The organism is Arthrobacter humicola (assembly GCF_022803015.1).
GTDB classification, from domain to species: domain Bacteria; phylum Actinomycetota; class Actinomycetes; order Actinomycetales; family Micrococcaceae; genus Arthrobacter; species Arthrobacter humicola_A.
Map to the genome: position 1 here is coordinate 1 of NZ_JAFKON010000017.1, position 52,466 is coordinate 52,466.

Consider the following 52,466-nt stretch of genomic DNA (forward strand, 5'->3'; position numbering starts at 1 on the left):
CAAACACCTCCGAAGGTGTCGGGAGGATCCCGCGGATCAACCTCAGGTCCTCAAAGGAATCTGATACATCCCGTCCTGACATCTCCGGAGGTGTTTGTGAAGGACAGACTCAACTCATATCAGCTGTAGAGCTCGCTCTTGGGCGCGTTGTTCTTGACCTTCTGCCAGCCCAGCCACAGCACCAGGGCGAAGAACGGAACGGTCGCCAGGGTCCACAGGCCCAGGTGGAAGACCTCGCCCGTCTTGCTGGTCATGGTGTCGAAGCCGATCAGCACGGTGATGGCCAGCAGTGCGACCAGCCCGGCCCAGCTGGTCCACGGCGAGCCCGGCATGGGCAGGCTGGAGACGCGGCCCTTCTGGTGGCGCAGCGCGATCTGGCTGGCGAAGATGGCGCCCCACGTGAAGATCACGCCTATCGAGGCGGTGTTCAGCGCGAGGTCGAAGGCGTGCGAGCCGCCCAGCCAGATGTTCAGCATGATGCCCACGAGGTAGAAAGCGGCGATCGCAAGGATGGCCGCGTACGGCACGTGGCGCTTGGACATCTTGGTGAGCCACTGCGGGGCATGCCCGTTGTTGGCCATCGTGCGGAAGACACGGCCGATCGAGTACAGGCCCGAGTTGCAGGAGGACAGCGCGGCGGTGATGACGATCATGTTCATCACGTCGCCCACCCAGCCGAGGCCCATCTGGCCAAACACGGTGACGAACGGGGACACGCCGGCCTTGTACTGGTCCGAGGGCAGCAGCATGGCCAGCAGCAGTACGGAACCGACGTAGAACACCACAATGCGCAGTACGACGGCGCGGATCGCCTTGGGCACTTCGCGCTTGGCGTTCTGCATCTCGCCTGCGGTGATACCGACGAGTTCGATGCCGTTGTAGGCGAAGATCACGGCGTTGAGCACGAGGACCATGACGAGGGCGCCCTTGGGGAACATCCCGCCGTCGTCGGCAAAGAGGTTGGTCACGGAGGCGTGGCCATCGCCCACCTTGGCGTTGGTGACCACCATGAAAGTGCCGACGGCCAGGAAGATCAGGATGGCGCCGACCTTGAGGCAGGACGCCCAGAATTCAAACTCGCCGAACGCCTTGACGCTGAGCAGGTTGACGGCCACGAGCAGCGCGAGGGCGGCAATCGCGGAGGCTTCCACCGGCACGTTGGGGAAGAAGAACTGGAAGTACAGGCCGATCGCGATCAGTTCGGCGATCCCGGTCATGCCCCAGTTGATGAAGTACATCCAGCCGGAGAGGAAGGCGCCCTTCTTGCCGAACATTTCGCCGGCATAGCTGACGAAGGAGCCCGAGGTCTGGCGGTACATGATGAGCTCGCCCAGTGCCCGCATGAGCAGGTATGCGATCACGCCGGCGATGGCGTAGGAGAAGATCAGCGCCGGGCCCGTGGAGGCCAGGCGTCCGCCGGCGCCCATGAACAGGCCGACGCCGATTGCGCCGCCCATCGAGATCATCGTTACGTGGCGCCCGCTCAGGGTCTTCTTATAGCCCTCGGCGCTGAGGGTCGAGTCGACGGCGGATTCCGCGGGCGCGCTCTGGAGTTCTGTGGGGGTAATTGATGGCACAACGGTTCCTTGTAGGTCGGATTATGGCCGGGACGGGACCGGGATTCGGTTACATTCCATTCGGGTTTCTGCCCGGTGGGACAGCAAGATGTACCGAACCTCACAAGGAGTCAAACCCTCGCGCGGCTCATCCATCATACTGGAATTCCCGGACCGGCCGTGACGCGGGCAACAGCAGTCAGGCGCTATGCCTAATTAATAACACCTAATCCGTCAAATGGCCGAATAATGTTCTATTTGATCCGCGCCAGCTCCGGCGAATCGTTCTGCTACGCCAGGGCGCCGTCCCGCATCGTGTACCGGAGCCAGTTCCCGGTGCCGTTTCCGTGCCAGGTTTCCTGCCTGGCGCCGTGCCTTGTTTCTCGGCTCGTTCCTCGCCTGGCGCAGGTGCTGAACCACTCACCCAGCGCGCGGTCGTGGCTGACCATGACCAGTGTCCCTGCGAACTCGGACAGGGCCGCTTCAAGCTGTTCCACCAGCACGGGCGCCAGGTGGTTGGTGGGCTCGTCCACCAGCATCGTCCCAAACCCGCCCAGCAGGAGCCGGGCCAGCGCCAGCCTGCGTTGCTGCCCCGCGGAAAGGCTGCCCACCGGCACGTGGAATTCGCTGGTCCGGAAGAGCCCCAGGCGCAGCAGCGCCTCGGCGTGCTCATCGATATTGCCGCCCAGGCCCGCGGCAAAGGCGGGCAGGAGCCGCAGACCCGGGCGCTGCGGGAGTTCCAACTCCTGCTGCAGGTAGCCGATCCGGCCGTGCCTGACCACTTTGCCCTGGGCCGGTTCCAGCGTGCCGGCGAGGACGGAGAGCAGCGTGGACTTCCCGGCACCGTTGGGGCCCGTAATGAGGATCTTCTGGCCGGCTTCCACCCGGAAGTCCGTGGGTGCCAGCCGGCCGGGCACCGCGACCCCCTTCGCCTCGAGCGCCGGGCCTTCGGCCACGTCCGCCCGCAGATCCGTTGCCAGTTTCAGGGGCACCGGGGGACGGTCTATGGGGTTTGCCTCCAGCCGGCGCAGACGCTCCTGGGCGTTGCGGACCTTGCTGGTGGCCGCCTTCTGCCACGTGCCGGCCTTGAAGTCGAACCCCATCTTGTCGCCGTCGCGCTGGCGGGCGTAGCCCATCTTGCCGGCAACCGTGTCCGCCTGGAGCCGTTCGGCCGCCATCGCGTCCAGCCACCCGTGGTACTGCTGTGCCCAGCGCTGGCGCTCGGCAGCCTTCTCGCGCAGGTAGCCCTCGTAGCCGTTGCCATACCGGTTGACCGACCGGCGCTCGGCGTCGACCTCAATCACGGTTGAGGCCACTTTGCGCAGCAGCACGCGGTCGTGGGAGACCACCACCACCGTGCCGCGGTGCGCGGCCAGCCGCGCCTCCAGCCAGGCCGTGCCGGACGCGTCCAGGTGGTTGGTGGGTTCGTCCAGGAGCAAAATGTCGGCGGGATCGGCGAGAACGCAGGCCAGCGCCACCCGTTCCTGTTCCCCGCCGGAGAGCGAGCCCAGTGTCCGCATCCGGTCCAGCCCGCCCAGGCCGAGCCTGTCCAGCGCCGCTTCCACCCGGGATTCCGCGGCGTAGCCTTCCCGGAGCTGGTACTGCGTCTGCAGGTTTCCGTAGCGCTCCAGTTCGTCCGCTTCCGCGCCGGCCAGCCCGTCCTCCAGGCGGTCCAGCTCAGCCTCCAGCGCGCGGAGTGATTCCAGTGCGGCGTCGATCGCGTCGCTGACAGTGAACTGCTCCGGCATGCCATGGGTCTGGGCGAGGTAGCCCACGCGGCCGTGGCTGACGGACGTGCCCTCGTCCGGGGCCTCGAATCCGGCCAGGATCCGCAGCAGCGTGGATTTGCCCGCGCCGTTTTCGCCGACGATCGCCACATGTTCGCCAGCCGTGATGGCAACGTCGACGCCGGCAAAGAGCTGGCGGTCCCCATAGCCGTGGGATACGCCCGAAAGGCGGAGATGTTCGCTCAAGGAGTCCTCGCAGTAGGTGCCAGCCTGCCCGACGGCGGCTTGCGTCCTCAGTATGGCACCGCCGGCCGTCACTGGGCACGGAGGCCCTGAGGCCCTGGGCACTGAGGCGGGTGCCGCCGTCGGGCGTCAGGTCTGCGATGGCGCCGCGGATCAGCTGGACCGCGTCCTCCTGCCTCGGCGCTAGGCTGGGGGCATGGGCACAGCTCTCCGTACACCACCCGCGCCGCAGCCGGAGCTTTACCGGTTCTCCCCGCTGGATTTCATCACTGTTGGACTCTATGTTGCCGTGGCCGGTCTATTCGCTGTGGCGGGCAGCCTGCTGGAGCCGCTGCTGCTGCAGATATCGCCCAATCCTGCGGTGGCGTCCTACGCGGTGAACCTGATCTTCTACGCAACGGTCGGCGTCCTTGCCCTGACCGCCGCGCGGCATGTTGCGGTCCGCGATCTCCGCGTCCTTGCCACAAGGCCCTGGTTCACGGCCCTGATGGTGCCGCTGACCGTCGTGGCGATGCTCATCCTCACCGCGGTTCTCGTGGCCCTCAGCGGACCGGTGCAGACCTCCGCCAACCAGGCCGGCCTTCAGGCGCTCATGCAGCAGGTCCCGGTCTGGCTCATGGTGCCGCTGCTGGTGCTGGTCGGCCCGTTCGTCGAGGAGTACATTTTCCGCCATTTGCTGATCGGCAAGCTGAGCCGCCGGGTCAACCTCTGGGTCTGCTGCATCATGTCCGTGGTCCTGTTCGCGACCCTGCACATCGTGGGCCAGGAGCAAATGACCCTGCAGGTGCTGATGCCGTACCTCGCCATGGGCGCCGTCCTGGTGTTCGTGTACGTCTGGACCGGGAAGAACGTGATGTTCTCCTACTTCGTCCACGCCTCCAAGAACCTCCTGGCGGTCATCTTCATCTACGCCATTCCGCCCGAGGTGCTTGAACAGCTGCAGCAAGTGCAGGGGTAACCGAAGCAAGGCGGCGACGCATGGCACCCGGCTCCCCTCTGGTTGTTCGCCGGCGCATGCGTTATCTTGAGGGCACTTCGCGATGGTTTGGGAGGGCTGGAGCGGCAACCTTGTATTGGGGAGGACTGCCATGAAAGCCCACGCCCACCGAATGTTCGCACTCCCGGCAGCTGCGGCGATGACGACACTTCTCGCGCTGAGCGGCTGCGTGTCCCTTCCCGGCGCCGCACCGACTGCACCGGCTGCACCGGCCACCCCAACGGCCACGTCTGCAGCGCCGGCGACCCCGCCGCCAACCAGCCAGGCGGCCGTCACAGCACCAGACCCGGTCGCTACCGGAAGCCGACAGCCGGGCGGGTGGGCCGGCACCGTCGCGAGTGTCCGCTCCGGAGTAGCAAAGATCAACGTCACGCTGTGCGACGCCGGCGGCGTCGGTACCGGTTTCCTCATCGAGAATGACCTCATCGTCACCGCCGCACACGTCGTGAAGGACCAAGCCGCCATCAGCATCAGCCTCGGAACAGAAATCTCGAGCGCGCAGGTACTTGGAATTGATGAGGCGGCCGACCTTGCCCTTTTGCGCACCGCCCGCCCGGTCAGCGGCCACATCTTCGACTTCGTCAGCGCTCCCCCGGCACTGGGCGAAGACGTGGCGGCGCTGGGCTTTCCCCTGGACGCCGACCTGACCTTCACCGCGGGACGCGTCAGCGGACTGAACCGGGAGCAGACAATCGGCGCAAGAACGGTCAGCAACCTGATCCAGACCGACGCCGCCATCAATCCTGGAAACAGCGGCGGCCCGTTGCTGACCATGGACGGCAAGGTGGCAGGAGTCGTGAGCTCCAAGCGGGCCTGGGTTTTCGGTGCAGGCAGCGAAGGTAACTACAGTGCCGAGGGCACGGCCTTCGCTGTGGATGCCCGCAAGGCTGTCCTCGCCGTCGAGAGCTGGAAGAACCGCACCACTTCGCTGTCCCCGACAAGCTGCGGCCTGCCGGCACCGGCAGACACCAGCGCGATAGACGTTACGGTGAATTCCGATCACCCGCAGGCCGCCAACATCACCCAGAGCCTGGTATTTCATGGCCAGTCCATCAACCGCGGCGCATACGACCTCGCGTTCGCCATACTGACACCCGAGATGCAGGACCGGATGGGTGGACTCGTGACATGGCGGGAGGGGCTCGGCTCGTCGTTCTGGCGCACGCTGGAGGTCGAGGACGTATCCGCTGCCGGGCCCGATCTCACGGCGTCCGTCCGGCTGAGGACCGTTCAGGACGCGCAGCACGGTCCCGACGGGCAGTCCTGCTCGGAATGGAAGCTCGACTACCTGATGACCTGGGATGGATCGATCTGGCGGATCGCGGACTCCCTTACGCCGCAAGGGCCTCCGGTGCCTTGCGGCGCCTGAACCCTACCGCCGCAGGCCGCGACGTCGTAGGTTCTTCCCATGACACTGAAAATCCAGATAGTCGTCGACTGCAAAAACCCGCACGAGCTCGCCGACTGGTGGGCCGAAACCCTGGAATGGGCCGTGGAGCCGCAGGATGAGGCTTTCATCCACTCCATGATCGAGCAGGGCTTCGCGACGGAGGCGGAGACCACCACGCACCGGGGCAAGCTCGTGTGGCGCGAGGGCGCCGCGATCCGCCCGCCCGAGGAACTCGACGCCAAAGCGCCCGCCCACCGCGTTTTGTTCCAGATTGTCCCGGAGGAAAAGACGGTCAAGAACCGGGTCCATTGGGACGTGCGGCTCGCGGGAGGGGACAAGGACGCCGTGCGGGCGGCCCTTGAAGCGCGCGGCGCCACGTTCCTCTGGTCCGCCAACCAGGGGCCGCATTCCTGGCACACCATGGCGGACCCGGAAGGCAACGAGTTCTGCATCAGCTGACGCGATTACTAGACTCGGACTGTGAGCAACGAAATCCCCGCCAAGGTATCCGACGTCTTTGACCCCTCCCGGTGGCGCACCGTGTCCGGTTTCGACGACTTCCAGGACATGACCTACCACCGGCAGGTGGAGCGCTCCGCCGACGGGACGGTGGTCCGGGACCTGCCCACCGTCCGCATCGCCTTCGACCGTCCCGAGGTCCGCAATGCCTTCCGGCCCGGCACCGTGGACGAGCTCTACCGCGCCATGGACCACGCCCGGATGACCCCGGACGTGGCCACAGTCCTGCTCACCGGCAACGGCCCCTCCCCCAAGGACGGCGGCCACTCGTTCTGCTCGGGCGGGGACCAGAGGATCCGCGGCCGCGACGGGTACCGGTACGCACAGGGCGAAACGACGGAATCCATCGATCCCGCCCGCGCCGGCCGGCTGCACATCCTGGAAGTCCAGCGGCTCATGCGCACCATGCCCAAGGTGGTCATCGCCGTCGTCAACGGCTGGGCAGCCGGCGGCGGGCACTCCCTCCACGTGGTCTCGGACCTCACCATCGCTTCCCGCGAGCACGGCAAGTTCAAGCAGACCGACGCCACCGTGGGAAGCTTCGACGCCGGCTACGGCTCGGCCCTCCTGGCCCGCCAGATCGGCCAGAAGTCCGCCCGGGAAATCTTCTTCCTGGCCCGTGAATATTCGGCCGAGGACATGGTCCGGTTGGGCGCCGTGAACGAGGCCGTGGAGCACGAACGCCTCGAGGAGGTCGCCCTGGAGTACGCCGCCGACATTGCCCGGCAGTCCCCGCAGGCCATCCGCATGCTCAAGTTCGCGTTCAACCTGGCCGACGACGGCCTGGCCGGCCAGCAGGTCTTCGCCGGCGAGGCGACCCGCCTGGCGTACATGACGGACGAGGCCGTGGAGGGCAAGGAAGCCTTCCTCGAGAAGCGCGATCCCGACTGGTCCGCTTTCCCGTACTACTTCTAAGGCGCGCTGTGACTTCCGGAGCCATGAACATCGAGCCTGCGCTCAAGGCGCTGGCTGCTGCCCTCCACGGCGAGGGACCCGCCGTCGAACTCTCCGCCGGGCCGGACGGCTCGCCGGTGCTGGGATTCCCCGACACGGCCGGCATCGAGGACGCGGCCGTCGTGGTCCGGACCTCCGGGTCCACCGGCACGCCGAAGGCGACCGTCCTGACCGTCGATGCCCTGGCGGCCTCGTCTGTGGCGACAGCCTTTGCGCTCAAGGGCGAGGGCCAGTGGCTGCTGGCCCTTCCCGTCCAGTATGTTGCCGGCGTCCAGGTTCTGGTCCGCTCGCTCTTTGCCGGGACCCGCCCGTGGGTCATGGACCTGTCCGGCGGTTTTACGCCGGAGGCCTTCACCGCCGCGGCGCTGGAGCTCACGGACAAGCTCCGCTTCACCTCGCTGGTGCCCACTCAGCTCCAGCGCCTGCTGGACGCACCCTCCGCCGAGACGCTGGCGGTGCTGCGGCGCTTCAACGCCGTCCTGCTCGGCGGCGGACCCGCGTCCGCGGAGCTGCTCGACACCGCCCGGGACGCCGGCGTGCGGGTGGTGACCACCTACGGCTCGTCCGAGACCTGCGGCGGGTGCGTGTACGACGGCTTCCCGCTCGAGGACGTCCTGGTCCGGGTGGAGGACGACGGCCGCATCCTGCTGGGCGGGCCAACCATTGCCGCCGGCTATCTTCAGGCCCCAGAGCTCTCGGCAGTGGCGTTCATCGAAGCCGACGGCGTCCGCTGGTACCGGACCAATGACCTCGGTGAACTGGACGCCGACGGCCGGCTCACCGTGCTCGGCCGGGCCGACGACGTCGTCATCACCGGCGGCGTCAAAGTTTCCGCCGCCCATGTCCAGGCTGAGCTGGAAAAGCTCGACGGCGTGCGGGCGGCTTTTGTCGCCGGTGTGCCGTCCGCAGAGTGGGGCCACGCCCTGGCCGCGTACGTCGCCGTGGCCGACAGTTCCCCGGAAGGGCTGGCGGCGTTCGCCGACCGCCGGAACCAGACCTGGGCACCGTCGCTCGGCGCACTGGCCCCGAAAGCGGTGTTGCCCGCCGCGGAACTGCTCATGCTGCCCAACGGGAAACCGGACCGGCTGGGCATGACGGTCCTGCTGGACGCCCTCCATCAGGGAAAATAGACAAGCGCTTCCGGCTTCCGGCCGGCAACTCAAACCACTAACGAGCATTCAACCAACCAACGAGGTACTGACCGTGGCCACAGCCGCACAATGGATCCAAGGCGCCCGACTGCGCACCCTGCCGGCCGCAATCGCACCCGTGCTGATCGGCAGCGCAGCCGCCTACGAGATGGATTCGTTCATCCTGCTGAACGCCGTGCTGGCCGCCCTGGTCGCCCTGCTCCTGCAGATCGGCGTCAACTACGCCAACGACTACTCGGACGGGATCCGGGGCACGGATGAGGACCGGGTGGGTCCGCTCCGGCTGGTGGGCTCGGGCGCGGCCAGCCCGGAGCACGTCAAACGGGCCGCGTTCGCGGCGTTCGGGCTGGCGATGCTGTTCGGCCTGATCCTCGTGATCATCACGCAGGCCTGGTGGCTGATCCTGGTCGGCGTCGGCTGCGTGCTGGCCGCCTGGGGCTATACCGGCGGCAAGAACCCGTACGGCTACCTCGGCCTGGGCGACGTCTTCGTGTTTGTGTTCTTCGGCCTCGTCGCAACGCTGGGCACCACGTACACCCAGGCGGGGCAGCTGAGCCTGGCCGCGATCATCGGTGCGATCGGCACGGGGCTGATCGCGTGCGCCCTGCTGATGGCCAACAACGTCCGCGACATCCCGACCGACAGGAAGGCGGGGAAGAAGACCCTGGCCGTTCGGCTCGGGGACAAGCATGCGCGCGAAAGCTATGTGCTGATGCTGGCCGTCGCGATCCTGCTGGTCATCGTCCTGGCCCCCGCCCGGCCATGGATGCTGATCGTGCTCCTGCTGATCCCCGCCAGCCTCATGCCGTCCTGGCTGATGATCGCCGGGCGGCGCCGCAAGAGCCTTATCCCGGTCCTGAAGCAGACCGGACTAATCAACCTCGGCTTCGCCGCCTTGTTTTCACTCGGGCTCGTCCTCAGCCACGGCTTCTAAGCCTGGGCTCTGAGCCGCGGTCTCCCGGGGCTCCCCGGGGCTGCAGGGGACGAACCCGGGGGCTCAGGGCCGCGGTCTCCCGGGGCTCCCCGGGGCTGCAGGGGACGAACCCGGGGGCTCAGGCCCCCGGTTGCCGGGAATCTTTGGGGCGGTTGTCCGTGCGGACGGCAATGTCGGGGTTCTCGTCCACGAGGCGGTCTTCGGCCTCGGCGTCGGCCACTTCGCCTGCGCTGCGCATCGGCTTAGCCTTGCCCGAGAACCGGTGGTGGAGCGTTGCGGTGGCCGCGTCGCGCTGCTTCTGGAAGAACAGGAAGCTGACGGCGAAGGACATCATTCCGGCGCACAGGGCGGCCAGGAGCACTCCCAGCTGCAGGTAGAGAAAGAGCGCAAACAAGGGCGCAAACAGCGCGAGTCGAATAAGGGTGTATTTGAGGAAAGCCACGCCTCAAGTTTAGCCGCCAGGACGGCGCGCTGCTTCGGCTATCCCGCTCCCCTCGTCCGCGGTCCCGGCAGCCAGCACCCGGGCATAGTGACCGGCGCCGTCGAGGCGCCCGACGGCTAGACTGAAGATATGCTCCGTGTAGTGGTTCCGATCGTCATACTGGCCGTGTTTGTCTATGGACTGGTGGACCTCATCCGCACTGACGCGCGGCTGACCAGGGGCATCTCCAAGACCGCCTGGATTTTCGTGCAGGTCCTCCTCCCCGTGGTCGGCGCCACCCTGTGGTTTCTCATGGGACGCCCCCGCGCCACGGACACCGCACCGGTCGCCTACAGCCACCCGGTAGCGCCCGATGACGACCCCGAATTCCTGCGCAACCTTGAGATCCGCCACCGCAACCAGGCCGAGGCCGACAGGCTCAAGAAGCTCAAGGAAGAACTTGACGCCAAGGACCGCAAGCACGACGCCGGCAACGCGGAAGCCGGCGGCAGCGAAGGCGCCGGCGGTGCCCACGAACCCGGCGACGCCGGAACGCCCGGCACCGACGAGGTCAAGTAACAGTCAGGTAGCAGTCCAGTAGCACCGTTCCGTGCATCCATCTGCGGCGTTCGCCCCAGATGGCCGGAATCCCACGCTCTTAGCGGCCATCTCCGGCAAATGGCCGCCACGGGAAAACAGCTGCCCCTCATTCGCGCCAGCCCCTGCTGCCCACACCACCTCTGGCCATTGTGTACGCGCACCAGGCCCAGACGCCCCTTTCCCATCTCCGGCCGTCCCCCGTCACACCCCGGGCATCCAACTGCGGCCGTTCGCCGCAGATGGCCGGAATCCCACGCTCTTAGCGGCCATCTCCGGCAAATGGCCGCCCCTCATCCGCGACCGCCCCTGCTGCCCACCCCTGCCACTCCTCCCCCACACCCTGCCCGCGCTGTGGATAACCTGCAAGCCCCTTCGGCGCGGGCGCAGAATGCCCGTATGCGCCCGCCCAGTGAGCTCCCCCCGCATCTTCGAAACCAGCCCTTCACTGTGGCCGAGGCCCGCACTGCCGGGGTGGGGCGACGACGGACCCGGGCCAGGGATCTCGTCAGCCCCTGTTACGGGGTGCGCGCCACGGCCGCCACCCCGGACAGTCTGCTGAAACGTGTGCATGCCCTGACTGCCGTGACGGGCGCAATCGTGAGCCACCTGTCTGCGGCAGTGTTGTGGGGATTTCCCCTGCCGCAGGCCTTGGAGAACCTGGCTGTCATCCATCTGACGAGTCGGCCGGGCCAGCGGGCGGTGCGACATAAGAATGTGGTGGGCCATCAGCAGGCACTCGAACCGGAGGAGATCGTAGCTGGGGTGAGGGTTAGCTGCACCTCCCCACTGCGGACGTGGTTCGATCTCGCAGGCATACTAGGCCTCGATGACTTGGTGATCGCCGGGGATTTCCTGCTGCGGCGGAGAAATTCATTGACCACGATCCATGAGCTGGACGCGTTCCTCGCCGGGAAGCAAGGCAGGGCGGGCTACCGGCGGGCTATGCAGGCCCGGTCCCTGATACGCGCCGACACGGACTCCCCCAAAGAGACCGAACTCCGGCTGCTCCTGATTCGGCATGGCCTGCCCGAACCCGCAATCAACCTCCCGATGTTCGATGAGACCGGCGGCTGGATCCAGGACCCGGACCTCGCCTACGAAGAAGAAAAGATCGCGATTCAGTACGACGGCGGGCATCACGCCAGTCCGGCCCAGCGTCGCAGCGACATCTTCCGGGATGAGAACGCCAGGGATGCCGGGTGGCGCGTCGTCGTCTTGACCCAATGGCACTTGACCCCGCCCGGCCCTGGGATGGAGCCTGCCGCGGCTACCCGGGTGCGTGCGGCGCTGCTGGAGCGCGGCTGGACTCCCGGCCCAGGCCCGAAGCCCGGGCAACGTCACCGTGCCCGCCCCCAACCGCTCCCACCTGACACAGATGGCCGCTAGTCACGGGGCATAGAGGCCATCTGTGGCAAATCGAGAGAGAGCGGGCCCGCGCAGCCCCGGAAACACCCGCCCGAGGCCCGCAGCCATGCCCAGCGCGCCCAGCTGCCAGCACGCAGATGCCCGCCACGCCACGCCATGCCGCACTGCCATAATCGCCGTGCAGCGCACCAATCTGACGCGGATGGCCGCTAAGCGCCTCGGCTTAGCGGCCATCTGTGGCGAATCGATGGGGGGCGGGCCCGCGCAGCCCCGGAAACACCCGCCCGAAGCCCCTCAGCCATGCCCAGCGCGCCCAGCTGCCAGCACGCAGATGCCCGCCACGCCACGCCATGCCGCACTACCCCACCCCCCGCGCAGCGCGCCCACCTGACACGAATGGCCGCTAAGCGCATCGGCTTAGCGGCCATCTGTGGCAAATCGAGAGAGAGCGGGCCCGCGCAGCCCCGGAAGGACCCGGCCCGGGTGCGGTTATGGGCCGGGGTGCGGCTTACAGTCCCGAGTAGGAATGCAGGCCGTTGAAAAACTGGTTCACGATCGTGAAGTTGAAGACCACGCACAGGTAGCCGACGATCGACAGCCAGGCGGCTCGGGTTCCGGTCCAGCCGCGGGTGGCGCGGGCGTGCAGGTATCCGGCGTAGACCACCCAGATCACGAACGTCCAGACTTCCTTCGTGTCCCAGCCCCAGAACCGGCCCCAGGCTTTCTCCGCCCAGATGGCGCCGAACATGAGGGTAAACGTCCAGCCGACGAACGCGATCGCGTTGATGCGGTAGGACAGGTTCTCCAGGCTCAGCGCGTTCGGGACCAGGCGCATGAACCCGAGCTTGTCGGCTCCGCCGGCGGCGATGGTCTTCTGCCGGTGCGACTGCACGAGCTGCAGCGCGGACATCGCGAAGGTCAGGGTGAACAGGGCCGAGGACATTACCGCGATGGAAACGTGGATGATCAGCCAGTAGCTCTGCAGCGCCGGCACGAGATGGCCTACGGGGGTCCAGAAGGCGATGGAGGCGGCAACCAGCATGATGATGGCCAGGCCGATCACGAACGTGCCCAGGAAGCGCAGGTCGCGGCGGATCAGCACCAGCAGGAAGACGGCCACGGCCACGAACGCGCCCGTGGTGAGGAATTCGTACATGTTGCCCCACGGCACCCGGCCGGCACCGAGCGCGCGGGTGATCACGCCGGCCGCATGAATCGCGGCGCCGAGGACGGTCAGCGCGACGGCGACGCGGGCGGGGGCACGCCGCTCGCCGGCGTAGCGCATGCTGCCGTCGGCGGTCTGGCCCGCGCCTGCGGCGGTGTCCGGGCGGGAGGTGGCCGACGTCGGACGCTCGGCACGGCCTGCCGGGCCGCTGACGTCCGCATCGGAGCGGGCGGCGTCGGCTGCGGCGGCCCCCGCGCCGACGCCGACGGGAACGCGGGCGGCATTGGCCTCGGCCGCCGCACCGGAGAGCTCCGCGGCCTTGAGGTCCACCGCGCGCAGCGTCTTGCTGCTCTTGGCCAGGTCCCAGGCGAAGGCGATGAACGCCACCGTGTACGTGCCGGCGGCCAGCAGCATGAACAGCTCGCTGTACTGGCCCATGGTTTCGTTGATCGAGAACGGCATTACTGATCCTTCTTCGACTCGGAAGAGCCGGCTGTTGACTGGATGAAGTCTTCTGCGGGTTGTTCAGGAGCGGCGTGCGTGCCGCCGGCACCCGTGCTGCCTGTTGCCGTGCTGGCCTTATCCGCCCGGTCATTATCCGCTGTTGCGCTGGGAGCGGGCTGGGAGCCGGTCGCGGCCTCATCGCCCAACAGCCAATCGTCGGAAAGGAGTTTGCGGATTGCCGCGGCCTCCCCGGCCAGGCGGTGGTCCTCACCGCGGGCCAGGAGACCGTACTCCACCATAGTGCGGCCGTCCTCGTGGGTGCCGGTACGGACCCAGACACGGCGGCGGTTCACATAGAGCGAGGTCACGAGCCCGGCCACGGCCAGGAGCGCGAAGATCAGGGCGTACAGCTGGCCGGGGTTGTGGTGGATGTCCACGCCGATGTAGCGCTTGACGCCGTCGAAACTGATGGAACCCTTCCCGTTCGGCAGCGTGTAGCTGCTCCCGGGCGCCAGGACGATGCCCTTGGTGTCCAGGTTGCGGGCGTTGAGCGGCGTGAGCTTCTTGACGTCGAGCTCGAAGACGTTCTGCGGGGAGCCCGCGTCCAGGCCGAGGTCGCCAAAGTAGGAGTTCAGGGTCAGCTGCGGGTTGATGAGCTCCGGATCACCGCTGAAGGACACGCCCTTGTCAGTGACAAACGCCGTCGGCAGGAAGAACCCGGCGAAGGCGAGCTGTTCGGGTTTGGCGTCCGGAACCTTGATGACGACGGAGGAGTAGTAGTTCTCGCCCTGGAGCTTGGCCACCACGGGTCCCTGCATGGCAACATTGCCCGCGCCGTCGCGAATCGTGACGACGGGAGCGTAGCCGTTGCCGGTGAGGTACACGCTGGTGCCGCCGAGGCTGAGGGGGTCGTTGACCTTGAGCACCTCCTTCTTGGCGGGTGCGTCCGGGTTTTCCTTCGTGGTCACGGCGGCGGTGAAGTCGATGGGCTGACCGAACTTGCCCTTCGATTCACGGTCGAAGGTGATGTCGAACTTGTCCAGCTGGACCGAATAGGGCTGCAGCTGGCTGCTCTGGAAATTGGTGCCGGGGGTGAACTGGTCGTAGCCGACGAGGGTGTTGACGAACGTGTCGCCCTCCACCAAGATGCGCTGCCCGCTGTAGCCGAAGAGGCCGCCGGCCGCCACCGAAACCAGCACTCCGATCAGCGCGGTGTGAAAGACGAGGTTGCCGACTTCCCTCAGGAAGCCGCGCTCGGCACCCAAGGACGGGCGGGCGCCGTCGCGGTCCCGCACGTCGACGCGGTAGCCGCGTTTTTTCAGCAGCTCGGCGGCGTCGGTGATGGCGGCCGACGCCGGGATCCCGGCGTCGGCCGGAATCACCAGAGTGCCGTATTCGGGGAGCCTGGACAGGCGGGCGGGCGTGCGAGGGGGCTGGGAGCGCATCGCTTTGTAGTGCGCGATGGCGCGCGGGATCACGCAGCCAATCAGCGAGACGAACAGCAGGATGTAGATCGCGGAAAACCAGGCCGAGGAGTAGACGTCGTAGAGCTGCACCGAGTCCAGGATCGAGCCGTAGTCCGGGTGGTCCTTGATGTACTGCGTGACAATCGCCGGGTTAGCCGGGCGCTGCGGAAACAGCGAGCCGGGCACGGCGGCGACGGCCAGCAGCAAGAGCAGGAACAGGGCTGTGCGCATGCTGGTCAGCTGCGTCCACGCCCACCGGAGCATGCCCAACGGACCCAGCGTGGGCAGGACGGCCTCGGGCTTCGGGGACTTCTTCTTTTCGTTCACGCGCTCGCTCATCAGATTGGCAAATTCACATCGGTTTGGAACCAGTACTGCAACCCGGAGACCCAGGTGCCCCACACACCGCTCGCCATCAGGATCCCAAGCAGGATCAGGATGCCTCCGCCGGTGCGCTGGATGGCGAGCCGGTGGTTGCGGAAGAAGGACATCACGCCAATGCCGCGGCGCACGGCCAGGGCGATCAGCAGGAACGGGATTCCCAGCCCAAGGCTGTAGACGAACGCCAGGAACGCCCCCTTGGCCGCCGAGGAGCCGCCGGACAGGCTAAGCAGCTGGACGGCCGAATATGTCGGACCGATGCACGGTGCCCAGCCCAGCCCGAAGGTGATGCCCAGTAAGGGCGCACCCCACAGACCGGCGGGGGGTTTGGCATGAATCTTGGCATCGCGCTGGAGCCAGCCGAAGCCGCCCATGAACACCACGCCCATGACGATCACCAGGACGCCCAGCAGTTGGGTGATCCACATGTTCTGCGAGCCCGTGATGAAGCTGCCCAGCTGCCCGAAGGCGCCGCCGAGCAGCACGAAGATCACGGAGAAACCGAGGACGAACAGCCCGATGCCGGCCAGCATGCGCCCGCGCTTTTGCTTCTGCAGGTCGACGCCGGTCAGACCCGTGACGTAGCCCAGGTATCCGGGCACCAGCGGGAGGACGCAGGGCGAGAGGAAGGAGACCAGTCCGGCCAGCAGCGCGACGGGAATGGCAAGCAGCAGCGATCCGTTCAGGATGGCTTCAGCGAAGGGGCTGTTCACGGTGGGCCGCGCTACTCGGCCACGGCGGCGGCGATGAGGGACTTCAGGGTGCCCTGCTGGATTTCGCCCAGGACCCGGGAGGCGACGCGGCCCTGCTTGTCCAGCACGAGGGTGGTGGGCACGGCGCCGGGCGGCACGAGGCCGGAGACGGCCAGCAGCACGGCGCCGTCCTTGTCGTTGAAGCTCGGGTACGTCAGGTTGAAGGTCTTGTCGAACGCGTCGGCCGTGGCCTTCTCATCGCGCAGGTTCACGCCGAAGAACTGTACGCCCTTGGTCTTGAATTCCTGGTTCAGCGCCTCGAGGGAGGGCGCCTCGACCCGGCAGGGGGCGCAGGCGGCAAACCAGAAGTTCAGCACGGTCACTTTGCCGGGGAAGTCCGCCGACGTGACGGCCGTGCCGTCGAACAGCGTCCCCTTGAGCGCCACGGGACTCTTGCGGTCCGCGACGGCGAACTCGGTCACGGACCCGTCGCCGGCCACGTAGTTCTTGTTGTCCCCGGCCTTGGCCTGTTTGGCGAGGGCGTCGTCCTGGGCACAGCCGGACAGCCCGAACACCGCGGCCAGCGCGACCCCGCCGGCGGTCAGGACGCTGCGGCGGGACAAAGGCATGTTTTCGCGGCGGTTCGCGGCCATGGTCAGGCTCCCGGGGTGCTGGCGGCACCGGGCAGCAGGGCGGCAGCGGGCTCGCTGTAGTCGACGCGCACGAGGCCGCCGGCGTCGTCGAACACCAGGGAAGTCAGGGACGTCAGGGTGCATTCGCGCTTGCGCGGGTCGTGCCACAACGGCCGGCCTTCGGCGCTGAGCCGCGTGGCCCAGATGGGCAGCTGGTGGCTGACAAGGATGGCTTCGGCCCCGTTGCCGCCCAGTTCGATGGCACGGACGCGTGCGTCCTGAACGGCCGCGATGACCCGCGCGGCCTGCTCCTTGTACGGCTCACCCCAGGAGGGCCGTAACGGGTTGTACAGCCGGGCCCAGTGCTTGGGCCGCAGCAGCTCCGCCTTCGAGACGCGGAGGCCCTCAAAGTAGTTGGCGGCCTCGATGATGCGGGATTCGGTGGCAATCTCCAGGCCCAGGGCGTCGGCGATCGGCTGCGCCGTCTCCTGAGCGCGGGTCAGTGGGGACGCGGCGAGGTGGACGATCCTGGCCCCTTGCGCGGACCGCTCCCTGAAGTGTTCCGCCAGGGTGCGGGCCATCTCCCGGCCGAGTTCGGAGAGGTGGAATTCCGGCAGCCTGCCGTACAGGACACCATCGGGATTGTGGACCTCGCCGTGGCGGAGCAAATGAACAGTGGCTTGGGGCATGTCTACCAGTTTCTCAAAGATGCCGGTCGATCTGAAATCTTCTACGGGAGGTAGAACTGATGAGTTTGGAAAAATGTTCCCCGGAGTTGGAATAAAAGATGCAAATGCATGTTTATACTGGGTGAAGCAGTTAGTTGAGATTTCAACCAATGATGCTTCAACTAGCGATCAGACGAATCACCGTAGTACCAACCCGACTCAAGGAGAACCACCATGGCACTTCCCGCAAACGTCACCACCGGCACCTGGACCCTCGACCCGTCGCACAGCGAGATCGGCTTCACCGTCCGCCACGCCGGCATCAGCAAGGTCCGCGGTCAGTTCACCGACGCCGCCGCCACCCTGGATCTCGCCGAGAACGTCACCGACTCCAAGGTCAACGCCTCGATCAAGACCGCAAGCTTCGACTCCGGTGACGCCAACCGCGACGGCCACGTCCGCGGCGAAGATTTCTTCGACGTCGAGACGTTCCCGGAGATCTCCTTTGTCTCCAACACCATCGTCCCCAAGGGCGACGCCTACGAGCTCCAGGGCGACCTCACCATCAAGGGCATCACCCGCCCCGTGGCCCTCGAGACCGAATTCAACGGCGTGGCCGTCGATCCCTTCGGCAACACCCGCGCCGGCCTCAGCGCCGAAACCACGATCAGCCGCAAGGACTTCGGGCTGACCTGGAACGCCGTCCTCGAAGCCGGCGGCGTGCTGGTCAGCGACAAGGTTGCCATCAACCTGGAACTGGCCTTCATCGCTCCCGCAGCATAGCCAGCATCAAGCACGGTCGCGGCCCGGTCACTCCCGTCCGCGCCTGACGGCCGACGCCGGTCAGCCGGGTCCGGCGCCCCGCTTCATCTTCGCGATGAAGCGGGGCGCTGTTGTTTTTCGCCGCTGCTGTCTGCCCCTCTCGGGCGCCGCCGTCGGGCACCGCGACGCGGCTCCAGATTCCCTAGATAACAGGGAAACGGCGGTCTACAGTGAGAGCCATGAGCAACCCGAGTGATGTACCTCCGCAGCAGCCGGGCGCCCAGCCGCCGGTGTCGGGCAGCGTCCCGCCCGCCGGCCCACCGCAGCTTCCCGCCAACCCGCCGCCCCCTCACGGATACCAGGCACCCCCTCCCGGGTACCAGGCACCGCCGCCGGGGTATCAGGCACCCCCTCCCGGGTACCAGGGCCAGCCGGCGTCGGCCGGCGGATTCCGCTTCGAGATGCCCACCGACCGCCCCAGGAACTTCGGCGATGCACTGCCTGCCGGCGGGCTCTCCGGCATGTTCAAGGTTGCCGCAATGCCCACCGAGCTGAAGGTCTCCTACTGGATCTGGCTGATCGGCGGGCTCCTGGGCCTCCTGGGTGGAGTCATCGGGTTGTTCGGGTCCTTCGTCCTGGTCGCCTTTGCGCCGGCAATCGGGCTCCTGGTGCTGCTGCTCGTGATCGTGGCGCTCGCACTGGCAACCGCTCAGATCATTCTGGCCATGAAGATGAAGGAAGGCCGGGAATGGGCCCGCTTCGCCCTCACCATCCTTGCCGGCATCTCCCTGGTGCTGGCACTCGTCAGTTCCGGCATCGCCGACGGCCGGGCGGGCGGAGGCCTGCCGGGCTTCCTCATCAGCCTCGTTGCGACCGTGCTCATGTGGCTGCCGAACGCACAGGCCTGGTTTGCCGCCAACCGGGGCCGAATCTAGGCCTGCCGCTGCACAGGGCAGCCGCGGAATCGTGGCAGCGCCAGGGCTCCCCCGCCGCCACGCGCCGGCCAGCGAATGGGGCTTGAGAATACCTCTCCGGAATGATCCACACGGCGGCCGGCCCGCGGTACGGTTGAGCTAAACCATGCTGGGGGCAGGGCAGGATCTCTGATCCCGGTGGCCGATTCGATCGACACGCAAAGGACCGCTTCATGAGCAATCCCCCAGTCCAGCCCCCGCCTCCCAACGGCTCCGAGCCGGGCGGGGAATCCACGCCGGCCCCGCAGGCGCCGCAGTACGGCGAGAACGCCCCGCAGACGCCGCAGTACGGCGAGCAGACACCCCCGGCCTACGGCCAGAACGCCCCGCAGACGCCGCAGTACGGCCAGCAGGCACCCCCGGCCTACGGCCAGAACGCCCCGCAGACACCGCAGTACGGCCAGAACGCCCCGCAGACACCGCAGTACGGCCAGAACGCCCCCCAGACGCCGCAGTACGGCCAGCAGACACCTCCCGCCTACGGCCAGAACGCCCCGCAGGCACCGCAGTACGGCCAGTCCCCGTACGGCCAGTCCCCCTACGCCCAGTACCCGTCCGACCAGCCGCAGGCTCAGGGCGCGGTTCCCCAGTTGGTCAATACGTCGTTCTGGCTGATCATCGCAGCCGGAGCCTTGTGGGTCATCTCCATGCTGGTGTCCCTGGGAACCCTGGACACCCCTGCCGTCAGGGACATGTTCGAGCAGCAGATGGCAGCGAGCGGCACGAGCGTCGACTTCGAATCCATCAAGGGTGTCCTGATCGGCACCATCGTGGTGTTTGCCGCTATCAGCGCCGGGCTGTATGCCCTCGTGGCATTCAATGTCCGCAGGGGCAGGAACTGGGCCCGCATCCTGGGCACCGTGTTCGCCGCCTTGTCGGTCTTCAACATCATCCCGCTCAGCCTCGCCACCCTGGCGGCACTCGTGGGCATTGCGGCTATCGTGCTGCTTTACTTGCCCGCGGCAGCGCCGTATTTCCAGAAGCGGCAGCCCTTTGCCAACCCCTATGGACAGCCCGGAGCCCCCTTCGGGAAGTAGCGTCGCCAAGAACCACCCAGGGGGGTACCACTCAGCGGGCGCGGGAACCGGAGGGCTGGCGGATCTTAGTCGGCGTCTTCCGGGTCCTGCGCCCTTTGTGCGTGATAGGCCAGAATCTGCAGTTCCGTTGCCATGTCCACCTTGCGCAGGTTGACTCCCGGCGGGACCTGCAGCATCACCGGCGCGAAGCTGAGGATGCTCCGCACGCCGGCGGCTATCACCCGGTCGCAGACGTCCTGGGCCACCGCCGCGGGCAAAGCGAGGACCACCATGTTGGCACCGGTCCGTTGCAGTACCGGCTCAAGGTCGGCGGCGTCGCTGACCCGCAGCCAACCGACTTCACTGCCCACCACCATCTGGTCGGCGTCGAAAATTGCCACAATGTCAAAGCCTCGAGACTCGAATCCGCCGTACCGGGCCAGGGCTTTGCCGAGGTTGCCCGCACCGACGATCGCGACTTTCCAGTCGTGCGTCAACCCGAGGGCGGCGGCGATGTTGCGGTTGAGGTACTGGACCTCATAACCGACACCCCGGGTTCCGTAGGAGCCAACATAGGATAGGTCCTTGCGCAGCGTCGAGGAGCTCACTCCGGAGGCCTCGGCCAGCGACTCGGACGAGACCCGGTCCACACCGTCAGCCAGCAGCGTGGTCAGGGCGCGCAGATAGATGGTCAGCCGGGCCACGGCCGCGGGCGGAATCTGTTTGGCCGCAGTCCCGGCTCCCCCGGGAACAGGCCCGGGAGATGAATCCAGCGAAGTCACTATCTGCTCCATTGCGTCGCGTTGTGCTTCCCACTCTAGAGCCCCCGCGCATCACGCAACAAAGCACCCCGCCGTCAGGAGGGCTGGTCGAGGACCCGTTGCAGGGTCCGGGTCAGGCGGGCCTCGTCGATCTTCCAGAAATCCCGCTGGACGCCGTTGACCAGCACCACCGGGATCTCCTCGGCGAAACGTTCCCGCAGCCCGGCGTCGTCGTTCACCGATTTTTCCGACCAATCTATTCCGAGCGCAGCGGTGACCCGGCCGACGGCGGCGCGCGCCTCTGTGCACAGGTGGCAGTCAGCCTTGGTGATCAGAACTACATCGGGTAAGTGTGCGGGTTTGGCCATGCATCCACCGTAGCCCGGCGGCCACTTCGGCGTCGACGCGCGGCGCAGTCCGCCCGGGTCCGGGCCCGTCCTGCCGTCGCGTCGCGCGTCCCGCGGGCGGCCGGGGGCCTGTCATTGACTAGACTCGTGGCATGCCCGAGGAGAAATACGTCATTGTGGCCAATGAGCCTGCTGCATCGACGCAGCACGGCGAGGCCGCATTTTTCGACGTCGACAACACCCTCATGAAGGGCGCAAGCCTTTTCCATGTCGCCCGCAAGCTTTACCAGCGTGGCGCCTTCACCCTGCCGCAGGCTGCCGGGTTCGCCTGGAAGCAGTTCATGTTCGTGCTGCGCGGCGAAAACATGGATGACGTCCACGCAGTCCGCGATTCCGCCCTGACGCTGGCCGCCGGCATCACGGCCAAGGACATCGAGGCGTTGGGCGAAGAGGTCTACGACGAGATGATTGAGTCGCGGATCTGGCCGGGGGCAAAGGCCCTGGCCGAACAGCATCTCCGGGTCGGGCGCAAAGTATGGCTCGTCACGGCGACGCCGATCGAGGTGGCCACTGTCATTGCCGCCCGGCTGGGCCTGACCGGGGCGCTGGGCACAGTTGGCGAGATCATGGACGGCTCGTACACGGGACGGCTTGTGGGCGAGATCCTCCATGGACCGGCCAAAGCGGTCGCGGTCCAGCACATTGCTGAGGAGCAGGGCCTGGACCTGAGCCGCTGCTGGGCGTACAGCGATTCCCACAACGACATCCCGTTGCTGAGCATGGTGGGGCACCCCGTTGCCATCAATCCCGACTCCAAACTGCGCCGCTACGCCCGCGAGCACAACTGGCCGGTCTACGACTTCCGTGCCGGCCGGCGCGCCGCCACTCTGGGCTTCAAGGCCGCGACGGTCGGAGGGGCCATCTACGGCCTGTGGCGGGGGTTCTCCCGCTTCCGCGGCCCCAGCCGCTAGGCCGCCCGCGGCTTTCCGCTGGGATTCCGGGCCGACGCCGGGGATCCGGGCGAGGCCTGAGCAAGAAAAATGCCCGTCGCCTGGAAGGCAACGGGCATTTCATGCATTTCGAAGTATTGCTACTTCTTATTGCGACGCTGGTGGCGCGTCTTGCGAAGCAGCTTGCGGTGCTTCTTCTTGGCCATACGCTTGCGACGCTTCTTAATAACTGAACCCACGAAAGTTCCTTACCGGCTAGATGCAGTACCTGCCTGTTGGGAAGGGTCCGCGGGCTAAGCAGCAGACTGAAGCAACTGACAGGTTCTTACAATGACGTAAAACGTTCCTTAACAGGGTACCGCCTCTGCGAGGCACCCCACGACCGCGGGTCCCGTGCGGGACCCAAAGCAGTCGATTCACGCTGTGAATGTTGCCGCTGACTGATCAGCCAGTTCCGGCGTGGCCGTCATTCCGGTCGACGACGGCACCCTTGAGGTACTGCTCGACGGCGTTTTCCGGCACGCGGTAGGAGCGGCCGAACCGCACGGCCGGCATCTCCCCCGAATGCACAAGACGGTACACAGTCATTTTCGATACCCGCATAAGTTCCGCGACTTCGGCCACGGTCAAAAAACGGGCCTTGGAGAAGTTGGCCTCCGTAGACATTTCCCTATTCCTTTGCTCAAGCGAACGGCAGCCCCACCTGTTGACATGGCGGTGTGCCGATGCTGAGCCATCAAACAACCATGTGTTAGCAACACTAGTTGCTCATGGTGCCAAAGTGAAAGACTTCCTCAGGAATCCCCACACGGTTTCCGCAGGAATCTCGAAAATCCCGCGGCACGCCCCTCCTCCTGCTCTTCCCTCAGGCACGGGTCCGCCGCGTGCGGGCCGAGGCGGCCAGCTGGCCCAGTACCGACGCCGTCACGTCCCAGTCCATGCAGGCATCCGTGACGCTCTGGCCATAGACCAGCCCGTCCCGTCCGGAGCCGGTAACGGCGTTGACATCAAGGTTCTGGGCCCCGCCCACCAGGAAGCTCTCGAGCATGACGCCGGCGATGGCCCCGGCGGCGGCTCCGGCACTTTCGAGCTGCGCACCGATTTCGAGGGCGACCTCGGCCTGGCGGTGGTGGTTTTTGCCGCTGTTGGCGTGGCTGGCGTCGACGATCAGACGGGGGTTGAGCTGCTTCGCGGCGAGTTTCGCTGAGGCCGCTTCAACATCGGCGGCTGAGTAGTTGGGGCCCTTGCGTCCGCCGCGGAGGATGACGTGGGTGTCCGGGTTGCCGGCGGTAGCCACAAGCGCCGCCCGGCCGTCGTCGTCGATCCCGAGGAACGCCTGGGCGGCAGCGGCGGCGCTGCACGCGTCCAGCGCCACCTGGAGATCACCGTCGGTCCCGTTCTTGAAGCCGATCGGCATCGACAGCCCGGAGGCCAGCTGGCGGTGGATCTGGCTCTCCGTGGTGCGGGCGCCGATCGCGCCCCAGGCGACCAGGTCCGCGACGTACTGGGGGCTGATGGGCTCAAGGAACTCGGTGGCGGTGGGCAGGCCGAGGGCGGTGACCTGGCGCAGGAAGGACCGGGCCGCGCGCAGGCCCGCGGCGATGTCGTGGCTGCCGTCCAGCCGGGGGTCGTTGATCAGGCCCTTCCAGCCCACCGTGGTGCGCGGCTTTTCGAAGTAGGTGCGCATGACGATCAGCAGGTCTTCGCGGTGCTTCTCTGCCTGGCTGACCAGCCGGCGGGCGTATTCCAGGCCCGCCTTGGGGTCGTGGATGGAGCAGGGGCCCACGATGACGAGCAGCCTGTCGTCCACACCGTCCATGATGGCCCGGACCTCATCCCGGCCCCGTCCGACCACTTCGGCCAGGCGGGCCTCCAGGGGCAGTTCCGCCATGAGGTCTTGCGGGGTGGGCAGCGGGGTGAACTCGCTGACGCGCAGGTTCGAGGTGGAGTGTTGGGGGCCGGTGGCTGCTTCGATGCTCATATTCGGGTCCTGTTCCGGGTGCGGAGCGGGCCCTGGTCAGAACCCGCCGAAGAAATGGCGAAGGGCAGAGAATAATCTCTGCCCTGTTGGCTCTGAAGGAAAGTTGGATGCGTGTCAGTTAGACGCGGGCCCCTCCAGAGCCAACGAAAAATACGCATACCAACGGTTAGTCATAGCGTTGACGATAGCCCCGGAGCCGCGGCCGGAGCAAACGCCGGGCGTAACAATTCGCGGGCGGCTAGTTCCGGGCGGCCAGGAGTACGTGGTCGCCGGGCAGGCACGTCGCGGCAGTGTTCGCCGGCGCTGCCGCGAAATGACATTTCGCGGCACACCGGCACCACCTAGAGTGTGAGGAAACCCAGCACAGCATCCGATCCGCAAATGGAGGCAGCCATGACGCACACCGTCCCGCCCGGCAACCCCGAGGCTCCGACCACTCCCGCGGCCACGGCCCCTGGCCCTGCTGTCTCCGCGTCCGGGCAGCACACAGCCGCGGCCGCCCGCGGGCTCCCTGCCGCGCTGAAGCGCCGCGTGCCCAAGTACGCCGACCTTGCTCCCCTGATGCAGTTCAAGAAGCCGGAATTCAGCAGGGCCGCCAGGCTGCGCCGTGCCAGCACCATCTGGGACCTGCGGGACATGGCCAAGCGCCGCACACCCCAGGCGCCCTTCGATTACACGGACGGCGCCGCCGAGGCCGAAATCTCCCTCCGCCGCGCCCGCCAGGCGTTCCTGGACATTGAATTCCGGCCCGGGGTCCTGCGGGACGTCTCCAGCATCGACCTCAGCACTGACATCCTGGGCGGGCCGTCCCGCCTCCCGGTGGGCATCGCGCCCACCGGCTTCACCCGGATGATGCAGTCCGAGGGCGAATACGCCGGTTCCCAGGCCGCCGCAGCCGCCGGCATTCCGTACACCCTCTCCACCATGGGCACGGCGTCGCTCGAGGACGTGGCCGCCGCCGCACCCACTGGCCGCAACTGGTTCCAGCTGTACCTGTGGACGGACCGGGAGCGTTCACTGGAACTGATCCAGCGTGCCGCCGCGGCGGGCAATGACACGCTCATGGTCACGGTGGACACCGCCGTCGCCGGCGCCAGGCTCCGCGACGTCCGCAACGGCATGACCATCCCGCCCGCCCTGACACTCAAGACCGTACTGGATGCGTCCTACCGGCCCGCGTGGTGGTTCAACTTCCTCACCCACGAGCCGCTGACTTTCGCGTCGCTGTCCCGCTACACGGGCACGGTCGCGGACCTCATCAACTCCATGTTCGATCCCACCCTGACCTTTGCCGACCTCGACTGGCTGCGCGAGACGTGGAAGGGCAAGCTCGTGGTCAAGGGCATCCAGACGGTCGACGACGCCCGCAAGGTGGTGGACCATGGCGCGGACGGGATTGTGCTCTCCAACCACGGCGGCCGCCAGCTGGATCGGGCACCGATTCCGTTCCACCTGCTCCCGGAGGTCTCCGCGGCACTGAAGGCGGACCGCAGCGACGCGGCGATCATCCTGGACACCGGCATCATGAGCGGCGCGGACATCATCGCCGCCCTCGCCCTCGGCGCCGACTTCACCCTGATCGGCCGCGCCTACCTGTACGGACTCATGGCCGGCGGACGGGCCGGGGTGGACCGTGCCCTCCAAATCCTGGCGAAGGACATGGAACGCACCATGGCCCTGCTGGGCGTCAGCCGGATCGCCGACCTCACCCCCGAGCACGTGCGGATCCTCCGCACCTAGCGCACCCCTGGCAAGCCACGGGCGCCCAAACGATCGGCCGGGTGCCACTTTGGGCGAAGCGGATGGCCGCAGCGCATACCCAGGGCGGCATACGCGGGGCAGGACAGCCTACTTCTTGCGGCCGAACTTGGGCAGGTTGGCCAGGAGATCGGCGGCCCTGGTGGCGGCCCGGCCCACGGTCCGCCCGATCTGCTGGGGCATTTTGTCGTCCCCCGCCGTTCCCACCGGAATGACGACGGCGGGGCTCAGCGGGCTGCCGGCAGGGCGGCCCGCCAGTGCTGCGGCGGGTTGCGCGGCGACCGGTTGCGGGACGGCAGGTTGCGGAACCGCGGCGGCCAGGCCTTCCGGGACGGCGGCGGGGCCGGCTTCGGGGTGGAGGGCGGCGGCCGCGTCCGCCGTCGCGGCGGGGCCGACGTCGAACGCCTGCAGCCAGGTGGCGATCCCGGCGAGCGGCTTGGGGTTGAGCGTGTAATACCGCTTCTGGCCCTGGGCGCGCATGCTCACCAGGTCCGCTTCGCGGAGGACTTTGAGATGCTTGGAAATGGTGGGCTGGCTTGCTTCAAGCTCCTGGACCAGTTCCCCCACCGCTTTGTCCCCCTTGCGGAGGGCTATCAGAATGTCACGCCTGGTTGCCTCAGCAATGACGGCAAATACGTCGTCTGTCACCATGCCCTCCACACTAGCGACATATACGCCAGATGGCATCCACGAATTGTTCCGTTGGTGCAAGCCCCCAAGCCCGGCCCGGATTCAGTCGAACCAGGGATCCAGTCCGTGCAGGGGAAACACTTCCTTGCGGGTGGCCATGATGGTGCGGTCCACCTCGTCGTTGGGGTCGAAACCCACTTCCCAGGACCGCCACCAGAGGTCCACGTCGTCGCCCATCGTCTCGGGGGGCTCCACGCCGAACCTGGCGCCGTACTTGTCTCTGACGTAGTTGCGCCAGTCCTCCGGAACCGGGGTGCGCAACGGCACCGGGCGGCCGGCGGCGATGGCTATGAGGTGGCTCCAGGACCGCGGGACCACGCTGACCACGTTGTAGCCGCCGCCCCCGGTGGAAATCCACCGGTTCTCGCAATAGCGGGCGGCGAGGTTGCCGATCGCCGTGGCGGCCTCGCGCTGGCCGTCCACACTGATGTTCAGGTGCGTGAGCGGGTCAAGCCGGTGCGAGTCGCAGCCGTGCTGGCTGACGATCACTTCCGGTTCGAACGCGCCAATGAGCTGGGGCACGACGGCGTGGAAGGCCCGCAGCCACCCGGCGTCAACGGTGCCGGCCGGGAGGGCGACGTTCACGGCGCTGCCCAGCGCGTTCGGTCCGCCGATCTCGTTGGCAAACCCGGTGCCCGGGAAGAGGGTCAGTCCGGATTCGTGCAGCGAAATGGTCAGGACGCGCGGATCGTCCCAGAAGATGCTTTGCGTGCCGTCGCCGTGGTGAGCATCGACGTCGACGTAGGCCACCCGCCGGACGCCGCCGTCGAGCAGCCGCTGGACCGCGAGGGCGGCGTCGTTGTAGATGCAAAAACCGCTCGCGCGCTCCCGGGAGGCGTGGTGCATTCCGCCGCCGAAGTTCACGGCCCGCACGGCGCTGCCGTCGAGGACAGCTGCGGCCGCCAGCAGGGAGCCGCCGGCCAGCCGGGCGCTGGCTTCGTGCATGCCGGCAAAGGCGGGGTCGTCCTCGGTTCCGAGACCCCTGGCGTGGTCGGAGGTGTCCGGGTTTGCGCTCACGCGCCGCACGGCGGCCACAAACTCCGGGCTGTGGACCGCGCACAGCTCCGCGTCGGTGGCGACGTCCGGAGCCGCTACCGAGACGTGGTCCAGATCCAGCAGTCCAAGGCTGCCGGCCAGCTTCGCTGTGAGCTCCATGCGCTCCGGCGCCATCGGGTGGGAGTGGCCAAAGTTGTAGGCAGTCATGGCTGGGGCCCACACCACCGTCGTTGGCAGCGCGGTCTGAGCGAGTCCGGGCAGGAATGTCATCAATCACAGGCTACCCGAGCGGTCCCCGGGTTCCCGCGCGCGCAAGGGCGTTCCCCCGGCCATTACCCGGTGTTTAGTGGTTTACTACTTGGGGAAGAAGTTTCAACCGAGGAAGAACATGACGCAAAGCCAGTCGAGGTCCACGAGCCCGGCCAGCTGGCAGCCAGGCATGCCGGAGCGGGAAGGCCTGTGGATCTTCACACGCCTGCGCGACTTCATTGACAGCATCGCGAACAGCTCGCCCGCCCGCCTGGCGCTCTCGGCGTTCGGCGTCGTGATCTTGGTCTTCACCGCTTTGCTCTCGCTGCCCTTAGCTTCCGCGACGGGACAGGTCACACCGCTGCATCAGGCGTTCTTCACCGCGTCGTCAGCTGTCTGCGTCACGGGCCTGACCGTGGTCTCCACGGCTGTGCACTGGTCTTTCTTCGGCCAGCTCGTGATCCTGGTCGGCATTTTCGTGGGCGGCTTGGGCACCTTGACCCTCGCGTCGCTGCTGGCGCTCATGGTGAGCAAGAGACTTGGTGTCCGGGGCAAGCTGATCGCCCAAGAGGCCATGAACGCCGGCCGGCTCGGCGAAGTCGGCACGCTGCTCCGGATCGTGATCGTGACCTCCGTCGTGATCGAGGCGGCCCTGGCCGTGACCCTGATCCCTCGCTTCCTGCTCCTTGGGGAGAGTTTCCCGCAGGCCGTCTGGCACGGGGTCTTCTACGCCATTTCATCGTTCAACAACGCCGGTTTCACGCCGCATTCGGACGGAATCGTCCCCTACGAAACCGATCTCTGGATCCTCGTCCCGTTGATGCTCGGCGTGTTCCTGGGCAGCCTGGGCTTCCCTGTCGTCATGGTGCTGCACCAGAACGGGCTGCGGTGGAAGAAATGGAACCTCCACACCAAGCTGACCATCCAGGTGTCCTTCATACTCCTGGCCGCCGGCACGGTCCTGTGGGGCTTCCTGGAGTGGGACAACCTGCGCACCATCGGGGACATGGACCTCGGCGACAAGATCACGCACGCGCTCTTTGCCTCAGTCATGTTGCGCTCCGGCGGCTTCAACCTCGTGGACCAGAACCACATGGAGTCCACCACCATGTTGCTCTCCGATGCCCTCATGTTCGCCGGCGGAGGTTCCGCATCCACGGCGGGCGGCATCAAGGTCACCACCATCGCCGTGATGTTCCTGGCGATCACCGCCGAGGCCCGCGGCGACGCGGACGTGAAAATCTACGGCCGCACCATCCCCGAGGGCACCATGCGCGTGGCCATCTCGGTGATCGTCGCCGGCGCCACCCTCGTCTCGGTCTCGGCCCTCCTGCTCCTGCACATCAGCCATGCCTCCCTGGACCGGGTCCTGTTTGAAACCATTTCCGCCTTCGCCACGGTGGGCCTCAGCACCAACCTCAGTGCAGAGTTGCCGCCGGAGGGGGTTTACGTCCTCGCTTTGCTCATGTTTGCCGGGCGCGTCGGGACGGTCACCCTTGCCGCCGGCCTGGCCCTGCGCCAGCGCAGCCAGCTGTACCACTACCCGGAAGAGAGACCGATCATTGGCTAGTTCCTCAGGCGCCGTCAACCGCCCCGCCCACAACGCCCCCGTGCTGGTGATCGGGCTGGGCCGTTTTGGTGCATCCACCGCAGAACAGCTGGTCAAACAGGGCCGGGAGGTCCTGGCCATCGAACGCGACCGCAGCCTCGTCCAGAAGTGGGCGAGCGTCCTGACGCACGTGGTGGAAGCCGACGCCACCAACATCGATGCCCTCCGCCAGCTCGGCGCCCAGGAATTCAGTTCCGCCGTCGTGGGCGTGGGCACCTCGATCGAATCCTCGGTGCTGATCACCGTCAACCTCGTGGACCTCGGAATCGAACACCTCTGGGTCAAGGCGATCACGCCCTCGCACGGCAAGATCCTCACCCGCATCGGCGCCAACCACGTCATCTACCCGGAGGCCGACGCCGGCGTCCGTGCCGCGCACCTGGTCTCCGGGCGCATGCTGGACTTCATCGAGTTTGACGACGACTTCGCGATCGTCAAGATGTACCCGCCGCGCGAGACCGTGGGCTTCACCCTCGATGAGTCCAAGGTCCGGTCCAAGTACGGCGTCACGATCGTGGGCGTGAAGTCCCCGGGCGAGGACTTCACCTACGCGCGGCCGGAAACCAAGGTTTCCTCGCGGGACATGCTCATCGTTTCGGGCCACGTGGACCTGCTCGAACGGTTCGCTGCCCGCCCCTAGGCCACAACTGGAGCCTGCGGAAACCGGAGCCGCGGCCTGCTCCGGTGTCCGCCCGGGCCGGCTCAGGCGAGCTGTCGGGTGATTTCTGCGGCGCGCTCAGCCGCCGCGCGGGCGCCGTCGGCAATGATGGCCGGCAGTCCGCGCTCGTCAAAGGTGGCGATGGCCCGTTCCGTGGTGCCGTTCGGGCTCGTGACCGCCTTGCGCAATGCGGCAGGATCCGCGCCGGGCTCAGCCAGCATGAAGCCCGCCCCGGCGACGGTTTCGCGGGCCAGCAACAGCGACAGTTCCGGGTCCAGGCCCAGTCGTGCCCCGGCCTCGGCCATGGCCTCCGCCAGGTAGAAGGCGTAGGCCGGGCCCGAACCGCTGATCGCGGAGAGGGCGTCCACCTGCTCTTCCGGGATCTCCACGACCGTGCCGGCGGCGGCGAGGATGTCCTTGGCGCGCTGGAGCTGCCCGGCGGAGCAGCTGGTCCCGGGCGAGACGGAGACGACGCCGCGGCCCAGCTTCGCCGGCGTGTTCGGCATCGTGCGGATGACGGGCTGGCCGGCCGGCAGCGCCGCCTCCAGCTGCTCCAGTGACACGGCGGCCGCAACGCTGATGACGATCGTTCCGGGTGAAAGGGATCCGCTGATTTCCCGGGCCAGGTCCGCGATCCCCACGGGTTTGACTCCCAGGATCACGACGGCGGAGCCGGTGGCGGCCTGTTTATTGTTGTCGGGCTCTTCTTCGCCCGCGATGGCGGTGATCCCGTGGTGGCGCTGGGCCAGCTCGGCCGCGCGCCCGGCCCGGCGGACGGTCGCGACAATGTCGCCTGGGTCGACGCCGCCGTCGATCAGCCCCGCCATAATTGCCTCGTTCATTGACCCACAGCCCAGGAATGCGATTCGGTTGCTCATGTCCCCATCATTGCAGTCTGACGTGATTCCCAGCCAGCTCCCACCTTCAGCGCAGTCAGCGCACAACTTTGGAACCTAACGTTGTAACTACCTCATTGAGGGTGCGAGTGATGCAGCAGGCATGCGGATGCCTGCGCGGCACCGGTGGTTGCAGCGGGTTTTCCCATTTTCCCGCAGCGTACCGCCGGTGCCTTTGCCGTTTAAAGCCCCCGCGGCGTCCGCCGGCCACCACCCGGCGGGCGCCGTCGGATTGCCAGCGAACACACAGGGAAAACTCGCTGCGCACCCATGATCGGCTATTACCTTTGAAAGTGCCTCAACAGGTGCGAGTGATGATAGCCGGTTCCCCCGGAGCCGGCGGTGCGCCGGGCGATTTGCAGCAGAGTTCCCCCAAGTCCTGCTCCAGATCGCCCGGCCCTACTCTTTTAACCGACGTGAACGGGCCCGCCACGCGGCCCGGCCCAGGTTTCTAACCGTCTGCTTTCTAACCGTCTGCGGCCCCGCCGAACACCGGGCTGCGGAGCTTGCCTTCCAGGAACCGGCGTTCCGCCGCGCTGTCGGCAAGCGCCAGCGCCCGCCTGTAGCCTTCGGCGGCCTCCGGATAGCGGCGCAGGCGCACCAGGAAGTCTGCGCGGACGGCGTGGAAGAGGTAGTAGTTGTCCAGTCCCAGGCCCTCGACCGCCGCCAGCCCGGCAACGGGCCCGCGGAGCTCTGCCAGGGCCACGGCGCGGTTCAGCGCCACGACAGGACCCGGCGCGACGGCCAGGAGCTGGTCATACAGCTGCAGGATCTGCGCCCAGTCGGTGTCCCCGGCGGTCGCGGCGTCGCTGTGGACGGCGTTGATCGCCGCCTGGAGCTGATACGGTCCGGGCCGGTTCCGGCGCAGGCACCGGCGCACCAGCTCACGGCCTTCGGCGGCCAGGGCGCCGTGCCAGAGCCCCCGGTCCTGGGCCGCGAGCAGCACCAGTCCCCCGTCGGGCGTGAATCGCGCGGCGCGGCGGGACTCGATGAGCAGCATCAGCGCCAGCAGTCCCGCCGCTTCCGGCTCGTCCGGCATCAGCGACGCCAACAGCCTGCCGAGCCGGATGGCTTCCGTGCAGAGCTCCTCACGTTCCGGACCGTCGGCGGGGCCCGCGGTGTAGCCCTCGTTGAAGATGAGGTAGACCACCGCCAGCACCGATTGCAGCCGTTCGGGCAGGTCGGCGCCCTGCGGGACCCGGTAGGGGACTTTGGCATCCCGGATTTTCGCTTTGGCCCGGACCAGCCGCTGCGCCATGGTCGCTTCCGGGACCAGGAAGGCCCTGGCGATTTCCGCCGTCGTCAATCCACCCAGAAGCCGCAGCGTCAGCGCCACCTGGGCGGACCCGGCCAGGGCAGGATGGCAGCACGTGAAAATCAGCCGCAAAGTATCGTCGTCCACGTCCTCGACCCCTGACTGCTCCGCCAGGAACTGCTCTTCGGCGGCCGGCGCGGGTCCGGCCCCGGACCGCGCCGCCGTGAGCAGGGCCGCCTGTGCGTGCTTGTCCTCGCGTGAGGCTTCCCGCCGCAGCCGGTCAATCGCCCGGTGCCGTGCCGTCGTGATGATCCAGCCAGCCGGGCTGGGCGGGACACCGGCCGAGGGCCAGTGCTGGACCGCCGCGGCAAAGGCATCCTGGACGGCGTCCTCGGCAATATCGATGTTCCCGAACGTCCGCGTCAGAACGGCTACGGCGCGGCCGTACTCGCGCCGGAACACCCGGGCGATGTCCGCCTCGGTCGCTGCCTCATCTCCACGGCGGTCACCCACACCAGCACCCCCGACCCGGCGGCTAGTGCTGGAACGGACGGACTTCAACGGGAAGTGTGGTGGCGCCGGCCAGCTTCCTTGCCCAGCCAAGGGCCGCGTCCAGATCCTCGGCCTCGATCACGGTGAATCCGCCGAGGTGCTCCTTGCCTTCGGTGAACGGCCCATCGGTCACCAGGATCTCGCCACCGTTGGGCCGCAGGACTGTCGCGGACTCCGCCGGGTGGAGACCCGCGGCGAACACCCAGGCCCCCGCCGCCTGCATTTCATGGTTCAGGGCCGCCAGGTCACGCATGATGGGTTCGAGGAACTCAGGGTCCGGGGCGGGGCCGTCCGGCTGGTAAATGCTGAGCAGGTACTGCGTCATTTCGGGTGCCTCCTTGTCGAATCAGCCGGCGCCGTGCCGGCCTCTCAGCAATTACACGATCGAGGACGCTCCGGATCGACACAGTCGCGACATTCGCCACTGGCCCAAGCCGTCTCAGAGAGCCTTTTCCGGCGATTGGAGCCGCGCCGGCGGTTGCTCTGCCACATGCGGCGCGGGATCGATCGGCCCCTCAAACACAAGCTGGTCCAGGCGGCGGAGGATGAGTCCCTCACGCAGGGCCCACGGGCAGGTCACCATGCTGTCGAACTTGAACATTTCCAGTGCCGCTTCCGCGACGAGGGCGCCGGCGAGGACCTGCGGCGCGCGGGCCTCGGAGACGCCGGGCAGGTGGAGCCTGTCCCCTATCTCCATGGCCGAGATCCGCTGCGCCCAGAGTCCGAGGTCGAGGGCCAGCAGCTCCCGCTTGACGTAGGGCCCGGCGCCGCTGGGGGCGGCCCCGGCAATCCTGGCGAGGGACCGGAAAGTTTTGGACGTGCCCGCGACGAGGTTGGGCGGGCCCAGCTTCTCGAATTTGCGCACCGCGGGTTTGAGCGTGGAGCGGATGTAGCGGCGCAGCTCCTTGATGCTCTTGGCCGAGGGCGGGTCCTCGGGCAGCCAGTCGCGCGTCAGCCGGCTGGCACCGAGCGGAACGGACATTGCCAGCTCGGGCAGCTCGTCCTGTCCGAGGGCCATCTCGAAGGAGCCGCCGCCGATGTCCAGGTTCAGGATGGGCCCGGCACCCCAGCCGTACCAGCGCCGGACGGCGAAGAAGGTCATGGACGCCTCTTCGCTGCCCGTGAGCTCCCGGAGGGTAACGGTGGTTTCATGTTTGACGCGGGCCAGGACGTCAGCGCCGTTGGTGGCCTCGCGGATGGCCGAGGTGCAGAACGCGAGGAGGTCGTCGGCTTTGTGCTTGGCCGCGAATTCCCACGCCTCAAGGACGAACTCGACCAGTTCATGCTGCCCGTCGTCGTCGATGTTGCCGTCGTCGTCGAGGTACTGCACGAGCGACAGCCGCCGCTTATGCGAGGCGTAGGGCACCGGCCGGGCGCCGGGATGGGCGTCGACCAGCAGGAGATGGACAGTGTTGGACCCGATGTCGAGGACGCCTAGACGCATGCTGCCATTATTCCCCCCACGGAGCGGCCGGCCTAGCTGCGACAGCGGTATTCGCGAAGAATACCGCCGTCGCAGTCTGGCCGATTACGGGGCTATGCCGGGTCGGCAGTGCCGTCAGCGGGCTCGTCCGTTGGCTTGAAGTCGCGGCGGATGTTGGCCACGCCCTCCGGGTCGATTTCAAAGCCGTAGGCGGCGCCGGGGTTGATCACCATGCCGAGTTCGGCGCCGAGGTTGCCGATGATCGCGGCGCCCTGTGTGCCCAGCACGTTCGGGGCGGCAGCGAGATACTGCTCGGTGACGCGGCTCGGGTGCGAGAAAACGGCCAGGACTGGCTTGCCGGAGGAGTTGGCGAGGACCAGCGGCTCCACCTGCGAGTCGGGGCCCTCGAGGGCGTCGGAGCTGACCACATAGACCTCGTTGTTGAGGAAGGCCAGGATCACGTCCACCGGGTTGGCGTCCGGCTGCTCCCCCCGGGCGAGCTGCTCCTCGAGTTCGTTCAGCGGCTGGTTGTCCAGGTGTGCGGGCTGTTCAGTCATATTCCTACTCGATCACGTCCACGGCCGGTCCGCAAACGCAAAATCGCCGGAAACCTGCGGATTCGCCGGTAATTTCCGGCGAATCGGCAGGTTTCCGGCGATTTCGGCGTGCTGCCTACTTCTTGGCCGGGGCCTTCCGCGCGGGCGCCTTTCGGGCCGTCGTCGTGCGCTTGACCGGGCCCTTGGCCCGCTTCTCCGCGAGGAGTTCGACGGCGCGTTCCCGGGTCAGCTCCTCGATCGAGGTGGTGCGCGGCACCGTGATGTTGGTGATGCCGTCGGTGATGTACGGGCCGAACCGGCCTTCCTTCACCACGATGTTCTTCTCCGAGACCGGGTCCGGTCCGAATTCGGCCAGCGGCGGCACGGCGGCGCGGGCGCCGCGCTGCTTGGGCTGGGAGTAGATCTCCAGCGCCGCCTCGAGCGTGATCGTGAAGATCTCCTCTTCGGAGCCGATGGAGCGGGAGTCCGTGCCCTTCTTCAGGTACGGGCCGAACCGGCCGTTCTGCACCGTGATCGGGTTGCCGTCGGCGTCCTGGCCAAGCACGCGGGGCAGGCTCATGAGCTGCAGCGCCTCGTCCAGCGTGATGCTATCCACGCTCATGGACGCGAACAGGGACCCGGTGCGCGGCTTGGCCTTGACGGGCTTCTTCGGCGGCTTGGGCTTGCCGTTCTTGTAGTACTCAACGGGCTGGTTGGCCAGCTGTTCCTCGGTCATCTCCGGGATGATCTCGGTGACGTACGCGCCGTAGCGGCCGTTCTTGGCCACGATCGTGTGCCCGGTGTGCGGGTCCGCGCCGAGGACGCGCTCCTCCGGGGCGGCGGTCTCCATGAGTTCAACGGCTTTGGCGGCCGTGAGCTCGTCCGGGGCCAGGTCCTCGGGGACGTTGGCGCGGGCTGCCTCAACCACCTCGCCGGTCTCGGGATCCACCGTCGCGGTGGAGCTTTCCAGGTACGGGCCGAACTTGCCGACCCTAAGGGTGATCGCGTCCGTGATCGGGATGGAGTTGATCTCGCGGGCATCGATCTCGCCGAGGTTGTTCACGATGCTCAGCAGGCCGGGCTCGGAGTCCTCGCCGAAGTAGAAGTGCTTGAGCCACGCGGGTCCGGCCGCCTGGCCGTTGGCGATCTTGTCCAGGTCCGCTTCCATGTCGGCCGTGAACTCGTAGTCCACGTAGTCGTGGAAGTGCTGTTCGAGGAGCCGGATCACGGAGAACGCGATCCAGCTCGGGACCAGCGCAGAGCCCTGCTTCCGGACGTAGCCGCGGTCCTGGATCGTGGAGATGGTGGAGGCATAGGTCGACGGGCGGCCGATGCCCTTCTTTTCCAGCTCCGCAGTCAGCGAGGCTTCGGTGTAGCGCGGCGGCGGCGAGGTCTCGTGGCCGACGGCGACAATGTCGCTGGCAGTGAGCGCGTCCTCCTTGGCCACGTTGGGCAGCCGGCGTGCTTCCTCGGACTCGTCGTCGCCGCGGCTTTCGTCCTTGCCTTCTTCGTAGGCGGCGAGGAAGCCGGGGAAGGTGATGACGGTGCCCGACGCCGAGAATTCGGCGTCGCGGCGGTCGGCCGGGTCGCCAACGGTGACGGCGCCGAGGCGGATCGTGGCGGTGGAGCCCTTGGCGTCAGCCATCTGCGAGGCGACCGTGCGCTTCCAGATGAGCTCGTACAGGCGGAATTCGTCACCGGAGAGCTGCTGGGCCACCTGGGCCGGGGTGCGGAAGGAGTCGCCGGCGGGACGGATGGCCTCGTGGGCTTCCTGCGCGTTCGCTGCCTTGCCGCTGTAGACCCGCGGCGACTGCGGCACGTACTCGGGGCCGTACAGCTCGGAGGCCTGGCGCCGGGCGGCCGTGACGGCCTCGTTGCTCAGCGCGGACGAGTCCGTACGCATATACGTGATGTAACCGTTTTCGTAGAGCCGCTGGGCCACCTGCATCGTGCTCTTCGAGGAGAACCGCAGCTTGCGGCCGGCCTCCTGCTGCAGGGTGGAGGTGGTGAACGGCGCCGCCGGGCGGCGGGTGTACGGCTTGGTGTCGACGGAGCGGACGCGGAAGTCGGCGTCCTGCAGCCCCGCCGCGAGCGAGGTGGCGAGTTCCTCGTTGAGGTGGACGGCGTTGCGGGAGGTGAGCTCGCCGTTGTCGTTGAAGTCCCGGCCGCTGGCGACCTTGGCGCCGTCGACGGCGGCGAGTTTGGCTTTGAAGGAGCCGGAACCGGCGCCGAACTGGCCGGTGAGGTCCCAGTAGGAGGCGGCCTTGAAGGCCATCCGCTCGCGTTCGCGGTCCACCACCATGCGGGTGACGACGGACTGCACGCGGCCTGCGGAGAGGCCGCGGGCCACCTTGCGCCACAGCACCGGGGAGATCTCATAGCCGTAGAGCCGGTCCAGGACGCGCCGGGTCTCCTGGGCGTCCACCAGGTCCTGGTCGACATCGCGCAGGTTGTCCATGGCCCGGTGGATGGCTTCCTTGGTGATTTCACCGAAGGTCATCCGGTAGACGGGAACCTTGGGCTTGAGCACTTCCAGCAGGTGCCACGCGATGGCCTCGCCCTCGCGGTCCCCATCGGTTGCGAGATAGAGAGCGTCGGCGTCTTTGAGCTGGGCCTTGAGCTCGGCGACCTTCTTCTTTTTGTCCGAGGACACCACGTAGTAAGGCTTGAAGTCGTTGTCGATGTCGACGGCGAACTTGCCCAGCGGGGTCTTCTTCAGTTCCGCGGGGAGCTCCGAGGGCTGCGGGAGGTCGCGGATGTGACCAATGGAGGCCTCCACTATGAAGCCTTCGCCGAGGTACTTGGCGATGGTCTTGCTCTTGGCGGGAGACTCCACAATCACGAGTTTCTTGCCGGTTTTGGCCTTGCTTGGCACGGTGCTCCTACAGAAAAAGGTGGCTCGGGCAGATGCGCCCATACCCGCCTAGTTCACCATATTTTGCAGAATCCCGCGCATCCGGCCGGAAATGACGGCCCGGCGGACGCGGGATTCGGCCGCAATAAGGCCATGTGCTGGCCGGCCCCTGAGGGCGCCCCGGATGCGGTTCAGCGCCGTGCCCGCGACCGGTTCAGGCCTTCCCGTTGGCGGGCTCAGTCCTTGCCGGCGGCGGGCTTGACGGGGGCGGGTTTTGCGGCGGCGGGTTTGGCGGCCGCCGGGCCGCGGTCGTCCGGAATCATCGACCACATCGTGGCCATACGTTCGGCGCCTTCGGGCAGGTGGTCCGGATCCTCGAGTTCGTAGTCCCGCAGCAGGTCGAAGATCCGCCGCGTCAGTTCGGCGCGCTGGTCCGGCGTCAGGTACAGCAGATTGCTGGCCAGTACCACCGAGGACGGTCCGTCGGCGGTATCGCCGCTCTCGCGCCGGGCGTTGCGGGCCGTGGCGTAGGCACGGACCCGGCGGCGGTAGGCGTCGAGCTCGAGGTCCAGGACGGCGAGTTCGGGGCTGGCCACTCCCCCCAGCGAGTGGATGGTGAAATCTGTACCGGCGGCCTGCCAGCGCCGCTCCCGGGCATCCCCGGCGGTGGCGGCGGGTATCACGATGCCCCACTTCTGCAGTGCCCGCAGGTGGTAGCTCATGGCACTGGGAGTCAGCCCGGTCTGCGCGGCAAGCTCGGTGGCCGTCCGGCTCACCTGCGTGGAATACAGTTCGGAAATGACCTCCAGCCGGGCGGCGTGGGCCAAGGCACGGATCGCCTTCGGGTCGGTGATTTCCACTTGCTTCTCCGGACGGTGCCGGCGCCTGGTGGCCGGCGGAGCCATTGACTCCGCCGTCGGGGTTTCTGCGTTCACTCCTCCAGTGTATCCAGCCCCGCCAAACTATGAAAGAAATGCTTGACATTTGTTTTGCCGCAGGATTAGGTTCCTTTTTATGAAACAGACACTTCATAAATTGCCGGCACCCGCAACCGGCGTGCCGCCCCTGTGGCGCAACCGCGACTTCCTGATTGCCGGCACCGCCCGGTTCGTGGCGACGGCGGGGATGGGCGCCGTCGTCGTCAGCGTGATGCTGCAACTGCAGAACGCGGCCGCCGCCGGCGAAACTCCTGTCGCCGGGCCATGGCTCGTGGCCGCGTACCTGCTCTGCTCAGCGCTGCCGCTGGTCCTCCTGGCCCCGTGGGCCGGCCGGCTCGCCGACACCATGGATTCGCGCACGCTGGCGACGGCGAGTTCGGCGGTCAGCGCCGCCGCCGTCGCCGGCATGGGCCTTGGCATGCAGTACCTGGAGAACTATCTGCCCGTGCTGTTTGCCATGACGTTCCTGCTCGACGCGGCCCAGTCCGTGGCCAGCCCCACCTGGCAGGCCCTGCTGCCGAGGATCGTCGGAGAGGACCGCACGCCCCGGGCCATGGGGACCATGCAGGCGACCATCATGATCGCGGGGATGGCAGGTCCCGCCGCGGGCGGCCTGCTCAGCGGCTGGGGCGGGACCGGGCTGGTGTTCACCGTGGCCAGCGGCTGCTACGTCGCCATGGGGCTGGGCGCGCTGCTGATCCGCACCCGCCGCGGCACGGCGGCCGAACGTGCCGGCCAGGCGAAGCCCGCGCTGCTGGACGGGCTGCGCCTGATCCGCCGGGACAGCCTGGTCTGGGCCCTGGTCCTGGGGGCGATGTTCTTCATCGTCGTCGGCGAAGCCACCAACGTGCTCGAGGTGTTCCTGGCCCGCAACGAACTTGGCGCCACCGAAATCCAGTACGGCCTCCTGTCCGCAGCCTTCGGCCTCGGCATGGCGGCCGGGGCCGCGATGGCCGGCAGGATCAGGACGCCGCGGGTCCGGCTGCGGGTGCTGCTGGCCGCCATGACCGGAGCCTCGACGTGCCTGGTCCTCACCGGGATGGTCCCGAGCGTGGAACTGCTTTTTGTGGCCTACACAGGGACGGGAGTGGCCTGCGGCGTCCTGAACGCCTGTTTCGGGGCGATCGCGATCCTGCGGATTCCGGAGAGCGGGCGCGGCCAGGCGATGGCGATTGTCGGCGGGATGACGCGTGCCGTCTCCATTGGCGCGCTGGCCCTGGGCGGCCTCCTGGGCGCCCTGGTGCCGGTCCGCGTCAGCTTCGTGCTCACCGGCGCCGTCGGTGCCATGGTGGCCCTCGCCCTCACGGCGTACGTCCTGCCGCGGTTCGGCCGGGAGGACTCCGCCGCCAACACTCCTGCGGCGGCCATGGCGGCGGCCGGGGCGGCGGCCGGGGCCGCGGCGGACGCGGCGTTGCCGGCCAAGGCCGCGGCGGAACCGCCGTTGGCGGGCGCGGCCGCGACGGTATCAGGCAGGCAGCAGGAAGCCGTCGCGGACGAGGTTCCCGACTTCCTCGAGCAGGCCGGCGCGGAACTCCGCGCTGTCAAACCCCTCGTAGCCGCCCAGCAGCGCCTCGAGGGCGCCGATGATCTGCCCGACGGACAGGTCGCCGTCGCACGCTGAGACCAGGCCCGCCAGCTCGGTACTGAGCAGGTTGGTGCGGCGCAGCCCGGCACCCTGCCGCAGCAGGATGACGCCGGGGTGTTCCGCACCGGGGCGCTGGTGCCGTTCTTCGGTGACGTCCTCCGCGACCAGCAGGTGGGCGGCGGCCAGATCATGGCCGGCCAGCCAGTCGGCACGCTCGACGGCGGCGCCCAGGTGTGGCCCTACCGGCTGTTCGATCGGGTAGGTGATCTCCTCGAAGCGCGACAGCACCCGCCGGGCGCCGTCGGCAGGCCTCCGCAGCAAGATCATGCCGAAGCCGATTCCGGCCACATCGCGCGAGGCGAAGTCGTCCAGGTAGGCCGCGTACGAGTCCTCGTAGAGCCGGCGGTCGCGGCTTTCCGAGGCGTCCTGCAGCCAGGTCTCGGCGTACTGCTCGGGGCCCACCTGCTCGCGCTGGATGAACCAGACGTCGGTGGCCGGGCCGGCCCAGCTCTGGGGCCGGTCCGCCCAGCCGGCGCCGGCCGTGATCTCCCAGTTGCCCAGAAGCTGGGCCGTTCCGCCCGGGGCAAGGACCGAGGCCAGTGCGCCGACCAGCGAGGATACAATCTCGTCCCCCGGCAGGCCGCCGTCGCGGTACGTGAACTGGTCCGTGGCGGTCTCGCCCAGGCTGCGGGGGGTGATGACGAACGGCGGGTTGGAAACCACCAGTTCGAACTCCTGCCCCGCGACCGGGTCCAGCAGGGATCCGAGTCTCAGGCTGACGCGGGCGTCAAGGTCGGCCGGGTCCAGGTGCAGCTCGGCGGCGTTGAGCAGCAGGTTGAACCGGGTAAACGCCAAGGCGCGTTCGGAGATGTCCGTGGCGGTCACGTGCTCGGCGTGGTGCAGCAGGTGGAAGGTCTGGATGCCGCAGCCGGTGCCGAGGTCGAGGGCTCTGGCAACATGGCGGCGGGCGGTGACCTGGACCAGGGTGGTGGAGGCCTGCCCAATCCCCAGGACGTGGTCGTGACGAAGAACGCCGGCGCGCTGGTGGGCTGCGAGGTCGCTGGCCACCCAGAGGTCTGCTCCGCCGGCACTGGTCCCGTATTCCCCCACGGTCGGGTCCCAGCCGTACGGCCTGAGGTCCACCCTGGCCTGGACCAGGTCCCCGCCCGCAGGCTCCACGAGCCCAAGTTCCGTTAGGCCCTTGGTACGGATGCCGGGGAGGGCGGCGTCGAGCCTCGCCGCGGGCTGCGGTTCAGACAGAAGCCAGAGACGCACGACGCCGGCGAGCGCCGCCGTTGCCGGCTCCCCGAGGGAACGCCCGGTGACGATCAGGGCCGGGATGAGCTGGTCCCGGCCCAGGGCCGAGTGCGCGGCCTCGCCGAGCAGCTCCGCAACCCCGTCCACGGTGTAGCCAATCGCACGCAGGTCCGCGGCCAGGGCCTCGAGCAGGCCGGGGAGGTCGCTGCGCGGAGCGTCCGGGGTGTTGCCGGCCGTGAACGGGGCTGCTGGAGCCTGCGTTGAACGAGAGGGTGCGGCGGGGCCTTGCGCTGAGGAAGTCACCGGACAAGTTTAGTCCCGGGGCCGCGCACGGGCGTGGGACCTGGGTTGGCCCCCGTCAGCACTGGGGCTGGGGCTGGGGCGTGCGGGTCCGGCTAGAGCTCGGTTTCGGCGTAGATTTTCAGGGCGTCCCGGACGAAGGCGGCGCCGTCGGCACCGCCGTAGTTGGCCGCGAACCTGGGATCGGCCACGTACATCTCGCCGAGTCCCGTCACGTACCCCTTGATGTCGCGACCTGCCGCCGGGCTGCCGCCCGCTGCGGGTGACGCCGGCGTGCCGGGGATTCCCCTGAGCCATTCGACGTGGCGCCGGGCCAGGTCCTGGGCCTGCGCGCTGTCCGCCGGGACTCCCGACGCCGCAGCAGCCCTCCAGTCGGCACCGAGCTGCCGGGACTGTTCCGTCCATGCAGCTTTCTCCCCGGCCCCCATGCTGCGCCACCAGGCGTCGGACTTCGCATAGGCGTCCTTGCCCCACCGCTGCTGGACTTCCTCCTGGTACTTGGTGTGGTCGAAACCGTCGAACATTTCCTCCGCCATGATCTTTCCTCCCGTTTGCAATGCCTCAATGGTGTGACGGACCGCGGCAATCTGCCGCCCCAGCCTGTCCTGTTCCTGCAGCAGCCACGCCAGGTGCCGGCCCAGTGCATGCTCCGCGTCCGCCTCGTTGCCGAGCACGTCCGCGATCGCCGGCAGCCCGAGCCCCAGGTCGCGCAGGAGCAGGATCCGCTGCAGACGGACCAGGGATTCCTGGCCGTAATACCGGTAGCCGTTGTTGCCGGTGCGGCTCGGCCTGAGCAGGCCAATGTCGTCGTAGTGACGCAAAGTTCGGCCGGTGGTGCCGGCCAACTTCGCGATCTGCTGAACGGACCAGTCCATGCCTCCACCCTTCTGCTCCTTCGAAGCCCGCGTTCCCTGGACCTCCGCTGTGACCGTGCCGACCGGCCGCTGCCGGCCATCGCTTCCGGCCGTCGCTTCCGGTCATCGCTTCGACTCTAAACTTTGACGCAACGTCAAAGTCAAGGGCCCGCAGGGAGAGGGTGCCCGGGACGTCGGCGCGGCCGGCGGGGAGCCTGCGAGACGGTAAGTTTGAGGCATGGTTTTCCCTTCCTCCCACGTCCCGACTGCCCGTCTGGCCCGGCGGACGCTCAGCGGCGTGGCCGCCGCCGTCGTCGTACTGGCTGCAGCGGCATGTTCCCCGGCCGGTTCGATTGAGGGCGCCGATGTCCCGGCGTGGCAGGCCACCGCGCTGCCCTCCGCCCCGGGAACAGTGCTGGAGGATGCCGGCAAAATCCTGAACCGGGATCCGATCGTCCGGACCGCGTCCGGCGTGCCTGCCGGCACCTACACCTTGACCATGACCTGCGACGGCGGCGGGAAGGCGTTCTTCGCCGTCAGCCTGGACGGCAGCCAGCTCGCCGAAGCCGGAGCCGCCTGCAACGGCAGCCGAGAAACCGCCCGCATCAAAGTGCCCGCCGCGGGCAAGGTCACGCTCAGCACGTCCAGTGTGGATGCCCCGCTTCTCTACGCGTACCACCTGGCGTCGTCCGAGTAGCACCCGCCGCAGCCCGGTCCTCGGCGACCTGCCCGGCGCCCCTAAAGGCCTGTCCGACCCGGACCTTTGGCCTCTGGCGTTTGATTCCGGGCCGCCCTAATCTCAAAGTATGCCAACTGTGCCGGCGAGCAAGGTGCCGCGACGGCGCACCCCGGCGGCCGCCGTGGTGCTTTCAGTTGCGGTATTTCTCGGCACGGTCCTGTCCGGTTGCGCCTATGAATACAGCGCCGACCACTGGGACGATGAATCGACCTCGGCTGCCGCCCCGCCGACCACTGACGCCGCCCTGCCCCAGGACCCCCATCTCAACGAGCCGGTGACGGGCGAGGAACTGGATAACTGGGTCGACACCGTACTGCCCGACGCCGAGGGACAGGTCTTCCAGACGGGTTTTGGGACGCTGGAGGCCGACGAGGAGCGCAAAGAGACTACAGCCCAGCTGCCCAAGGGTACTTACGCCCTGACCCTCGCCTGCCGGAGCACCCGCCGCGTGTCCTTTTCCATCGAGAACGGTGAAAACGAACTCGTGGACCTGAGTCTCCGGTGCGGGACGTCCAGGGTGAACGTGGTGCAACTAGCCGCGGAGGCGTCGCTCTCCATCAATGTGGATGCGAACGCACCGGCAAACTTTGCGTACCGGGTGAGCCGCATCTGAGGGTTCCCGGCCGGCCAAATGTCCGGTTCGTGCCTCAGGCGGCGCAGCCCTCGGGGCACCGCAGGGTGTCAGGGCTCGCGGCGCACCCGGCGCAATAGAGCGTCAGAGTCCGGCAGGACGGATTCGAGCAGTTTTCGAACTTGCTCGTAGGTGCCGAGCAGCGGACGCACTCGCCGATCGTCTTGGCATCCCCGCTGAACTCAACGTGCATGCGCTTGTCGAACACATACAGGGAGCCCTCCCACAGTCCCTGGTCCTTGAAGGTCTCGCCGTAGCGGACAATGCCGCCGTCAAGCTGGTAGACCTCCTTGAACCCGCGGTTCACCATGAGGCTCGACAGCACCTCGCAGCGGATGCCGCCGGTGCAGTAGGTGACAACCGGCTTGTCCTTGAGGGCGTCGTATTTGCCGGAGTCGAGTTCCTTGATGAAGTCGTGGGTGGTGGCGACATCGGGAACGACGGCGTCCTTGAACTTGCCGATCTGGGCCTCGAACCCGTTCCGGCCGTCGAAGAACACGACTTCGTCGCCCTGCTGTTTCTTGGCTTCTATGAGTTCGTGGAGTTCCTCGGGTTTGAGGTGGGTTCCGCCGCCCACCACTCCGCCGGCATCGACTTTGAGTTCGCCCGGGGCGCCGAAGGAAACGATTTCCTCCCGCACCTTGACGCTGAGCCGCGGGAAGTCCGCCGCGCCGCCATCCGACCACTTCACGTCGATGCCTTGGAAGCCCTTGTACTCGCGCGTGGTTTTGACGTACTGCTTCACGGCGTTCAGTTCTCCGCCGACTGTGGCGTTGATGCCGTCCTTGGAGAGGATGATGCGGCCGGTTAGTCCGAGTTTTTCGCACAGGGCGCGCTGCCAGAGCCGGACGGCGTCCGGGTCAGGCAGGGGGGTAAATCCGTAAAAGAGCACAATCCTGTTCAAAGCCACGCTTTTAAGGGTACTGGCTGGGGCGGGCGGCCGGGCGACAGTCACAATTGGATAAGCAAGCGGCTTCCCCCGACCCGGCCCCTGTTGCTTGTGGCACTGCTGGAATACGCTCATCACATGAGTCTTGACGCCATGGTTGAAGACACCACTCACCTGCTGGAAATCTGGGTTGCCGGATGGGCCGGCTGCCGCGGATATGAGACGCGCAGGGAGGGCAGGTTCCCCGCGGCCTTTCGCGGTGACACCACCCACGAATGGGAGTACTTCGCCTACGATCCGTCCGACGCGGAGTTCGAGGCGCTGGCGGCAAAGACGGCCGAAGCGCCGGCCCGGGTCCTCACCATCCTCACCAACGATGCGGCCCGATACACCATGCTGGGGCAGCGGAACGGGCTGCATGTCACCTCGGCCTCCCAAACCATGATGATCGTGGACATGGAGACCCAGGATTCGGAGGACCCCTGGCTTTCGGACGACGACCTCAAGCTCGAGACGTCCCGGACCGACGGCGTCCACCACGCGGTGGTCAGCGCCGGCGAGGACGTCGCCGCGAGCGGACGCGTGTTTGTGGTGGGGCATACCGCCATCTTCGACAACATCGTGACGTCAGAGGCCTACCAGCGGCGGGGGTTGGGCAGCTTCATCATGAAGGCCCTGGCAGCCCAGGCGTTTGAACACGACGTCGACTCCGGGCTGTTGCTCGCCTCGCTGGACGGTCAAAAACTCTATTCGCACCTCGGCTGGCGCGAGGTGTGCCACGTCCTGATGTTGTCGACGTCCGATGAAGGGGCCGACCTGTCCGTGGGCTGAGGTGCCGCGAGCGCCGGGCGTCCGGCGGGCCTGCGCCCGGGGCAACGCGTGTGCCGGGCCGGGCCGAGCCGCAGCGCCGAAGCCGCAGCGCGTGCCGGGCTGCGTGCCGGGCGGGGCGATTTGAGGGCGGATGAAAGAATATGTGAGTGAACCCGCATGAGTCCTTGATTCCGTTGCTGGGCCGAGGTCCGGACCCGGAACAGCTGCGTCATGTGCGGACGATCCCCGCCCGCCAGGCCGTCAATGCACCATGGCCACAGTGGTCCCACCCGGATCTCGTGGCAGCTTACGGTTCCCTGGGCATCCACGAGCCCTACCTTCACCAGGTCCGGGCCGCCGAACTGGCCCACGGCGGAGAGAACGTGGTCATTGCCACCGGCACCGCGTCAGGAAAGTCCCTGGCGTATCAGCTGCCGGCCTTGGACGCGATCCACCGTTCCGAGCTCAGGGTCCTGTCCGATCCCGGGAAAATCCACGACGACGGGGCTGTGACCCTCTACCTGTCCCCGACCAAGGCGCTCGCCGCCGACCAGCTGGCAGCGATCAGGGCACTCAAGCTCCCCACAGTCCGGGCCGAAACCTACGACGGCGACACCGATCCCGCGTCCCGGCGGTGGATCCGGGACCACGCGAACTTCATCCTCGCCAACCCGGACATGCTGCACTTCGGCATTCTCCCGAACCATGCCTGGTGGGCCAGGTTCTTCCGGCGCCTCCGCTACGTGATCGTGGACGAAGCCCACAGCTACCGCGGCGTCTTCGGCTCCCATGTGGCAAACCTCATGCGCCGTCTGCGTCGGATCTGTGCCTACTACAGCCCGGGCGGCTCGCATCCCGGACCGGTGTTCATCGCGGCGTCCGCCACGGCGTCTGAACCCGGGCAGTCCTTCGGCCGGCTGATCGGCGCACCCGTGCAGGCCGTTTCCGAAGACAGCTCGCCCCACGGCTCCACCACCGTGGCGTTTTGGGAGCCGGCACTGACCGAACTCCGGGGCGAAAACGGCGCCAAGGAGCGCCGGACGGCAGTCGCCGAGACCGCCGACCTGCTGGCCAACCTGGTGTCCTCCCGGACCAGGACCATTGCGTTCATCAAGTCCAGGCGCGGGGCAGAGTCGATTTCCTCCATCGCCAAACGCCTCCTCGACGAGGTGGATCCCAGCCTGCCGCAGCGTGTGGCCGCGTACCGCTCGGGCTACCTGCCGGAGGAGCGGCGGGCCTTGGAAAAGGCGCTGCGCTCGGGTGAACTGTTGGGCGTCTCGAGCACGTCCGCGCTGGAGCTGGGCATTGACATTTCCGGTCTCGATGCAGTCCTGGTCGCTGGCTGGCCGGGCACCCGCGCGTCGTTGTTCCAGCAGATCGGCCGCGCCGGCCGCGCCGGCCAGGACGCGATCGCAGCCTTCGTGGCCAGCGACGACCCGCTGGACACCTACTTGGTGAACCACCCCGAGGCGATTTTCGACGTGTCAGTGGAGGCCACGGTCTTCGATCCCTCCAATCCATACGTTCTGGGCCCGCACCTGTGCGCGGCCGCCGCGGAACTGCCCCTCGGGTTCGCCGAACTGGAGCTCTTCGGGGCCACCGCTGAGAAGCTGCTGGACCGCCTGGTCCTGCAGGGCTACCTGCGCAAACGGCCGGCAGGATGGTTTTGGACCCATCCGCAAAATGCCGCAGCCATGGTGAACCTCCGGGCCGACGGCGGAGGTCCGGTGAGCATAGTGGACGCGGAGACGGGCTCCTTGCTCGGCACCATGGATTCGCCGCAGACCCATTACCAGGCCCACACAGGGGCCATCTATGTCCACCAGGGCGACAGCTACGTGGTCGAAGACCTGAACGAGGACGACCACTGTGTGGTGGTGCGGCGGGCGAACCCGGACTACTACACGACCGCCCGGGACGTGACCCAGATCGAGGTCCTCGAAACGCAACGCACCACCCAATGGGGCGACGTGGCCGTGCATTTCGGCGATGTGAAAGTGACAACCCAGGTGGTCTCCTTCCAGCGCAAAGCGTTAATTTCGAACGAGATCCTCGGCGAAGAACCCTTGGAATTGGGCGCCAGGGACCTGTTTACGAAGGCGGTCTGGTTTGTAGTGGACAACCGCTCGCTGACCGGCGCGGGGCTGATCGAGGCACAGTTCCCCGGAGCGCTGCATGCTGCCGAGCACGCCGCCATCGGACTCCTTCCGCTTGTGGCCTCCAGCGACCGCTGGGACATCGGCGGAGTGTCCACGGCCATCCACGCCGACACCGGAGTGCCCACCATCTTTGTTTACGACGGCCATCCCGGCGGGGCCGGCTTCGCCGAACGCGGCTACGACAAGGCGAGGTTGTGGCTGACCGCCACGCGCGACGCTATCAAGGCCTGCGAATGCGAGTCCGGCTGCCCCTCCTGCGTCCAGTCACCCAAGTGCGGCAACAAGAACAACCCGCTCGACAAGGACGCCGCCGTCACACTGATCGATGTGCTGCTCCAAGACGCCACCGACCTCATGCACGCCGGCAACCCCGGCACAACGGCCGCCGCGGCCGGGGCCCCGGACGATCAGCCCGCCCAGCCGCTCCGCGCCTGACCACGTCTCAGCGGCCGGTTCGTGGGCGGCGGCCGTCAGGCAGGTTCGAGGGCGGCGGCAGGGCTGCACGTTCGTGCGAGCCGGGCGGCGCCAGGGCTGCACGCCAGGCCGCAGACGGATGCACGGCTTCTGGCGACCGCCGGAGTTGGTGCATCTTTCACGGTGCTGGCCCGTTCCCGGCCGCAGGGGGCGGTCCGGCCCTGGCCAGTCCCGTGGCCGCCCCGAGGAACGGTCCGGCGCTGAACTCGGTGCGCACCTGAACGGTGTCGTCCGGTCCTTCGGCACAGGCAGCCAGGGTGGCGTTGTTCTTCAGCGCGACCTCTCGAGCCACAGCGCAGGGCTCGCCGGACGTGATGCCCCGCGCGGCATCCGCCGCAGCCAGCGCTGCCAGATCGGCGGCCGCCGCAGCCCTCGATGCCGCAACGGCCGATTCGGCCAAAAGCAGCAGCAGGGCCAACGCCATGATGACCACCAGCCCGAGTCCCAGGGCCAGGACGGTCCCCGACCCCAGCTCAAAAGACGTACACCGGTGCTGGGCGTGGGCGGGATCGGGGCTCCGGGGTCGCGGCCCGCGGGCACGGGCACGGACAGGCGCAGGTGCAGGTGCAGGTGCAGGTGCAGGTGCAGGTGCAGGTGCAGGTGCAGGCGACATCATGTGCCGCCCTGCCACGGAGAACTGGAGACGCCATGCAGTCCGGGCTCATCTAGCCCGGGCCGTTGTGCCGCGCCGGGGGCCTCCGCACGCGCCCACGCGGTGGCGCTGAGGGCCCAGGGAACCAGGGAGCCAACGGCCCCGGGGACGCGGCCGGAAACGGTGACCCTGTGCCACTCACCGTCGTGCGTCACCTCTGAGTCCGCCGTGTCGCCGGCGAGACGGCGGACAATCTCACCGACTTCGCCGGCCGCGGCTCCCCTCGCCACCGCCCGGGCACCGCCGCGGGCCGCTTCCTCAACGCGGAGCTGCGTCACCCCGGCCGCCGAACCCGCGAGCAGAAGGGAGAGCAGCAGAACGACCGAGGGCAGCGCGACGGCGAACTCAGCCGTCACGGCCCCGCGGCACTCCGCCGTTGGCGGCGACGCTCTCCGGCCGCCGCTCCCCCGGGGGCGCCAGAGTCCGTTCATGGCAACGTGAGCGCCGTCCGGATGAGGTTCAGGAGGAACCCGCGGACCTCATCGCTGCGCATGATGAACACGAGGACCCCGGCAAAGCCCACGGCGGCCAGCGTTGCGATGGCATATTCAGCGGTAGCCATTCCCGCCTGCGAGGCCGGCGGCCCTGTGCGTCCCCGCGGTTGAACGGGAACAACCGAGCTGGCGCCGGGGTAGATCTCATAGACCTCCGCAACGCCGCCCTCCCCTGCTTCAATGCGACGTGCAGCGGGGGTGTCCTGATTTGTTGACATCTGCTTTCCTTCCACGGGACACCGGCGTGATCGCCGGCTGATTCGACTCTCCCGGCTTGCACGTCGCGCCATAAGCCCCGATGGCAGCTAAGTGGAAAACGTGCCCGAATTTGCCGTGGTGGCGGCCTGTGGAGGAGAAGTGTCTGGCCCTTTCCGGGCGGCCAACGGACGTCCAACGCAGTGCCCGGCCCGCCGGCGTTTCGCCCGGACCGAGACAGGGCTGAACCCGAGGGGCTGCGGTCCGTACTGCGACGACAGCCTCTCGGGTTCAGTTGGTGCGGGTCACCCGCGCGTTCCTAGGGGAGGAAGTATCCCGCGAGGTCGGCGATGAGGTGTGAGGACCCCGATGAACGGTTGAACAACGTCACCTTTCCGTCTGAGCCGACGGGGACCGAGACCAGGTTCGCTACAGTCTGTCGGGCCGAGAAGTTCAGGTTGGACGCGTCCGGACGGGTCGAGCCGGACGGGTAGGCGGTGATGTAGCCGATGGACGGGGGCGCCACGACCGTCAGGTTGAAGACAGCCCCCAGGACGTTCGCGGGGATTCCCGTGGTCCCGGCAATCTGGAAGGACACTGTGGAGTCCGGGCGCACAGCCGCTGCGGGGCGTGTGTCGAGGATCCTGGATGGGCCCGTGGCCTTGAACGCACCGGTGGCCGTCGGCGTGCCGCCGAGGTAGTAGCCGGCAACGTCTGCGATCAGGTGCGAACGTCCGAAGGAACGATTGAGCAGCGTGACTCTTCCGTCTGCACCGATGGGGACCGTGACCAGGTTCGGCACTGTCTGCCCTGCGTTGAAGTTGAGGTTGGACGCGTCCGGACGCTTCGAGCCCGAGGCATAGGCCGTAATGTATCCGATCCTTGTTGGCTCCGTCACGGTGAGGTTGAAGACCACGGCGGAGGCAGTTGTCGGTATGCCGTTGGTGCCCCTAACCAGCAGGGACACCGTGGCATCCCCTGCAAGCGCCGCCGTGGACCGGGTGTCCAGCAGCCGCTTTGGCGCGAGGCTTTGGAAAGCACCCGGCGTCGCCGGCGTCCCCGTGACGTAGTAGCCGGTGACATCGGCGATGAGGTGGGTCGTGCCGGAGGATCTGTTGAACAGCGCCACTTTTCCGTCCGCACCCACCTTGACCGTCACCAGGTTAGGCACGTTTTGGTTGGCACGGAAGTTCACATTGGATGCATCCGGCTTTGTTGTCCCGGAGGGGTAGGCGGTGATGTAACCAATGGATTTAGCCTCAGTGACGGTCAGGTTGAAGACGACCGCCGCGACATTTGCCGGGATCCCATTAGCCCCTGCAACCTGGAAGGAAACGGCTTTATCGGCACCCACCGGCACCGTTTTCCGGGTGTCGAGGAATCGTTGTGGGGCAATCGGGGCAAACGTTCCGGGCAGCTGGGCGGCCGCCTTTCCGGCCTTGATAACGACGTCGTCAATGAAGCTGTCGCCTGCCTGCCGCCGGTGTTCGGCACCGAGTTGCATCTTGGTGACCGCGGTAAAGCCCGTGGCGATCTGTTTGCTGGAATACAGGAGTTTGCCGTCGAAGATCACCTCGACCGTGGAGGAGGCCCCATTTGCGACGACGTGCGTGACGATATGGTGCCAAGTGCCGAGAGGGACATTGACTTTCATCGGGGTGTAGCGGAGGGTTCCGTCGGGCGCCGCGACCCGCAGCCACATTGGGCCGACGCCGCCGTTGGATCGGTAGACGTCTATGAACCGGGTAGTCCCGTTGAAGAAGCGGAAGTACGGGACGTTGTTGCCGGCGACGCCCTCTTTGGTGATGTTGAACCAGCCGTCGGCATAGACCTCGTTGTTTCCGGCAGGAAGTGGTGCGGAAAAATTGGCCACCGACCCGGCATCCGTGGTGACGTGAACATAGGCTGAGCAACGGCCCGAGTGCTGCTGGGCCGAGGAGACAGCGGCCGTTCCTGTCCCGGCGGTGAATGCGGCGGCGAAGCCTGCGGTGGTGAGGCTTCCGGACTCGAAGTTCGTGGCAATCACCGTCTTGCCCGGGTATTGGTTGGTCGGTTGGGGTGCTCCCGGCTGACAGGTCGGTACTGCGGCGGACGCCGGACTGGCACCGACCGCCAAACCGGTCAACACTAGTAGGTTGAGCGCTGCAATCACGCCCACTTTATACAGTCGAATCATTGATCTGCCCCCCTGGCATGGCTCCCAGTTAGTACGAGACCCCGGATACCCCGGGATTCGAGGCGCCAAGGAGGTGCTGTGAGAAGCCGACGCACGAGACCGCTCATACTCCGACGGTGCCTGCCCCAAAGGTATCCCCCAGCAACTTGAATAAACCTTGGGCCCGGGGTGATCCCCGGGCTGCCGGCATCACGCCGGAAGCAGCCCGAGGAGCACGGGCACGACGCCGAGGCAGACGAACGCCGGCAGGGAGCACAGGCCCAGCGGCACCACGAGTTTCACCCCGAGCGCGGCCGCGCGCTGCTCGGCGGCCCTGTTGCGTTCGCGGCGAAGCCGGGCAGCCTGGGCATAGAGGAGCGCTGAGGAGGGGGCGCCGGTAAGCGCAGCGAAGGAAAGAGCGTCGCGCAGGGCCTGAAGTTGGGGCGCCCGGGCACCGGAACTGCGCCATGCCGTGCCCCAGTCCGCACCGATTGCGAGGGCTGACACAACCGGCCGAAGCTGCCGCCCGAGTTCCGGTGGCATGAGGGCGGCCACTAGGTCGAGGGACCGGCCAAGTCCGGCTCCCGTATCCAGCATGGCGCCGATCAGTTCCAGCATCATGGCGGTGTCCCGCAGGCCCTGGAGGCCGTGCCGGCCGGCGTCGTGGACCGTCGGGCGCGGGGCGGCCCCGCCAGCAGGCGCCCGAAGCTCTGTCTCTTATACACATCTCCGAGCCCACGAGACCATTAGTGCGATCTCGTA

General features: G+C 67.5%; 48 protein-coding genes and 2 pseudogenes. 20 read left to right on the forward strand and 30 right to left on the reverse strand.

Annotated elements, in window-relative coordinates; translation table 11 throughout:
• Positions 1-119 precede the first annotated feature (119 nt).
• The gene (locus tag ARTB_RS20260) at positions 120-1,577 is read right to left on the reverse strand and encodes an amino acid permease (protein WP_243182114.1); all 1,458 of its coding nucleotides are present in this window, start codon (positions 1,575-1,577) and stop codon (positions 120-122) included.
• Between the two features lie 269 nt (positions 1,578-1,846).
• Positions 1,847-3,529, reverse strand: coding sequence for an ABC-F family ATP-binding cassette domain-containing protein (locus ARTB_RS20265; RefSeq protein WP_243182115.1), 1,683 nt, complete (start codon positions 3,527-3,529; stop codon positions 1,847-1,849).
• Positions 3,530-3,722: 193 nt separating this feature from the next.
• On the opposite strand from ARTB_RS20265, the gene ARTB_RS20270 reads away from it, so the two are divergent.
• The 6 genes from ARTB_RS20270 (at position 3,723) to ARTB_RS20295 (ending at position 9,471) form a co-directional block, all read left to right on the forward strand.
• Complete coding sequence (locus tag ARTB_RS20270; protein ID WP_243182116.1) at positions 3,723-4,484, forward strand: CPBP family intramembrane glutamic endopeptidase; 762 nt, start codon at positions 3,723-3,725, stop codon at positions 4,482-4,484.
• Between the two features lie 130 nt (positions 4,485-4,614).
• Positions 4,615-5,892: a S1C family serine protease gene (locus tag ARTB_RS20275; RefSeq protein ID WP_243182117.1), complete on the forward strand. Its 1,278-nt coding sequence runs from the start codon at positions 4,615-4,617 to the stop codon at positions 5,890-5,892.
• A gap of 39 nt (positions 5,893-5,931) precedes the next feature.
• A complete protein-coding gene (locus tag ARTB_RS20280) occupies positions 5,932-6,372 on the forward strand; it encodes a VOC family protein (protein WP_028276406.1) in 441 nt (146 codons plus the stop codon).
• 21 nt (positions 6,373-6,393) lie between these two features.
• Positions 6,394-7,347, forward strand: coding sequence for a 1,4-dihydroxy-2-naphthoyl-CoA synthase (locus ARTB_RS20285; protein WP_243182118.1), 954 nt, complete (start codon positions 6,394-6,396; stop codon positions 7,345-7,347).
• 23 nt (positions 7,348-7,370) lie between these two features.
• The gene (locus ARTB_RS20290) at positions 7,371-8,516 is read left to right on the forward strand and encodes an AMP-binding protein (RefSeq protein WP_243182142.1); all 1,146 of its coding nucleotides are present in this window, start codon (positions 7,371-7,373) and stop codon (positions 8,514-8,516) included.
• Between the two features lie 73 nt (positions 8,517-8,589).
• Complete coding sequence (locus tag ARTB_RS20295) at positions 8,590-9,471, forward strand: 1,4-dihydroxy-2-naphthoate polyprenyltransferase (RefSeq protein ID WP_079554823.1); 882 nt, start codon at positions 8,590-8,592, stop codon at positions 9,469-9,471.
• A gap of 118 nt (positions 9,472-9,589) precedes the next feature.
• On the opposite strand, the gene ARTB_RS20300 is transcribed toward ARTB_RS20295, so the two are convergent.
• A complete protein-coding gene (locus tag ARTB_RS20300) occupies positions 9,590-9,913 on the reverse strand; it encodes a DUF4229 domain-containing protein (protein WP_018775060.1) in 324 nt (107 codons plus the stop codon).
• A gap of 129 nt (positions 9,914-10,042) precedes the next feature.
• Between ARTB_RS20300 and ARTB_RS20305 the strand changes: the two genes are divergently transcribed.
• Together ARTB_RS20305 and ARTB_RS20310 are read left to right on the forward strand one after the other, a co-directional pair.
• Entirely contained in the window at positions 10,043-10,471 is a 429-nt protein-coding gene (locus ARTB_RS20305; RefSeq protein ID WP_028276410.1) for a PLD nuclease N-terminal domain-containing protein, read from the forward strand.
• 894 nt (positions 10,472-11,365) lie between these two features.
• Entirely contained in the window at positions 11,366-11,878 is a 513-nt protein-coding gene (locus tag ARTB_RS20310; protein WP_243182119.1) for an endonuclease domain-containing protein, read from the forward strand.
• Positions 11,879-12,365: 487 nt separating this feature from the next.
• On the opposite strand, the gene ccsB is transcribed toward ARTB_RS20310, so the two are convergent.
• The 5 genes from ccsB to ARTB_RS20335 are packed head-to-tail and all read right to left on the reverse strand — an operon-like array spanning position 12,366 to position 17,326.
• Positions 12,366-13,484: a c-type cytochrome biogenesis protein CcsB gene (gene ccsB, locus ARTB_RS20315; protein ID WP_243182120.1), complete on the reverse strand. Its 1,119-nt coding sequence runs from the start codon at positions 13,482-13,484 to the stop codon at positions 12,366-12,368.
• Entirely contained in the window at positions 13,484-15,271 is a 1,788-nt protein-coding gene (resB, locus tag ARTB_RS20320; protein ID WP_243182121.1) for a cytochrome c biogenesis protein ResB, read from the reverse strand. Before resB ends, ccsB begins: the two co-directional genes overlap by 1 nt.
• Positions 15,271-16,026: a cytochrome c biogenesis CcdA family protein gene (locus tag ARTB_RS20325; protein WP_243182122.1), complete on the reverse strand. Its 756-nt coding sequence runs from the start codon at positions 16,024-16,026 to the stop codon at positions 15,271-15,273. The genes resB and ARTB_RS20325 overlap by 1 nt, the downstream gene beginning before the upstream one ends.
• 11 nt (positions 16,027-16,037) lie before the next feature.
• Complete coding sequence (locus tag ARTB_RS20330; RefSeq protein ID WP_243182123.1) at positions 16,038-16,658, reverse strand: TlpA family protein disulfide reductase; 621 nt, start codon at positions 16,656-16,658, stop codon at positions 16,038-16,040.
• Between the two features lie 2 nt (positions 16,659-16,660).
• Positions 16,661-17,326, reverse strand: coding sequence for a histidine phosphatase family protein (locus ARTB_RS20335; protein ID WP_243182124.1), 666 nt, complete (start codon positions 17,324-17,326; stop codon positions 16,661-16,663).
• Between the two features lie 213 nt (positions 17,327-17,539).
• On the opposite strand from ARTB_RS20335, the gene ARTB_RS20340 reads away from it, so the two are divergent.
• The 3 genes from ARTB_RS20340 (at position 17,540) to ARTB_RS20350 (ending at position 20,078) form a co-directional block, all read left to right on the forward strand.
• Positions 17,540-18,088: a YceI family protein gene (locus tag ARTB_RS20340; protein ID WP_028278101.1), complete on the forward strand. Its 549-nt coding sequence runs from the start codon at positions 17,540-17,542 to the stop codon at positions 18,086-18,088.
• A gap of 218 nt (positions 18,089-18,306) precedes the next feature.
• On the forward strand, positions 18,307-19,002 hold the full coding sequence (locus ARTB_RS20345) for a hypothetical protein (RefSeq protein ID WP_243182125.1): 696 nt from the start codon (positions 18,307-18,309) through the stop codon (positions 19,000-19,002).
• Between the two features lie 212 nt (positions 19,003-19,214).
• Complete coding sequence (locus tag ARTB_RS20350) at positions 19,215-20,078, forward strand: Yip1 family protein (protein ID WP_243182126.1); 864 nt, start codon at positions 19,215-19,217, stop codon at positions 20,076-20,078.
• Positions 20,079-20,143: 65 nt separating this feature from the next.
• On the opposite strand, the gene ARTB_RS20355 is transcribed toward ARTB_RS20350, so the two are convergent.
• Together ARTB_RS20355 and ARTB_RS20360 are read right to left on the reverse strand one after the other, a co-directional pair.
• Complete coding sequence (locus tag ARTB_RS20355) at positions 20,144-20,839, reverse strand: redox-sensing transcriptional repressor Rex (protein WP_079555510.1); 696 nt, start codon at positions 20,837-20,839, stop codon at positions 20,144-20,146.
• 74 nt (positions 20,840-20,913) lie between these two features.
• Positions 20,914-21,186 carry a glutaredoxin family protein gene (locus ARTB_RS20360; RefSeq protein ID WP_243182127.1) on the reverse strand — a complete coding sequence of 91 codons (273 nt, stop codon included), beginning with the start codon at positions 21,184-21,186 and terminating at the stop codon, positions 20,914-20,916.
• A 131-nt stretch (positions 21,187-21,317) separates the two neighbouring features.
• On the opposite strand from ARTB_RS20360, the gene ARTB_RS20365 reads away from it, so the two are divergent.
• Positions 21,318-22,136 (forward strand): HAD family hydrolase, encoded by an 819-nt coding sequence (locus ARTB_RS20365; protein ID WP_243182128.1) that lies wholly within the window; start codon positions 21,318-21,320, stop codon positions 22,134-22,136.
• A gap of 119 nt (positions 22,137-22,255) precedes the next feature.
• Here ARTB_RS20365 and ARTB_RS20370 read toward each other — a convergent pair whose 3' ends face one another.
• The 3 genes from ARTB_RS20370 to ARTB_RS20380 all read right to left on the reverse strand — a co-directional run bounded on the left by ARTB_RS20370 (position 22,256) and on the right by ARTB_RS20380 (position 24,096).
• Positions 22,256-22,354 carry a 30S ribosomal protein bS22 gene (locus ARTB_RS20370; protein WP_003792170.1) on the reverse strand — a complete coding sequence of 33 codons (99 nt, stop codon included), beginning with the start codon at positions 22,352-22,354 and terminating at the stop codon, positions 22,256-22,258.
• 205 nt (positions 22,355-22,559) lie between these two features.
• Complete coding sequence (locus tag ARTB_RS20375) at positions 22,560-22,781, reverse strand: helix-turn-helix domain-containing protein (protein WP_018775046.1); 222 nt, start codon at positions 22,779-22,781, stop codon at positions 22,560-22,562.
• A 199-nt stretch (positions 22,782-22,980) separates the two neighbouring features.
• On the reverse strand, positions 22,981-24,096 hold the full coding sequence (locus tag ARTB_RS20380) for a 3-deoxy-7-phosphoheptulonate synthase (protein ID WP_243182129.1): 1,116 nt from the start codon (positions 24,094-24,096) through the stop codon (positions 22,981-22,983).
• Positions 24,097-24,489: 393 nt separating this feature from the next.
• Between ARTB_RS20380 and ARTB_RS20385 the strand changes: the two genes are divergently transcribed.
• Positions 24,490-25,836 carry an alpha-hydroxy acid oxidase gene (locus ARTB_RS20385; RefSeq protein WP_279294483.1) on the forward strand — a complete coding sequence of 449 codons (1,347 nt, stop codon included), beginning with the start codon at positions 24,490-24,492 and terminating at the stop codon, positions 25,834-25,836.
• A gap of 108 nt (positions 25,837-25,944) precedes the next feature.
• On the opposite strand, the gene ARTB_RS20390 is transcribed toward ARTB_RS20385, so the two are convergent.
• The gene (locus tag ARTB_RS20390; RefSeq protein ID WP_243182144.1) at positions 25,945-26,505 is read right to left on the reverse strand and encodes an ArsR/SmtB family transcription factor; all 561 of its coding nucleotides are present in this window, start codon (positions 26,503-26,505) and stop codon (positions 25,945-25,947) included.
• Positions 26,506-26,586: 81 nt separating this feature from the next.
• The gene (locus ARTB_RS20395) at positions 26,587-27,810 is read right to left on the reverse strand and encodes an acetoin utilization protein AcuC (RefSeq protein WP_243182130.1); all 1,224 of its coding nucleotides are present in this window, start codon (positions 27,808-27,810) and stop codon (positions 26,587-26,589) included.
• Positions 27,811-27,928: 118 nt separating this feature from the next.
• On the opposite strand from ARTB_RS20395, the gene ARTB_RS20400 reads away from it, so the two are divergent.
• Together ARTB_RS20400 and ARTB_RS20405 are read left to right on the forward strand one after the other, a co-directional pair.
• Positions 27,929-29,359 (forward strand): TrkH family potassium uptake protein, encoded by a 1,431-nt coding sequence (locus ARTB_RS20400; RefSeq protein ID WP_243182131.1) that lies wholly within the window; start codon positions 27,929-27,931, stop codon positions 29,357-29,359.
• Between the two features lie 40 nt (positions 29,360-29,399).
• Positions 29,400-30,038 carry a potassium channel family protein gene (locus ARTB_RS20405; RefSeq protein WP_028277721.1) on the forward strand — a complete coding sequence of 213 codons (639 nt, stop codon included), beginning with the start codon at positions 29,400-29,402 and terminating at the stop codon, positions 30,036-30,038.
• A gap of 62 nt (positions 30,039-30,100) precedes the next feature.
• Here ARTB_RS20405 and proC read toward each other — a convergent pair whose 3' ends face one another.
• From proC to ARTB_RS20440, 7 genes are all read right to left on the reverse strand, one after another.
• Complete coding sequence (proC, locus tag ARTB_RS20410) at positions 30,101-30,934, reverse strand: pyrroline-5-carboxylate reductase (RefSeq protein WP_028277720.1); 834 nt, start codon at positions 30,932-30,934, stop codon at positions 30,101-30,103.
• A 484-nt stretch (positions 30,935-31,418) separates the two neighbouring features.
• The gene (locus ARTB_RS20415; protein ID WP_243182132.1) at positions 31,419-32,720 is read right to left on the reverse strand and encodes an RNA polymerase sigma factor; all 1,302 of its coding nucleotides are present in this window, start codon (positions 32,718-32,720) and stop codon (positions 31,419-31,421) included.
• A gap of 22 nt (positions 32,721-32,742) precedes the next feature.
• A complete protein-coding gene (locus ARTB_RS20420; protein ID WP_028277719.1) occupies positions 32,743-33,084 on the reverse strand; it encodes a YciI family protein in 342 nt (113 codons plus the stop codon).
• A gap of 114 nt (positions 33,085-33,198) precedes the next feature.
• Positions 33,199-34,203: a Ppx/GppA phosphatase family protein gene (locus ARTB_RS20425; protein WP_043436435.1), complete on the reverse strand. Its 1,005-nt coding sequence runs from the start codon at positions 34,201-34,203 to the stop codon at positions 33,199-33,201.
• A 92-nt stretch (positions 34,204-34,295) separates the two neighbouring features.
• Positions 34,296-34,739, reverse strand: a complete 444-nt coding sequence (locus ARTB_RS20430) for an SseB family protein (RefSeq protein ID WP_028277718.1) — start codon at positions 34,737-34,739, stop codon at positions 34,296-34,298.
• A 115-nt stretch (positions 34,740-34,854) separates the two neighbouring features.
• Positions 34,855-37,593, reverse strand: coding sequence for a type I DNA topoisomerase (gene topA / locus ARTB_RS20435; RefSeq protein WP_243182133.1), 2,739 nt, complete (start codon positions 37,591-37,593; stop codon positions 34,855-34,857).
• A 215-nt stretch (positions 37,594-37,808) separates the two neighbouring features.
• On the reverse strand, positions 37,809-38,507 hold the full coding sequence (locus ARTB_RS20440) for an ArsR/SmtB family transcription factor (protein WP_028277716.1): 699 nt from the start codon (positions 38,505-38,507) through the stop codon (positions 37,809-37,811).
• A 190-nt stretch (positions 38,508-38,697) separates the two neighbouring features.
• Between ARTB_RS20440 and ARTB_RS20445 the strand changes: the two are divergent.
• A pseudogene (locus ARTB_RS20445) lies at positions 38,698-39,846 on the forward strand (MFS transporter); the annotation flags it as partial.
• A 129-nt stretch (positions 39,847-39,975) separates the two neighbouring features.
• Here the strand turns inward: ARTB_RS20445 and ARTB_RS20450 are convergent.
• Positions 39,976-41,655, reverse strand: coding sequence for a DUF7059 domain-containing protein (locus ARTB_RS20450; protein ID WP_308197263.1), 1,680 nt, complete (start codon positions 41,653-41,655; stop codon positions 39,976-39,978).
• A 92-nt stretch (positions 41,656-41,747) separates the two neighbouring features.
• Complete coding sequence (locus tag ARTB_RS20455) at positions 41,748-42,527, reverse strand: MerR family transcriptional regulator (protein WP_243182134.1); 780 nt, start codon at positions 42,525-42,527, stop codon at positions 41,748-41,750.
• A 217-nt stretch (positions 42,528-42,744) separates the two neighbouring features.
• On the opposite strand from ARTB_RS20455, the gene ARTB_RS20460 reads away from it, so the two are divergent.
• Together ARTB_RS20460 and ARTB_RS20465 are read left to right on the forward strand one after the other, a co-directional pair.
• Positions 42,745-43,203 (forward strand): hypothetical protein, encoded by a 459-nt coding sequence (locus tag ARTB_RS20460; protein WP_243182135.1) that lies wholly within the window; start codon positions 42,745-42,747, stop codon positions 43,201-43,203.
• Positions 43,204-43,312: 109 nt separating this feature from the next.
• A complete protein-coding gene (locus ARTB_RS20465; protein ID WP_043436433.1) occupies positions 43,313-43,858 on the forward strand; it encodes a DUF6023 family protein in 546 nt (181 codons plus the stop codon).
• Between the two features lie 34 nt (positions 43,859-43,892).
• On the opposite strand, the gene trhO is transcribed toward ARTB_RS20465, so the two are convergent.
• Positions 43,893-44,786 carry an oxygen-dependent tRNA uridine(34) hydroxylase TrhO gene (trhO, locus tag ARTB_RS20470; protein ID WP_243182136.1) on the reverse strand — a complete coding sequence of 298 codons (894 nt, stop codon included), beginning with the start codon at positions 44,784-44,786 and terminating at the stop codon, positions 43,893-43,895.
• 117 nt (positions 44,787-44,903) lie between these two features.
• Here trhO and ARTB_RS20475 point away from each other — a divergent pair, with 117 nt between their 5' ends.
• Both ARTB_RS20475 and ARTB_RS20480 read left to right on the forward strand, forming a co-directional pair.
• A complete protein-coding gene (locus ARTB_RS20475; protein ID WP_243182137.1) occupies positions 44,904-45,596 on the forward strand; it encodes a GNAT family N-acetyltransferase in 693 nt (230 codons plus the stop codon).
• Positions 45,597-45,742: 146 nt separating this feature from the next.
• On the forward strand, positions 45,743-48,169 hold the full coding sequence (locus ARTB_RS20480) for a DEAD/DEAH box helicase (protein WP_243182138.1): 2,427 nt from the start codon (positions 45,743-45,745) through the stop codon (positions 48,167-48,169).
• Between the two features lie 157 nt (positions 48,170-48,326).
• Here the strand turns inward: ARTB_RS20480 and ARTB_RS20485 are convergent, their stop codons facing one another.
• The 5 genes and pseudogenes from ARTB_RS20485 to ARTB_RS20505 form a co-directional block, all read right to left on the reverse strand.
• Entirely contained in the window at positions 48,327-48,824 is a 498-nt protein-coding gene (locus tag ARTB_RS20485; RefSeq protein ID WP_439954155.1) for an Rv3654c family TadE-like protein, read from the reverse strand.
• On the reverse strand, positions 48,821-49,216 hold the full coding sequence (locus ARTB_RS20490) for a TadE family type IV pilus minor pilin (protein WP_243182139.1): 396 nt from the start codon (positions 49,214-49,216) through the stop codon (positions 48,821-48,823). Before ARTB_RS20490 ends, ARTB_RS20485 begins: the two co-directional genes overlap by 4 nt.
• A gap of 71 nt (positions 49,217-49,287) precedes the next feature.
• Positions 49,288-49,614 (reverse strand): DUF4244 domain-containing protein, encoded by a 327-nt coding sequence (locus ARTB_RS20495; protein ID WP_439954156.1) that lies wholly within the window; start codon positions 49,612-49,614, stop codon positions 49,288-49,290.
• A gap of 254 nt (positions 49,615-49,868) precedes the next feature.
• Positions 49,869-51,575 carry a hypothetical protein gene (locus ARTB_RS20500; RefSeq protein WP_243182141.1) on the reverse strand — a complete coding sequence of 569 codons (1,707 nt, stop codon included), beginning with the start codon at positions 51,573-51,575 and terminating at the stop codon, positions 49,869-49,871.
• Positions 51,576-51,914: 339 nt separating this feature from the next.
• A pseudogene (locus ARTB_RS20505) lies at positions 51,915-52,352 on the reverse strand (type II secretion system F family protein); the annotation flags it as partial.
• Positions 52,353-52,466: the final 114 nt, after the last annotated feature.

What these genes read in the sequence shown, in the direction of transcription:
- ARTB_RS20270 (WP_243182116.1), top strand. Translation starts at nt 3,723, where the DNA reads ATGGGCACAGCTCTCCGTACACCACCCGCGCCGCAGCCGGAGCTTTAC.
- ARTB_RS20275 (WP_243182117.1), top strand. Translation starts at nt 4,615, where the DNA reads ATGAAAGCCCACGCCCACCGAATGTTCGCACTCCCGGCAGCTGCGGCG.
- ARTB_RS20280 (WP_028276406.1), top strand. Translation starts at nt 5,932, where the DNA reads ATGACACTGAAAATCCAGATAGTCGTCGACTGCAAAAACCCGCACGAG.
- ARTB_RS20290 (WP_243182142.1), top strand. Translation starts at nt 7,371, where the DNA reads ATGAACATCGAGCCTGCGCTCAAGGCGCTGGCTGCTGCCCTCCACGGC.
- ARTB_RS20305 (WP_028276410.1), top strand. Translation starts at nt 10,043, where the DNA reads ATGCTCCGTGTAGTGGTTCCGATCGTCATACTGGCCGTGTTTGTCTAT.
- ccsB (WP_243182120.1), bottom strand. Translation starts at nt 13,484, where the DNA reads ATGCCGTTCTCGATCAACGAAACCATGGGCCAGTACAGCGAGCTGTTC.
- resB (WP_243182121.1), bottom strand. Translation starts at nt 15,271, where the DNA reads ATGAGCGAGCGCGTGAACGAAAAGAAGAAGTCCCCGAAGCCCGAGGCC.
- ARTB_RS20330 (WP_243182123.1), bottom strand. Translation starts at nt 16,658, where the DNA reads ATGGCCGCGAACCGCCGCGAAAACATGCCTTTGTCCCGCCGCAGCGTC.
- ARTB_RS20335 (WP_243182124.1), bottom strand. Translation starts at nt 17,326, where the DNA reads ATGCCCCAAGCCACTGTTCATTTGCTCCGCCACGGCGAGGTCCACAAT.
- ARTB_RS20340 (WP_028278101.1), top strand. Translation starts at nt 17,540, where the DNA reads ATGGCACTTCCCGCAAACGTCACCACCGGCACCTGGACCCTCGACCCG.
- ARTB_RS20345 (WP_243182125.1), top strand. Translation starts at nt 18,307, where the DNA reads ATGAGCAACCCGAGTGATGTACCTCCGCAGCAGCCGGGCGCCCAGCCG.
- ARTB_RS20350 (WP_243182126.1), top strand. Translation starts at nt 19,215, where the DNA reads ATGAGCAATCCCCCAGTCCAGCCCCCGCCTCCCAACGGCTCCGAGCCG.
- ARTB_RS20360 (WP_243182127.1), bottom strand. Translation starts at nt 21,186, where the DNA reads ATGGCCAAACCCGCACACTTACCCGATGTAGTTCTGATCACCAAGGCT.
- ARTB_RS20365 (WP_243182128.1), top strand. Translation starts at nt 21,318, where the DNA reads ATGCCCGAGGAGAAATACGTCATTGTGGCCAATGAGCCTGCTGCATCG.
- ARTB_RS20375 (WP_018775046.1), bottom strand. Translation starts at nt 22,781, where the DNA reads ATGTCTACGGAGGCCAACTTCTCCAAGGCCCGTTTTTTGACCGTGGCC.
- ARTB_RS20380 (WP_243182129.1), bottom strand. Translation starts at nt 24,096, where the DNA reads ATGAGCATCGAAGCAGCCACCGGCCCCCAACACTCCACCTCGAACCTG.
- ARTB_RS20385 (WP_279294483.1), top strand. Translation starts at nt 24,490, where the DNA reads ATGACGCACACCGTCCCGCCCGGCAACCCCGAGGCTCCGACCACTCCC.
- ARTB_RS20390 (WP_243182144.1), bottom strand. Translation starts at nt 26,505, where the DNA reads ATGGTGACAGACGACGTATTTGCCGTCATTGCTGAGGCAACCAGGCGT.
- ARTB_RS20395 (WP_243182130.1), bottom strand. Translation starts at nt 27,810, where the DNA reads ATGACATTCCTGCCCGGACTCGCTCAGACCGCGCTGCCAACGACGGTG.
- ARTB_RS20400 (WP_243182131.1), top strand. Translation starts at nt 27,929, where the DNA reads ATGACGCAAAGCCAGTCGAGGTCCACGAGCCCGGCCAGCTGGCAGCCA.
- proC (WP_028277720.1), bottom strand. Translation starts at nt 30,934, where the DNA reads ATGAGCAACCGAATCGCATTCCTGGGCTGTGGGTCAATGAACGAGGCA.
- ARTB_RS20420 (WP_028277719.1), bottom strand. Translation starts at nt 33,084, where the DNA reads ATGACGCAGTACCTGCTCAGCATTTACCAGCCGGACGGCCCCGCCCCG.
- ARTB_RS20425 (WP_043436435.1), bottom strand. Translation starts at nt 34,203, where the DNA reads ATGCGTCTAGGCGTCCTCGACATCGGGTCCAACACTGTCCATCTCCTG.
- ARTB_RS20430 (WP_028277718.1), bottom strand. Translation starts at nt 34,739, where the DNA reads ATGACTGAACAGCCCGCACACCTGGACAACCAGCCGCTGAACGAACTC.
- ARTB_RS20455 (WP_243182134.1), bottom strand. Translation starts at nt 42,527, where the DNA reads ATGGACTGGTCCGTTCAGCAGATCGCGAAGTTGGCCGGCACCACCGGC.
- ARTB_RS20460 (WP_243182135.1), top strand. Translation starts at nt 42,745, where the DNA reads ATGGTTTTCCCTTCCTCCCACGTCCCGACTGCCCGTCTGGCCCGGCGG.
- ARTB_RS20465 (WP_043436433.1), top strand. Translation starts at nt 43,313, where the DNA reads ATGCCAACTGTGCCGGCGAGCAAGGTGCCGCGACGGCGCACCCCGGCG.
- ARTB_RS20475 (WP_243182137.1), top strand. Translation starts at nt 44,904, where the DNA reads ATGAGTCTTGACGCCATGGTTGAAGACACCACTCACCTGCTGGAAATC.
- ARTB_RS20485 (WP_439954155.1), bottom strand. Translation starts at nt 48,824, where the DNA reads ATGATGTCGCCTGCACCTGCACCTGCACCTGCACCTGCACCTGCACCT.